General features: G+C 68.6%; 51 protein-coding genes (1 of these 51 running past the window's edge). 27 read left to right on the plus strand and 24 right to left on the minus strand.

Annotated features, from left to right (window positions below; all coding sequences use genetic code 11):
- Positions 1 to 89 precede the first annotated feature (89 nt).
- On the plus strand, positions 90 to 533 hold the full coding sequence (locus tag VHU88_11775; GenBank protein ID HEX3612354.1) for a hypothetical protein: 444 nt from the start codon (positions 90 to 92) through the stop codon (positions 531 to 533).
- 324 nt (positions 534 to 857) lie between these two features.
- Here the strand turns inward: VHU88_11775 and VHU88_11780 are convergent, their stop codons facing one another.
- The 8 genes from VHU88_11780 to VHU88_11815 all read right to left on the minus strand — a co-directional run bounded on the left by VHU88_11780 (position 858) and on the right by VHU88_11815 (position 8,564).
- Positions 858 to 2,039 carry an Mrp/NBP35 family ATP-binding protein gene (locus VHU88_11780; GenBank protein ID HEX3612355.1) on the minus strand — a complete coding sequence of 394 codons (1,182 nt, stop codon included), beginning with the start codon at positions 2,037 to 2,039 and terminating at the stop codon, positions 858 to 860.
- A complete protein-coding gene (gene fdxA / locus VHU88_11785) occupies positions 2,036 to 2,368 on the minus strand; it encodes a ferredoxin (GenBank protein HEX3612356.1) in 333 nt (110 codons plus the stop codon). Before fdxA ends, VHU88_11780 begins: the two co-directional genes overlap by 4 nt.
- A 55-nt stretch (positions 2,369 to 2,423) precedes the next feature.
- The gene (locus VHU88_11790) at positions 2,424 to 3,227 is read right to left on the minus strand and encodes an ABC transporter ATP-binding protein (GenBank protein HEX3612357.1); all 804 of its coding nucleotides are present in this window, start codon (positions 3,225 to 3,227) and stop codon (positions 2,424 to 2,426) included.
- The gene (locus tag VHU88_11795) at positions 3,224 to 3,958 is read right to left on the minus strand and encodes an ABC transporter permease (protein HEX3612358.1); all 735 of its coding nucleotides are present in this window, start codon (positions 3,956 to 3,958) and stop codon (positions 3,224 to 3,226) included. Before VHU88_11795 ends, VHU88_11790 begins: the two co-directional genes overlap by 4 nt.
- Positions 3,959 to 4,209: 251 nt before the next feature.
- Positions 4,210 to 5,652, minus strand: a complete 1,443-nt coding sequence (locus tag VHU88_11800; GenBank protein HEX3612359.1) for an ABC transporter substrate-binding protein — start codon at positions 5,650 to 5,652, stop codon at positions 4,210 to 4,212.
- Complete coding sequence (locus tag VHU88_11805; GenBank protein ID HEX3612360.1) at positions 5,649 to 5,879, minus strand: ferredoxin family protein; 231 nt, start codon at positions 5,877 to 5,879, stop codon at positions 5,649 to 5,651. The genes VHU88_11800 and VHU88_11805 overlap by 4 nt, the downstream gene beginning before the upstream one ends.
- 13 nt (positions 5,880 to 5,892) lie before the next feature.
- Positions 5,893 to 6,792: a HEAT repeat domain-containing protein gene (locus tag VHU88_11810; GenBank protein HEX3612361.1), complete on the minus strand. Its 900-nt coding sequence runs from the start codon at positions 6,790 to 6,792 to the stop codon at positions 5,893 to 5,895.
- Positions 6,793 to 6,794: 2 nt separating this feature from the next.
- Positions 6,795 to 8,564 (minus strand): fumarate reductase/succinate dehydrogenase flavoprotein subunit, encoded by a 1,770-nt coding sequence (locus VHU88_11815; GenBank protein ID HEX3612362.1) that lies wholly within the window; start codon positions 8,562 to 8,564, stop codon positions 6,795 to 6,797.
- A 454-nt stretch (positions 8,565 to 9,018) separates the two neighbouring features.
- Between VHU88_11815 and VHU88_11820 the strand changes: the two genes are divergently transcribed.
- Positions 9,019 to 9,816: a GntR family transcriptional regulator gene (locus VHU88_11820; protein ID HEX3612363.1), complete on the plus strand. Its 798-nt coding sequence runs from the start codon at positions 9,019 to 9,021 to the stop codon at positions 9,814 to 9,816.
- Positions 9,817 to 10,615: 799 nt separating this feature from the next.
- Here the strand turns inward: VHU88_11820 and VHU88_11825 are convergent.
- A complete protein-coding gene (locus VHU88_11825) occupies positions 10,616 to 12,223 on the minus strand; it encodes a class I adenylate-forming enzyme family protein (protein ID HEX3612364.1) in 1,608 nt (535 codons plus the stop codon).
- Between the two features lie 82 nt (positions 12,224 to 12,305).
- On the opposite strand from VHU88_11825, the gene VHU88_11830 reads away from it, so the two are divergent.
- From VHU88_11830 to VHU88_11855, 6 genes are read left to right on the plus strand one after another with little or no spacing between them, the layout of a single operon-like run.
- Positions 12,306 to 13,550 carry an acyl-CoA dehydrogenase family protein gene (locus VHU88_11830; protein HEX3612365.1) on the plus strand — a complete coding sequence of 415 codons (1,245 nt, stop codon included), beginning with the start codon at positions 12,306 to 12,308 and terminating at the stop codon, positions 13,548 to 13,550.
- Positions 13,547 to 14,683, plus strand: coding sequence for an acyl-CoA dehydrogenase family protein (locus VHU88_11835; protein ID HEX3612366.1), 1,137 nt, complete (start codon positions 13,547 to 13,549; stop codon positions 14,681 to 14,683). The genes VHU88_11830 and VHU88_11835 overlap by 4 nt, the downstream gene beginning before the upstream one ends.
- A gap of 17 nt (positions 14,684 to 14,700) precedes the next feature.
- Positions 14,701 to 15,858, plus strand: a complete 1,158-nt coding sequence (locus VHU88_11840) for an acetyl-CoA C-acyltransferase (protein HEX3612367.1) — start codon at positions 14,701 to 14,703, stop codon at positions 15,856 to 15,858.
- Between the two features lie 29 nt (positions 15,859 to 15,887).
- Complete coding sequence (locus tag VHU88_11845; protein HEX3612368.1) at positions 15,888 to 16,682, plus strand: enoyl-CoA hydratase-related protein; 795 nt, start codon at positions 15,888 to 15,890, stop codon at positions 16,680 to 16,682.
- Positions 16,683 to 16,698: 16 nt separating this feature from the next.
- Positions 16,699 to 17,457, plus strand: coding sequence for an SDR family NAD(P)-dependent oxidoreductase (locus tag VHU88_11850; GenBank protein HEX3612369.1), 759 nt, complete (start codon positions 16,699 to 16,701; stop codon positions 17,455 to 17,457).
- A 7-nt stretch (positions 17,458 to 17,464) separates the two neighbouring features.
- Positions 17,465 to 17,965, plus strand: coding sequence for a MarR family transcriptional regulator (locus VHU88_11855; GenBank protein ID HEX3612370.1), 501 nt, complete (start codon positions 17,465 to 17,467; stop codon positions 17,963 to 17,965).
- A gap of 9 nt (positions 17,966 to 17,974) precedes the next feature.
- Here the strand turns inward: VHU88_11855 and VHU88_11860 are convergent, their stop codons facing one another.
- Positions 17,975 to 18,763, minus strand: a complete 789-nt coding sequence (locus tag VHU88_11860) for an enoyl-CoA hydratase/isomerase family protein (protein HEX3612371.1) — start codon at positions 18,761 to 18,763, stop codon at positions 17,975 to 17,977.
- Between the two features lie 160 nt (positions 18,764 to 18,923).
- On the opposite strand from VHU88_11860, the gene VHU88_11865 reads away from it, so the two are divergent.
- From VHU88_11865 to VHU88_11880, 4 genes are all read left to right on the plus strand, one after another.
- Positions 18,924 to 19,763 carry an SDR family oxidoreductase gene (locus VHU88_11865; GenBank protein HEX3612372.1) on the plus strand — a complete coding sequence of 280 codons (840 nt, stop codon included), beginning with the start codon at positions 18,924 to 18,926 and terminating at the stop codon, positions 19,761 to 19,763.
- Positions 19,764 to 19,863: 100 nt separating this feature from the next.
- Positions 19,864 to 21,360: an HAD-IB family hydrolase gene (locus tag VHU88_11870; protein HEX3612373.1), complete on the plus strand. Its 1,497-nt coding sequence runs from the start codon at positions 19,864 to 19,866 to the stop codon at positions 21,358 to 21,360.
- Positions 21,353 to 23,662, plus strand: a complete 2,310-nt coding sequence (locus VHU88_11875; GenBank protein HEX3612374.1) for a PEP-utilizing enzyme — start codon at positions 21,353 to 21,355, stop codon at positions 23,660 to 23,662. Before VHU88_11870 ends, VHU88_11875 begins: the two co-directional genes overlap by 8 nt.
- A complete protein-coding gene (locus VHU88_11880) occupies positions 23,662 to 24,594 on the plus strand; it encodes a hypothetical protein (GenBank protein HEX3612375.1) in 933 nt (310 codons plus the stop codon). Before VHU88_11875 ends, VHU88_11880 begins: the two co-directional genes overlap by 1 nt.
- Here the strand turns inward: VHU88_11880 and VHU88_11885 are convergent.
- Complete coding sequence (locus VHU88_11885; GenBank protein ID HEX3612376.1) at positions 24,587 to 25,342, minus strand: hypothetical protein; 756 nt, start codon at positions 25,340 to 25,342, stop codon at positions 24,587 to 24,589. The two genes, VHU88_11880 and VHU88_11885, sit on opposite strands and share 8 nt — an antisense overlap.
- Before the next feature lie 68 nt (positions 25,343 to 25,410).
- Here VHU88_11885 and VHU88_11890 point away from each other — a divergent pair, with 68 nt between their 5' ends.
- The 3 genes from VHU88_11890 (at position 25,411) to VHU88_11900 (ending at position 28,128) form a co-directional block, all read left to right on the plus strand.
- The gene (locus tag VHU88_11890) at positions 25,411 to 25,971 is read left to right on the plus strand and encodes a cytochrome c oxidase subunit 3 (protein HEX3612377.1); all 561 of its coding nucleotides are present in this window, start codon (positions 25,411 to 25,413) and stop codon (positions 25,969 to 25,971) included.
- Positions 25,972 to 25,980: 9 nt separating this feature from the next.
- Positions 25,981 to 26,241, plus strand: a complete 261-nt coding sequence (locus VHU88_11895) for a cytochrome C oxidase subunit IV family protein (protein HEX3612378.1) — start codon at positions 25,981 to 25,983, stop codon at positions 26,239 to 26,241.
- A gap of 93 nt (positions 26,242 to 26,334) precedes the next feature.
- Positions 26,335 to 28,128, plus strand: a complete 1,794-nt coding sequence (locus VHU88_11900; GenBank protein ID HEX3612379.1) for an AMP-dependent synthetase/ligase — start codon at positions 26,335 to 26,337, stop codon at positions 28,126 to 28,128.
- A 28-nt stretch (positions 28,129 to 28,156) separates the two neighbouring features.
- Here VHU88_11900 and VHU88_11905 read toward each other — a convergent pair whose 3' ends face one another.
- On the minus strand, positions 28,157 to 29,407 hold the full coding sequence (locus tag VHU88_11905; GenBank protein ID HEX3612380.1) for a cytochrome P450: 1,251 nt from the start codon (positions 29,405 to 29,407) through the stop codon (positions 28,157 to 28,159).
- Positions 29,408 to 29,589: 182 nt separating this feature from the next.
- Here VHU88_11905 and VHU88_11910 point away from each other — a divergent pair, with 182 nt between their 5' ends.
- The 5 genes from VHU88_11910 (at position 29,590) to VHU88_11930 (ending at position 35,066) form a co-directional block, all read left to right on the plus strand.
- Positions 29,590 to 30,759 carry an acyl-CoA dehydrogenase family protein gene (locus VHU88_11910; protein ID HEX3612381.1) on the plus strand — a complete coding sequence of 390 codons (1,170 nt, stop codon included), beginning with the start codon at positions 29,590 to 29,592 and terminating at the stop codon, positions 30,757 to 30,759.
- Between the two features lie 33 nt (positions 30,760 to 30,792).
- Entirely contained in the window at positions 30,793 to 32,019 is a 1,227-nt protein-coding gene (locus tag VHU88_11915; protein HEX3612382.1) for a CaiB/BaiF CoA-transferase family protein, read from the plus strand.
- Positions 32,020 to 32,025: 6 nt separating this feature from the next.
- Positions 32,026 to 32,511 (plus strand): MarR family transcriptional regulator, encoded by a 486-nt coding sequence (locus tag VHU88_11920; GenBank protein ID HEX3612383.1) that lies wholly within the window; start codon positions 32,026 to 32,028, stop codon positions 32,509 to 32,511.
- A gap of 88 nt (positions 32,512 to 32,599) precedes the next feature.
- Complete coding sequence (locus VHU88_11925) at positions 32,600 to 33,091, plus strand: MarR family transcriptional regulator (GenBank protein ID HEX3612384.1); 492 nt, start codon at positions 32,600 to 32,602, stop codon at positions 33,089 to 33,091.
- A 373-nt stretch (positions 33,092 to 33,464) separates the two neighbouring features.
- On the plus strand, positions 33,465 to 35,066 hold the full coding sequence (locus VHU88_11930; protein ID HEX3612385.1) for an ABC transporter substrate-binding protein: 1,602 nt from the start codon (positions 33,465 to 33,467) through the stop codon (positions 35,064 to 35,066).
- A gap of 242 nt (positions 35,067 to 35,308) precedes the next feature.
- Here VHU88_11930 and VHU88_11935 read toward each other — a convergent pair whose 3' ends face one another.
- Positions 35,309 to 36,208 (minus strand): SDR family oxidoreductase, encoded by a 900-nt coding sequence (locus VHU88_11935; protein ID HEX3612386.1) that lies wholly within the window; start codon positions 36,206 to 36,208, stop codon positions 35,309 to 35,311.
- Between the two features lie 495 nt (positions 36,209 to 36,703).
- Here VHU88_11935 and VHU88_11940 point away from each other — a divergent pair, with 495 nt between their 5' ends.
- Positions 36,704 to 37,927: an alpha/beta hydrolase gene (locus tag VHU88_11940; GenBank protein HEX3612387.1), complete on the plus strand. Its 1,224-nt coding sequence runs from the start codon at positions 36,704 to 36,706 to the stop codon at positions 37,925 to 37,927.
- Positions 37,928 to 37,933: 6 nt separating this feature from the next.
- On the opposite strand, the gene VHU88_11945 is transcribed toward VHU88_11940, so the two are convergent.
- Together VHU88_11945 and VHU88_11950 are read right to left on the minus strand one after the other, a co-directional pair.
- The gene (locus VHU88_11945; GenBank protein ID HEX3612388.1) at positions 37,934 to 39,355 is read right to left on the minus strand and encodes an NAD(P)/FAD-dependent oxidoreductase; all 1,422 of its coding nucleotides are present in this window, start codon (positions 39,353 to 39,355) and stop codon (positions 37,934 to 37,936) included.
- Positions 39,352 to 41,166 carry a DUF3556 domain-containing protein gene (locus VHU88_11950; protein HEX3612389.1) on the minus strand — a complete coding sequence of 605 codons (1,815 nt, stop codon included), beginning with the start codon at positions 41,164 to 41,166 and terminating at the stop codon, positions 39,352 to 39,354. Before VHU88_11950 ends, VHU88_11945 begins: the two co-directional genes overlap by 4 nt.
- 269 nt (positions 41,167 to 41,435) lie before the next feature.
- Between VHU88_11950 and VHU88_11955 the strand changes: the two genes are divergently transcribed.
- Positions 41,436 to 44,333, plus strand: a complete 2,898-nt coding sequence (locus tag VHU88_11955) for an AAA family ATPase (GenBank protein ID HEX3612390.1) — start codon at positions 41,436 to 41,438, stop codon at positions 44,331 to 44,333.
- A 94-nt stretch (positions 44,334 to 44,427) separates the two neighbouring features.
- Positions 44,428 to 45,786: a helix-turn-helix domain-containing protein gene (locus VHU88_11960; protein HEX3612391.1), complete on the plus strand. Its 1,359-nt coding sequence runs from the start codon at positions 44,428 to 44,430 to the stop codon at positions 45,784 to 45,786.
- 42 nt (positions 45,787 to 45,828) lie between these two features.
- On the opposite strand, the gene VHU88_11965 is transcribed toward VHU88_11960, so the two are convergent.
- From VHU88_11965 to VHU88_11995, 7 genes are read right to left on the minus strand one after another with little or no spacing between them, the layout of a single operon-like run.
- Entirely contained in the window at positions 45,829 to 46,866 is a 1,038-nt protein-coding gene (locus VHU88_11965) for an LLM class flavin-dependent oxidoreductase (GenBank protein HEX3612392.1), read from the minus strand.
- A gap of 55 nt (positions 46,867 to 46,921) precedes the next feature.
- Positions 46,922 to 48,097: an alpha/beta hydrolase gene (locus VHU88_11970; protein HEX3612393.1), complete on the minus strand. Its 1,176-nt coding sequence runs from the start codon at positions 48,095 to 48,097 to the stop codon at positions 46,922 to 46,924.
- Between the two features lie 11 nt (positions 48,098 to 48,108).
- Entirely contained in the window at positions 48,109 to 48,780 is a 672-nt protein-coding gene (locus VHU88_11975; GenBank protein HEX3612394.1) for a TetR/AcrR family transcriptional regulator, read from the minus strand.
- Between the two features lie 49 nt (positions 48,781 to 48,829).
- Positions 48,830 to 49,555, minus strand: coding sequence for an enoyl-CoA hydratase-related protein (locus VHU88_11980; GenBank protein HEX3612395.1), 726 nt, complete (start codon positions 49,553 to 49,555; stop codon positions 48,830 to 48,832).
- The gene (locus tag VHU88_11985; GenBank protein ID HEX3612396.1) at positions 49,552 to 50,325 is read right to left on the minus strand and encodes an enoyl-CoA hydratase-related protein; all 774 of its coding nucleotides are present in this window, start codon (positions 50,323 to 50,325) and stop codon (positions 49,552 to 49,554) included. The genes VHU88_11980 and VHU88_11985 overlap by 4 nt, the downstream gene beginning before the upstream one ends.
- Entirely contained in the window at positions 50,322 to 51,869 is a 1,548-nt protein-coding gene (locus VHU88_11990; protein ID HEX3612397.1) for an AMP-binding protein, read from the minus strand. Before VHU88_11990 ends, VHU88_11985 begins: the two co-directional genes overlap by 4 nt.
- Positions 51,869 to 52,288 carry an SCP2 sterol-binding domain-containing protein gene (locus VHU88_11995; protein HEX3612398.1) on the minus strand — a complete coding sequence of 140 codons (420 nt, stop codon included), beginning with the start codon at positions 52,286 to 52,288 and terminating at the stop codon, positions 51,869 to 51,871. The genes VHU88_11990 and VHU88_11995 overlap by 1 nt, the downstream gene beginning before the upstream one ends.
- Positions 52,289 to 52,379: 91 nt before the next feature.
- Here VHU88_11995 and VHU88_12000 point away from each other — a divergent pair, with 91 nt between their 5' ends.
- A complete protein-coding gene (locus VHU88_12000; GenBank protein ID HEX3612399.1) occupies positions 52,380 to 52,574 on the plus strand; it encodes a ferredoxin in 195 nt (64 codons plus the stop codon).
- Positions 52,575 to 52,587: 13 nt separating this feature from the next.
- Positions 52,588 to 53,847, plus strand: coding sequence for a cytochrome P450 (locus VHU88_12005; protein ID HEX3612400.1), 1,260 nt, complete (start codon positions 52,588 to 52,590; stop codon positions 53,845 to 53,847).
- 7 nt (positions 53,848 to 53,854) lie between these two features.
- On the opposite strand, the gene VHU88_12010 is transcribed toward VHU88_12005, so the two are convergent.
- Together VHU88_12010 and VHU88_12015 are read right to left on the minus strand one after the other, a co-directional pair.
- Positions 53,855 to 54,985 carry a CaiB/BaiF CoA-transferase family protein gene (locus VHU88_12010; protein HEX3612401.1) on the minus strand — a complete coding sequence of 377 codons (1,131 nt, stop codon included), beginning with the start codon at positions 54,983 to 54,985 and terminating at the stop codon, positions 53,855 to 53,857.
- The gene (locus tag VHU88_12015; protein ID HEX3612402.1) at positions 54,982 to 56,178 is read right to left on the minus strand and encodes a cytochrome P450; all 1,197 of its coding nucleotides are present in this window, start codon (positions 56,176 to 56,178) and stop codon (positions 54,982 to 54,984) included. The genes VHU88_12010 and VHU88_12015 overlap by 4 nt, the downstream gene beginning before the upstream one ends.
- Positions 56,179 to 56,244: 66 nt before the next feature.
- On the opposite strand from VHU88_12015, the gene VHU88_12020 reads away from it, so the two are divergent.
- Together VHU88_12020 and VHU88_12025 are read left to right on the plus strand one after the other, a co-directional pair.
- Positions 56,245 to 57,339: a homogentisate 1,2-dioxygenase gene (locus tag VHU88_12020; protein HEX3612403.1), complete on the plus strand. Its 1,095-nt coding sequence runs from the start codon at positions 56,245 to 56,247 to the stop codon at positions 57,337 to 57,339.
- On the plus strand, positions 57,332 to 57,671 hold the start of the coding sequence (locus tag VHU88_12025; GenBank protein ID HEX3612404.1) for an NAD(P)/FAD-dependent oxidoreductase. The gene runs 1,253 nt beyond the window's last position; only the first 340 of its 1,593 coding nucleotides appear in the window; its start codon is at positions 57,332 to 57,334; its stop codon lies beyond the right edge, outside the window. Before VHU88_12020 ends, VHU88_12025 begins: the two co-directional genes overlap by 8 nt.

A 57,671-nucleotide genomic window follows, 5' to 3' on the forward strand; every position in this document is an offset into this window, starting at 1 on the left:
GCGGAGGAGCCTCCGTTTAGCAAGTGAGGTCCGGTTTCCTCGCCGAGGACCGTTACCGAGCAGGGCCCCCGAACCGGTGGAGGAAGACGATGGAAACCACAACTGCTGTCCCCGAGGATCCCCCGAGTCAGGCGGTGGACGCGCAACTCGACCCGGAGGGGCCGATGGGAAGGCTGATGGCTGCCGTGCCCCGGGCGTTGTCGAGCCACGCCCACATCATCTTCCTCGCGCTGCTGGGCATCTATCTCGTCGTGCTGCCGCTGTTCGGGGTCGACGTGAGCGCCAAGGCGGAGCTGATCGGCGGCAACTACACCAACGTGACCTCGGATCTCGGGGCGTGCATCGCCGCCGGTATGACCGTGCATCTGGTCAAGCGGGACCGAACCCGGTCGGCCGAGATCGCCGGACTTCTGCACGCCATGCATGAGCGTCACGAGGCACTGCACCAGCGGGTCGACACCGCCGTTCTGGCTGCTCAGCGCGCAGAAGCAGCCGCCACGAGCCGCGGGCCGAACGAGGCCGGGCCGGGCTGAGCAGCAATCGCTGCCGCACCGGAGTCGGGGTCAAGAGCCTTGCCACGCTGCGCCACCGACGGGACTCCGCCTCCAGGAACCAGAGTCCTGGTTGACCTGACGGTATGTCAGATATAAATGAGGCGGCGTGGCCGCCACCGGGCGCTCGACCAAGGCCACGTGAACATCACCTTTACCCGGCACGGCTGGGAGGACTACCAGTACCGGCGCACCCAGGACGCAAGACGTTCGACCGGATCAACAAACGCTCGGCGAGGGTCGGCCGTTCGTTGGTGTGCAAGTGCATGGCGACGTCAGTGCTCCGCGTCGCGCCGTGGTGGATGCTCACGGTGCTGTCCTTGAATGCGATTTCTCCACCGGGCTGACGGCCAGGCGCCGGCCGGCGAGGCCGTGCCGGCGCGAGCGCAGTCGCTGCGCCACGGAGATCAGCACCGCGGCGGCTGGGCTGGACGGGTCGGCCAGGACCAGCGGGTGGCCGGTGTCGCCTCCCGCGCGCAGTCCCCTTTCCATCGGGACCTGGCCCAGCAGCGGCACGTGCATCCCGAGTTCCCGGGTGAGTGCGTCGGCGACCAGTTGTCCTCCGCCGGCGCCGAAGATGGCGTCACGGGTGCCGTCCGCCAGCGTCAGCCAGGACATGTTCTCGATGACGCCCACGACTCGCTGGCCGGTTTGCTTGGCAATCGACCCGGCGCGCTCGGCCACCTCCGCCGCGGCTGGTTGCGGGGTGGTGACCACGATGATCTCGGCGCTCGGCAACAGCTGGGCCAGGGAGATCGCCACGTCGCCCGTGCCTGGTGGCAGATCGAGCAGCAGCACGTCCAGGTCGCCCCAGAACACATCGGCCAGGAACTGGTTCAGTGCCCGGTGCAGCATCGGTCCGCGCCAGATGACAGGGGCGTTGCCGTCGGTGAACATCCCCACGGAGATCACCTTGATGCCGTGGGCCACCGGAGGCATGATCATCTTCTCGACCTGGGTGGGGGTGGCTGTGACCCCGAGCATCCTGGGCACCGAGTGGCCGTGGATGTCAGCGTCGAGCACGCCGACCGACAGTCCACGCGCGGCGAGGGCGGCGGCGAGGTTGACTGTGACGCTGGACTTCCCGACGCCACCTTTGCCGGAGGCGATGCAGTACACCTTGGTGAGCGAACCGGGTTGGGCGAACGGGATCACCGGCTCGTCCTGATCCCCGCGCAGTCGGCGGCGCAGCGCGGTTCGTTGTTCATCGCTCATCACGTCCATCACGACAACTACCGCGCGCACGCCCTCGATGGAGCTGACGGCGGCGGTGGTGTCGCGGGTGAGTGTCTGTTTGAGCGGGCATCCGGCCACAGTCAGGTAGAGGGTGACGGTGACCAGTCCGGTCGAGTCGATGGTGACGTCCTTCACCATGCCCAGCTCGGTCAGCGGCTTTCTGATTTCCGGGTCGTTGACGGTGGCCAGCGCGGCCTGCACCTGCTCGGTCGTGGGTGGCGTCCGTGTCCGGATGTCTGCTGTGGTGGTCATGAGGCCAGATAAGCGGTGACGAATGCCGTGTCGGCACCGATCCGGCCGAGTTTGGTGGCACCGCCGGGTGTGCCGAGCGGCTTGGGGCGCCCGGGCAGTGCTTCGGTGAAGAAACGAGCGTTCTCCTCGATGAACGCGGCGTCGACGACGTCGTCGAGTGGTGTGATGGCCTCGACGGGGCACACCGGCTCGCAGGCGCTGCAGTCGATGCACTCCTCCGGGTTCACGTAGGCCATGCGGCCGCCGACATAGATGCAGTCCACGGGGCATTCGTCCATGCACGCGCGGTCGGTGACATCCACGCAGGCCGATCCGATGACGTAGGTCATGGTGCTTTCCTTCAGGTGGGTGAGGAGACGACCGCAGCGGCACATGATCGCCGGTTCAGACTTGTTGGGCGGCCATCGCGTCGGCTGGGGTCTGGGCCAGGTGCGCGAGGATCTCGTAACGCCGCCGCGCGAACTCCGGTTCGAACTGGGCGCCGGGACGCCGCGGATTCGGGAGGTCGATGGTCCCGGTGACCCGAGCGGGTCGGGGGCTCAGCAGGACGACCCGGTCGGCCAGCAAGAGGGCCTCACTGACGTCGTGGGTGACGAACAGAATGGTGGTGCGGTAGTGCTCCCAGACGGTGATCAGCAGCTGCTGCATCTCTGAGCGAGTCTGCGCGTCCAGCGCCGCGAACGGTTCGTCCATGAGCAGGACCCGCGGGCGGGTGGCGAGGGTCCGAGCCAGTTGGACCCGCTGCCGCATTCCGCCCGAAAGCTGGCCGGGCAGGTGCTCGGCGAACTCCTCGAGGCCGACCTGGGCGAGGAGGGCGCGGGCCTCGGCGCGGCGGTGTGCCCGGTCCACCCCGCGGAGTCTGAGGGCGTACTCGACATTGCCTCGAGCCGATCGCCAGGGGAGCAGAGCGTCCTCCTGGAAGACCATGGCGCAGCGGCTGGTGGACCCGCCGACCGGGGCCCCGTCGACCTCGGCGGTGCCCGAGGTCTGGCGCAGCAGTCCGGCCAGTGTTCGCAGGATGGTGGATTTGCCGCAGCCGGACGGACCGAGCAGCACGACGATCTCACCGGGTGCGACGTCGAGGTCGACGTGTGCGGCGAGCATGTTGCCGAACCCGATCCGTAAGTCGGCGAGTGCGACATGGGCGCCCACCGTCGTGGTATCGGAAGCTTCGTCGGGGGGGATCATCGGGCGCCCCTGGGCAGCCAACGATTCACCCGGGCGCCGACTCGTTCGATGACCCACGAGGTGAGGAACCCCAGCGCCCCGATGGACAACATCCCCACCACGACCCCGGCGTAGTCGAGCAGCCCGTAGGACTGCCAGGTGTAATAGCCGATCCCGAACTGGCCCGAAATCATTTCGGCGCTGATCACGCAGATCCAGGACACCCCCATCGCGACCGACAGGCCGGCGAAGATCCCCGGCAGGGCCCCCGGGATCACCACATTCAGCAGGATCGAGACTCGCCCGGCACCCATGGTGCGCGCGGCGTCCTCCCACACAGTCGGCAAGGCCTGCATCGCGTGGATGGTGCTGACGACCACGGGGAAGAACGCCGCGAAGTAGGTAATGAAGATGATGCCTTCCTCGCTGCTGGGGAACAGCAGGATCGCGAGGGGCACCAGGGCGATTGCGGGGATCGGGCGGGCGATCTCGATCAGTGGTCGCAGCGCGCAGGCGGCGAGGCGGGAGCGGCCTACGGCAATACCCACGAGCACGCCGGTCACCGCGGCCAGCTCGAAGCCGATCACGATCCGCTCCATGCTGGAGAGCAGGTTGCGGTAGTACGTCCCACTTTTCAGCTGCGCCTGAAGCTCGGAGAACACCTCGGTCGGTGTCGGCAACTTGGTGAAGTTCAACCACAGGTGGACGTGGTTGGCGGTGAGCAGTTGCCACAGCGCCAGCACGGCGATCACCGGAAGGAGTCTGAGCAGCAGCCCTGCGGCATACCCGCGAAGATGCCGGATCGGTCCCGCGACACCCGGAGCCCAGGTCCGCCCGAGGCCCGTCCGAGCACGCGGTGCTCCGAGGGAGTAGGCGCCCGTGGCAGGTGGTCGTGGTGACGCCTCCGCGGCTGAGTTGATCGGGCCGGCGTCGAGCGCGGGCGATGGTCGCGGGGTCATCCTGTCCTCCGGGTCGAATGCGCGATCTTGGGTGGCGCTTGGAATCACGCGGCGGCGAAGCGGGCAAGGGCGCTCGGATAGTCCATCTGGCGGGCTTGCGGGTGACTGATCACATAGCCGGCAGCGTCGGTGTCCAGCGCGAAGGGCAGCAACCGGGAAGCGGGCTCCGCGGTCGGGTCGAGGACCCAGACGGCCGCGTCGGCGAACAACCGGGTGCCGGTGACGGTGTCCGGAACGTAGGCCGCGCGGACGGCGCCGGTATGTGTGGCGATCTGCTGCAGGGCGCAGGTTGGGCTTGCGGCAAGGGAGGTGACGTCCTGTCCGGCGAACCAGACCTCCGAAGCGGTGCGCGGGTTGTCCACGGGCAGGTTGCAGGCGGTGTCGGTGCCGTGCAGGGTGTCCGGGTCGGTGAGGCTCGCGCGGGTGGTGTCGTAGCCGGCCCCGTAGGCCGCCCGCACGTACTGGTCGTTGACGAACTGGCCGAGGTCGAGATTCGTCACCGATCCCAGGTCCTTGAGGAACGGCAGGTCGGTGGCCATCGCATCGGTCAACGGTTGTTTTATCGTCGGGTCGAAGGTCACCAGCCCGTTCGGTCCGTTGTAGAGGTAGACGACCTCGGGCTCGATCCCGGTGATCGTCGCGACCCGTTGCGCCGCCGCCAGGGGCTGCGCGTTGATGTAGTCCGAGGTGTCCTTCACCGATTCCAGGAAGGCCTGCATCACCTCCGGGTGCGCCTTGGCATAGGACTGCCGGGCAAGCACCGCATGGAAGGTTGCGACGTTGTTGGTGCCTCCGTCGTAGAGCAACCGTCCCTGCTTGCGGAACACCATCAACTGCGGCCAGGGAACGAATTGCCCCAGCGCCGCAACCTGATGGTTCATCAGCGCCGAGGCCCCGACCGATGGCTCCTGGTTGAGCAGCCGGACATCGGAGAGGCTCATCCCGACATGCCCCACGGCGTTGGCGATCATGCCGTGGGCTGCGGAGCCGATGCTGGTGGAGATCACCTGGCCGCGCAGATCGGCGAGGGTGTGCGCCGGGGAGTCCGGCGGGACAACGATCTGGTTCAGTGATCCGCGCAGGTTGTAGCCGGTGATCCCGATCAGTTCGGATTTGGAGTCCGCGTACTGAGCGGTCTTGGAACCGTTCACCAGGGTCGGGTAATCGCCCATCGAACCGATGTCGACCTTGTCCGCGAGCATCTGCGCGGTCAACGGGGGACCGGATGGGAAGTCCAACCAGTGGACGCTGTAGGTGGTGCCGGTCGTCTTGCCCAACGCGGCAAGCTTGGCCTCGAAGGTGCCCCGGTCGCGTAGCAGTGTTCCGGCGTTGATCGTGTTTATCGTCTTGGACTGGTAGCCGACATCGACGGTGACCGTCGATGCGGCTGCCGAACTGGCCGTGCAGCCGGCCGCGAGCAGACTGGTGGCCAGCAGTCCGGCTGCGCCGGTCCGGACCCGTCCCCGGGTCAGGCTGGGCCGCGTCATCGGAGCAGGAAGGGGATGTTGACGGTGACGGCGCCGACCGGGCACCTGGCTGCGCAAGGGCCGCAGTACCAGCACTCGTCGACGTGCATGTAGGCCTTGCCGCTGTCCGGATGGATGGCGAGGGAGTCCAGCGGGCACATGTCCACACAGAGGGTGCAGCCGTCGATGCATCTCGTCTCATCGACGGTGACCGGTACGTCACTTCGTTGCTGTGTCACCAGTGTCATGGGTCAGATCCCTTCACGGATTCGGGTGCAGGCTCATTCGCGCGTAGGCACGTACGTCGGCGTCGAGATCGTTCTGCGCGGCCTCCAGCACCGCCCGCAGCTCGGGGCGTGCAGGCAACCAGGAGCCCAGGGCTTTGATCGCCGCCTTGCGCACGTCGAGGTTGTCGTCGTTGGCGGCCCCGATGAGGGCGTGCGCGCTCTCACCGGGATCGGCCGCCGAAAGCGCGTTGGCGGCGCCCTGGCGGACCTGCCAGGCGGATTCGCCCAGCGCGGCCTGGGCGATCAGCGCCGCCTCGGTGCTGCATCCGGTCTGGGACATGCCGCTCAGCGCGGCGGCTCGGACCAGCAGTTCGGGATCGCCCGCCAAGGCGATCAGGGTGGCCGTTCCGCGGGGATCGCCAACGGCGGCGATGCCGCGTGCGGCGGCGAGTCGGACAGCGGAACTGGTGTCGGTGGCCGCCTGGCCCAGCAGGTCGAGGGCATCCAGGGACACCAGGCCGAGCACGACCTCACCGCGCACCTGCGGCTCCGGATCACGCAGCCAGCGGCTCAGCTCGGGCACCAGGCAGAGCCGGTGGCGCCACAAGGCTCCGATGGCGGCCACCCGGATGACGGCCTCCGGGTGAGCGGCCGCATCGCGTAGGGCCTGGGCGAACTCCGGTCCGGCGACCAGGACCTCGCGCAACTCGCCCAGCAGATCGACGGCCTGTTCGCGGACGGATTCGTCGGTGTCGTCCAGGGCCCGCGCGAAGATCGGCGAGGAGATGGTCCAGTCCTCGGTGGCCTCGCTGAGGACGCTGAGTGCGGTCCGGCGCACATCCGGATCGGGATCGTTGAGGAACCCGGCCAGCTCGTCCTCGGAGGGACACTCGTCGGCCAGTTCCAGCAGCGCGAGGATTCGGCTCGAGGTCATGGTCACGCCCACGCCTTCGCTGCGCCGACCAGCTCAGGTGCAGCCTCGTCCGCGACGCCGTCCGGGCGGATGAACCCGGGGACCGGCACGATGTACGGCGCGACCGGTCGGGTGAGCATCTCCATCTGCCCGGCCTCGTCCTTGCGCAGGTTCAGATGGCAGAACCAGCGGGCATCGTCCCGGCGGGGCAGATCGGCGCGTTGGTGGTAGAGGCCCCATCGGCTCTCGGTCCGAGTGAGGGAGGACCGGGCCGCCATCTCGGCGCAGTCCCGGATGAAGCTGACCTCGGCGCAGCGCATCAACTCGTGCGGAGTCCGTGCGCCCATCGTGGCGATCTCGGTCCGCATCCGCTCGAAACTTTCCAGACCGCGCTCGAGGTAGTGCGCGGTCTTGGGCGGTTGCAGATAGTCGTTGACGAACCGGCGCAGCTTGTATTCGACCTGCGGCTGAGGTGGGCCGTCGGGGTAGGCCAAGGGGCCGTAGATCAGTTCATGTGCTGCCCGGATCTGGTCCTCGGGCAAGGTCGTGGCCAGGGCGGTGTCACCGGCGAAGCGGGCCGCATGCTCGCCGGCGATCGAGCCGTACACGAAGGCTCCAATCATGTAGTTGTGCGGCACCAACGCCATGTCCCCGGCCGCGTACAACCCAGGAACGGTGGTTGCGGCGTTCTCGTCGATCCACACGCCGGAGGCGGAATGGCCGCTGCAAAGGCCGATCTCGGAAATATGCATCTCGATGTCCCGAGTGCGATAGTCGTGCCCCCGGTTCGCGTGGAACGTCCCGCGACTCGGTCGCTCCGTGGTGTGCAGAATGTTTTCGATTGCAGTGATCGTGGCATCCGGCAGGTGCGACAACTTCAGATAGATGGGCCCCCGGGCGCTGTCGAGCTCCTGTTTGAATTCCGACATCATCTGACCCGACCAGTAGTCGCAATCGACAAAACGATTACCGTCGGCATTTACCTGATATCCGCCGAACGGATTTGCCACGTAGGCACAGGCCGGCCCGTTGTAATCCTTGATCAACGGGTTGATCTGGAAACACTCGATGCCACTGAGTTCCGCGCCCGCGTGATACGCCATCGCATATCCGTCCCCCGCGTTGGTGGGGTTCTCATAAGTACCGTAGAGATATCCGCTGGCCGGCAGGCCGAGGCGGCCGCAGGCACCGGCGGACAGGATCACCGCGCCCGCCGTGATCGTGATGAACTCGCCGCTGCGGGTGTCGAACCCGACAGCGCCGACGGCGCGACCGCCCTGGGTGAGAACCCGTACCGGCATGATCCGGTTCTCGATCGTGACGCGGGAACGTACGTCCCGCGCCCGCAGTGTCCGGTAGAGGACCTTCTTGACGTCGCGCCCCTCGGGCATCGGCAGCACGTAGCTGCCGGAGCGGTGCACCTGGCGAACCGCGTACTCGTCGTGCTCGTCCTTCTCGAACTTGACTCCATAACTTTCCAGTCGGCGTACCATGTCGAAGCCACGGGTCGCTGTTTGATAAATGGTGCGTTGATTGACGATCCCGTCGTTGGCGACAGTAATGTCGACGACGTAATCCTCGGGAGTGGCCTTACCTGGAATGACGGCGTTGTTCACGCCGTCCATACCCATCGCCAACGCTCCGGAATGACGTACGTGAGCTTTCTCCAACAGCAGGACTGCGCTGCCGTGCTGTGCTGCCGTGAGCGCCGCCATGGTGCCCGCGGTGCCTCCGCCGATGACCAGGACATCGCACTCGTACACGCGCCGCTGCGACGGTGGTGGGATCTGCACGTCGGTACCTTCCGATGGGAAATGGCGGCTTCTGATCACTCGCCTATGTGCCCTGGCGGGGTGGCATGGATGTTTAGCGGGTCGTGTTACATCCGACGACGTCGCCAATTTCCCACGGGTTACGCCACCGCTCGCCGGTCCGGGAAACGCCTCTGACCTGGGCAAATACAGTGGTCTCGGGTAGATCCGCCACCGAACTGCCTGGTATCGGGCGCAACGTGGGAACGTGCCTGTGGAATTGTCCGCAGCGGTAGTTGGTGCTGCTGAATCAAGGTCGCGGGGCGCACCCAGAACAGTGGGCCGGCGTATTCGCGGCGCGCGGCGCAGCGTTGCCTGCTCATAGGGACTTGGATCGGTGACGCGGCCGGCGTAACTCGTGCGCAATACGCGATGGTTACCCTGCGCTACTGCGCGAACCCGCGATCGGTGCAGAAGGGCGGAGGTCAGCCTTCCGATGGACGCCCTCGCCGGTTCCGCTCCTGACGGCGATGAGGCCGACGGCTGGGAGGCGTCGCGTTCGCGTGCTGAGCGCGCGCGCAATGTGGCCGATGTGCTGCGTCACCAGATCACGGCGGGGACGTTCGGCTCCGATCTGTTGCCCGACGAGCGGACCCTGAGCGAGCAGTTGGGGGCCAGCCGCAACGCGATCCGCGAAGCGCTCGGCCTGCTGCGTGCGGAGCGACTGATCGAGCGTCGCCAGGGCGTCGGAACGATGATCGTGATGCCGAAACTTGGGCATGGTCTGGATCGGCTCGCCGGCCTTGCCGAAGCTCTCGTCGACGCCGGGCCCGTGACCAACGAGGTCCGAGCCGCGCACCGGGTCCGGAATCCTCCCGAAGCCATCGTTCGCCGGCTCGAGCTCTCGCCGGGCCAGGGAGCGGTATACATCGAACGGTTACGTCACCTCGGCGGGATCCCGCTCTCGCTCGACAGTACCTATCTCACCGACGACATCGGTGAAAGTCTGCTCGAGCGTGATCTCGCCGGCCGCGACATCTTCGCCCTGATCGAGGAGATCACCGGGCAGCGGCTGGGCTCGGCCGAGATCTCGGTGCACGCCGTCATCGCCGACCCCGACACGGCCGGCCTGCTGCAAATCCCAGGGGGCTCGGCGGTGTTCGCCTTCGAGAGACTCACCCGGCTGATCGACGGGCGCCCGGTGGACGCGGAATCAATGCACATCCGCGCCGATCGACTCACGTTACGAGCCACATTGTTGCGCGGTGGGGACCCCGAGGTGATTCCCCCGTAGGGCGTCGGGGTCGGGTCTGCTCCACGGATGGGTGACAGGTTGACCGGTGGGCCGGGCAAGATGTCACCTGCTTGTGCAACAGACCCAAGCGATCGGGTCTACTTAGGGCCGTCGCACGGGTAAAGGGGCTGGCCTACAGGGTCGGTTGTCGTCGCCATGGGCAGGGGCGGCGCCCAGACGCAGCCCGCCTGGCCGGCGGGGCCGGTGCTCCGGGCGGCTGAGGCCGTGACGAGTGACGCCGTGGTCATCGGGGCCGCGACGCCCGCCCATGCCGTCAGGCCGGCAGCACTCATCGCCGCGGCGAGGCCAGCCGCAGCGACTGCGATCGTGTGAGGCATGCTCGGTCTCCCGTCCGGAGTGGCCGTATCGCCCAGCGTTTGAATCAGCCACGGTTTTCGCGAGCTGTCTACCCGGCTCGAAGCATCCCAATCCACAGGCGCCGAAGATGCCCCGCGACCCAGGTGTGACCCCTACGACCTGGGACGATGAGCGAGGCGGGCCCGACCAGGCGAAGTATCGCGGCGGTGCTGTTCGACGACGGTGTCGACGAAGCGGCGTGGGACCGGGCCCTGGCACAGTGGACCCGCCTTGAGGTGACTGCCCTCGCGGCACACTCCAACGCGCGGGAGGCATGGGCCCGGGCCGAACGGGCGCATCAAGGGGGCGCGGGTGAAGTACATGATTCGGGACGGCCGGTCCAAGCCGGCGTCGCGCCAGGAATGAACGCGCGATTGGGCTCAGACCGCCTGACCGTGCGTGAAGTCGCAGGTGGAGCGCTTAGTGCACGCGTTCGGGGTCCTCATGATCCCTCGGTCCCGGGTTCGAGTCCCGGCCGCCCCACGAGTTCTCTTGAGCAGGCTGCCCATGCGGCGGCCAGCGAACGTTTGTCGAGCTTCCCGGCAACGGTCATCGGAAGCGGTTCGGTGCGGATCCACCACTGGCTGGGAACCGCGAACTTGGCCACAAGTTCGCGGACGTGGGCCAGCAGTTCGGTCTCGGTGACGTCCTCGGGGTGGGCCACCTGGACCGCGGCGGCCACCACTTCGCCCAGGTCGTCATCCGGCCGGCCGATGACCGCGGCGTTCTGCACGGCGGGGTGAGTGAGCAGGGCGGCCTCGACGTGGGCCGGGGCGATGTTCTCGCCGCCGCGGATGATGAGGTCCTTCAGCCGACCGGTGACGAAAAGCAATCCGTCGACGATCCGGCCTTGGTCGCCGGTGTGGACGAACCCGTCGGCGTCGACGATATCCGCGTGGGCCTCGCCCCAGTAGCCGATCATCTGACCAGGGGTGCGCACCACGATCTCGCCGTCGCCATTGTCGTCCGGATCGGCGATGCGCAGTTCGACCACCGGCAGGGGGCGTCCGGCGGTGCTCGGGTGTTCGGCCATCAACGCCCCGGAGGCGGCGGTGACGGTGCCGCCAGTCTCGGTCATCCCGTAGATCGTGGACATCCCGCGCTTGGCCGACAGGAAGTGGCGGCGCAGCCGCTCGACCAGTTGGGGCTGGACCGGGGCGCCGCCCATGGAGATGGACCGGACCGAGGTCAGGTCGTACTTGCCGATCTCAGGGTGCTCGAGCACCCGGGCGGCCATCGTCGGCACGGCGCCCCACACCGTGACCCGCTCACGTTGCAGCAGTTCGAGAACCTCGGTGGGGTTGAAGCGGCCGGACAGGAACACTACGGTCGCACCACCGAGCAGGCCGAGCATCAGCGACTGCACGCCACCCATGTGGAACAGCGGCCCGCTCTGCAGGTTGACCACCGGTGCCCGGTCGGGATCGATCTGGTGCGGCAGCCGTCCGGACATCGCCAGGAGGTTGTGCAGATTCGCGATGATCGACCGGTGCGCCAACGTCACGCCCTTGGCCATGCCGGTGGTACCCGCGGTGAAGACGATCAATGCGGGGCCGTCCTCCGGCGCAGCCGGTCGCGGCGGAGCAGCGGAATCGGTCTGCAGACAGACGACGTCCAGGTCCAGCGCGCGGACCTCCGCCGGGATCAAGTCCCGGCGCGGTCGGTCCGCCAGCACCACAGCGGGCGCGATGAGTCCGGTGGCGTGCGCGACCTCGGGGGCGCTCCACCAGCCGTTGCCCAGGGCGACGACCGCGCCGATCCGCAGGCCCGCCCACATCGCGACCACCCACTCGACCGAATTGGGCGCCAGCAACAGAATGCGGTCGCCGGGACGTACGCCGTGCTGATGGAGCGCGCCGGCCGCGGACTCCACCCGGTCGAACATCTCGCCGAAGCTCAGCCGTTGCTCCCCGCGGACCAGTGCAGTGCGCCCGCGCCACCGGGCGGCGTCGGTGAGCAGGTCGCAGACGTGGGTCCGGCGCGGTGAGTACATCAGGAACGGGACCGCGCCGGACCGTGGCGCGATCTCGGTTCCCCAGCGGAAACTCATGCGTCCATCCTGGTACCTAGGATGCCCGATAGTCCAGTTCTAGATACTCGACAATTAGAGTATCTCTGTCTACCCTCGTTCCGTGACTATCGATCGTCCCGACCTCGCGGACTTCACCCGTGTCGCCGACCAGTGGCTGGCCGCCCGCTTCGACCGCGTCGCCCAAGACGGCCGGCGGCGATTCGAATGGGGCGTCGGCCCGGACGAGGTCCGGGTCTTCCAGGAGCCCGATCCCGCGGTCGAGGTCGATGCGCTGCCTGCGTTGCGCCGGTGGCGCCGCGAACTCTGCGCCGGCGGATACGGGTGGATCGACGGACCCCTGGAGTACGGCGGCGCCGGCCTGCCCGCGGCCTACCGTCGGGCTTTCGAGTCGCTGCTTCGCAACTACGTCGTTGTCGGCGATGGCGCGCTCACAATCAGCCTGGGCATGATCGCGCCGACGATCCTGCGCTTCGGCACGGAGGAACAGCGTCGAGAACTGCTGCCTGCCATGTATTCCGGTGACGCGATCGCCTGTCAACTGTTCAGCGAGCCGGGCGCCGGGTCGGACCTGGCCGCGATCGGCACCCGTGCGGTTCGGGACGGCGACGGCTGGCGGATCACCGGCCAGAAGGTCTGGACCTCCGGCGCCCACCTGGCCGACATCGGGGAGCTCATCGCACGGACCGCCGTCGAACCCCGGCACAAGAATCTGACGGCGTTCATCGTGGACATGCACGCCCCCGGAGTCGAGGTCCGGCCGTTGCGTCAGATGACCGGCGGGGCCGCCTTCAACGAGGTCTTCCTGGACAACGTGTTCGTGTCCGACGACCGCCGCCTCGGTGAGGTCGGCGCGGGTTGGCAGATCGCGCTGACAACGCTGGCCCACGAACGCAACGCCATGGGCAACAGCTCGTTCGGCGGCGCCGGAATCCTGTCCACCGAGCGGTTCATCGGACTGATCCGGTCGCAGGATCTGCAGGATGACCCCGCGGTGCGGCGCGACTTCGGCGAGCTGGTCTCGCACCTGCGCATGGCCCGGTGGACGAATGAGGTGATGGCCGCCCGAGCGCGCAGCGGTGCCGCGCCCGGCCCGGAGATCGCCCTGAACAAGATCGGGCTGTCCGACAACATGCGCCGCGTCGGTGACTTCGTGGGCGGAGTCCTCGGCCCGGCCGGGGTCGCCGACGCCGGCGAGTGGGGCACCTTCGCGTGGACCTCGGTCGCTCTGGGTGCTCCCGGCTACCGGCTGGGCGGCGGCACCGACGAGATCATCCGAAACACGGTGGCCCAACGCGTTCTCGGACTGCCGCGCGACGACGAGAGGGCCGGGAAGGTCGCACGATGAGCGGAAACCCATCGGGGCTGGTGGCGGGCGATCACGAACGCGACCTGGCCGACGCACTGCGCTCGCTGGCCGCTGATCTCCTTCCCCCGTCGGCATTGCGCGCTTGCCTGGACTCCGGGACCGGCCATCCCGCGCAGGCGTGGAAGGCAATGACCACGGAGCTGGGCCTGTGCGGTCTCATGGTCCCGGAGAGCTACGGCGGGCTGGGCCTGGGCTGGGCCGAGGTCAACACAGTTCACGTCGAACTCGGCCGGACGCTGTTCCCGGTGCCCTTCCTCGTGACCTCGTTGGCCACCACCGCGATCCTCGTCGCGGACGATGTCAGGGCCGCCGAACGTTGGCTCCCGGGGATCGCCAACGGGAGCAGCACCGCCACGATCGCCTGGCCCGTTGGGCGCCGCGACCGGGTAACGGCGACCCGCGACGAGCACGGGTGGTCACTGGCCGGGCAGTACGAACACGTGATGGCTGCGCAGATCGCCCAGGTCCTGCTGCTGTTCGCCGCGACGCAGGCCGGGTTGTCGTTGTTCGCGCTGGACCTTGCCGATCCCGGGGTGACCGTCGAGCAGTTGCCCGGCCTGGACCTGACTCGCCGGACCTGCCGTGTCAGGTTCGAGGACGCGCGCGCTGTCGCGGTGGGGGAGATCGGCACCGGTCAGGAGGCGTTGGACCAGGTCGGCCGACATCTGCGCCTCGCGTTGGCCGCCGAGGCCGTGGGTGGACTCTCCTGGTGCGTGGACACCTGTGTCGAGCACTCCCGCACCCGCGAACAATTCGGCCGACCGATCGGCTCCTTCCAGGCCGTGGCCCACGCCTGCGTCGAAATGTTCGCGGCCCTGCAGACCGCGCGCGCCGGCGCGCGGTGGGCCGCCTGTGCCCAGGATGCGGAGGACCCCGAGGCGGAGCTTGCCGGTCACGTGGTGGCACTACGCACCGGAATCGCTTACCGCGACCAGACCGAGGCCGCGATCCACCTGCTCGGCGGCATCGGTTTCACCTGGGAGCACGACGCGCATCTCTACTACCGTCGCGCCCGGGCCTCCCTCGCGTTGGGCGGCGGGCCGACGGCTCATCAGTTGGCCATCGCCGAGCTCGCTGGGCTTCCCGCCTCGATTGACAGCGGACTCGTCTAATCATCTATTATTCAGTTATGGAATATCCAGTCGTGGTGTCAGCGGTGCGGACGCCGCTCGGTCGCCGCAACGGTGGTTACGCCGGGGTGCACCCGGCCCGGTTGCTCGGCGCGGTCCAGCGGGCCGCGGTGGAGACTGCGGGGGTGGACCCGGCGCTGGTTGGTCAGATCGTGGGTGGCACGGTGGCGCAGGTGGGCGAGCAGGCCTTCAACCTGACCCGGACCGCTTGGCTGGCCGAGGGTCTGCCGGCCACGACGGCGGCCACGACCGTGGATGCGCAGTGCGGGTCCAGCCAGCAGGCGTTCACCCTCGCCGCCGCGCTGATCGCCGGTGGAGTCTGCGATGTCGCCTTGGCCTGCGGGGTGGAGTCGATGACTCGCCTGCCGATCGGGTCGAACTTCCGCAAGGACTTCGACCTCGGTCGTCCGGTGCCGCAGGCGTACCAGCGGCACTACGACTTCCTCAACCAGTTCCAGGCCGCGGAGCGCATCGCCGGGATGTACGGCATCGACCGTGCGGCGGCCGACGAGTTCGGGATGACCTCCCAGCGCAGGGCGATCGACGCCTGGGACCGCGGAGCGTTCGACACCCAACTGCTGCACGCCCCGGTCGAGGACGAGCAGGGGCAGGCGATCAAGCCGGCCCGCGACGAAGGACTGCGGGAACCGGTGCCGGAGCAGGTGAAAGCACTGCAGCCGGTCGTGCCGGGCGGCGTGCACACGGTTGCCGCGTCCTCGCAGATCTCCGACGGTGCCTCGGCGGTGCTGCTGATGTCCGAGCGCCGGGCCGCCCGGTTGGGCGTGACGCCGATGGCCAGAGTGGTCGACTCGATCATGGTCGGGGTCGACCCGGTGACCATGTTGCTGGGTCCGCATCGGGCGGTGCCGGCATTGCTCGAGCGGACCGGCCTGGCGATCGACGACTTGGACCTCATTGAGATCAACGAGGCCTTCGCCTCGATCGTGCTCTCTTTCGTCACCGAGACCAAGGCCGACCCGGCGGTCGTCAATCCCAACGGCGGTGCGATCGCCCTCGGACATCCACTCGGTGCCACCGGATGTGTACTGGCGACCAAGGCGGTGCACGAACTGGCCGCCGGTCGCGCGGCACGTGCCTTGGTCACCATGTGTTGCGGTGGCGGTCTGGGAACGGCGACCGTGCTCGAACGACTCTGATTTCGTCCTGAAGGAAGGCGCAGAAGCTGATGCAGTACGAGGACGTCTCCTACACCGTCGACGGCCCGGCCGCGGTAATCACGATCGACCGCGAGAAGCGCATGAATGCCTTCCGGGCCAAGACGATCGAGGAACTGATTCACGCGTTCAAGCGGGCCTGGGCCGAGAAGGCTGTCCACGGAATCATCCTCACCGGCGCCGGCGACCGGGCCTTCTGCGTCGGCGGTGACGTCAAGCAGCGGGCCGAGACCGGGAACTACGGGCCCACCGACAACGGCCTGTTCGAGATCGCCTACTTCCACCGCCTGATCCGCGACGTGCCCAAGCCGGTGATCGCCGCGGTCAACGGGATCGCGATCGGCGGCGGGCATGTGCTGCACGTGCTGTGCGACCTCTCGATCGCCGCCGAGCACGCCACCTTCGGGCAGGCCGGCCCGCGCGTCGGGTCCTTCGACGGCGGCTTCGGCTCGGCGTACCTGGCTCGGGTCGTCGGGGAGAAGCGCGCGCGGGAGATCTGGTTCCTGCTCAAGCAGTACGACGCAGTCACCGCCGAACGCTGGGGCCTGGTCAACAAGGTCGTGCCCAAGGAGGAATTGCTCCCGGCGGCAAAGGAATGGGTCGAGGAACTCGCGGCCTACAGCCCGACCGCGATCCGCTTCCTCAAGCACTCGTTCAACGCCGACACCGACCACCAGGGCGGGCTGTCCCAGTTGGCCATCGCCGGCCTGGAGGTCTTCGCCGAGACCGACGAGGCCAAGGAAGGCGCGATTGCCTTCGCGGAGAAGCGCAAGCCCGACTTCGCCAAGCACCAGATCGGCCACTGAACCCGAGGGGGAAAACATGAGCATCTCCATCGACCTGGGCGGTCAGGTCGCTGTGGTGACCGGCGGCGGTAGCGGGATCGGCGAAGCCATTGCCCGGACCCTCGGCGCCGCCGGGGCGCACATCGCCGTCGCCGACCTGTCGCTCGAGGCTGCACAGCGAGTGGCCAAGGAGGTCGAGGCCGCCGGCGGCACCGCGGTAGCCGTCCTGATGGACGTGTCCGATCGTGAGTCCGTGGAACTCGCCTTCGCCCAGATCCGCGAAAGCTTGGGCCCGGTCAACCACCTGGTGAACAACGCCGCGGCCTGGGCCATCAAGCTCTTCGCCGACCACACCGCCGCCGACGTCGCCAAGGTGGTCGGGGTAACGCTGACCGGGACCATCAACGTCACCCAGGTGGCCCTGCCGGACATCGTCGCCAACTCCGGCACGGTGGTCATCGTGAGCTCCGACGGTGCGCGTGTGGGCGAGGCCTGGATGAGCGTCTACGCAGGCGCGAAAGCCGGGCTCATCGGCTTCGCGAAGAGCGTCGCCAAGGAGGTCGGGCGCAACGGCGTGCGCGTCAATGTCGTCGCCCCCGGAACCACCCAGACCCCTGGGAGCACAGGGTTCATCGAGCAGGCCGGCGGGGCCGAGAAGATGGCCCGCGCCTACCCACTGGGCCGGCTCGGACAACCGCAGGACATCGCCGATGCCGCCCTGTTCCTGGTCTCGCCGCTCTCGTCGTGGGTCACCGGCCAGGTGCTCTCGGTGAGCGGCGGATTCACGATGGTCTAGGAGAAAGATGCCGGTCCAGCAGGACGTCGATTCGATTGAGTGGATGCGCGCCCAGTGGCAGGAGCGCGGGGAGCCGGCTCCGGCACGCCTTGCCGCGATGACCTCGGTGATGCGAGCGAACGTGATCATGACCGAGGTGGTCGAACGGGCGCTGAAGAAGTTGAAGCTCACCCGAAGCGGCTACCTGGTACTGATCACCCTCCAGTTGGCGCCGAACAGCGAGCGACCGATGGGGCAGCTGAGCAAGTCACTGCTGGTCAATCCGACAACCATGACCTTGATCGTCGACCAACTGGAGAAGGCGAAGCTGGTCACCCGGCAACCGAACCTCGCGGACCGCCGGACCGTTCTCGCGCGCCTGACGGCCAAAGGCCTGCGGACCACACGTGAGGCCAGCGCGGCACTGGCCGAGATCGGGTTCGGGGTGGGCGATCTGGACGAGAGGACCACACAGCGGCTCGTGGACGATTTGCGCACCCTACGCCGTGGCCTCGGCGATCAGGGATGAACCTGGGGATCAGTGTCCGTGGAACACGGCCTTGCGGCGCGCGGCCACTTCGACGATCGCGTTGCGGGCGTCCTCGGTCCGCAGCACCCGCGCCATCGCCCGGGCTTCCTGCTCCAGTTGCGTCTCGATCGGTTGGGTGTACACGTCGAGCAACAGGTTCTTGATCTCACCGAACGCGACCGTCGGGCCTTGCGCCAACTCCAACGCCAGGTCGTACGCGGTGGAGGACAGCTCGTCCTCCGCCACGACCTGCGTGATCAGGCCCCGCTCGCAGGCTTCGGCGGCCGACCAGATCTGATTGCGCATCAGGAACTCTGCCGCGGTCCGCACCCCGAGCCGACGAGGCAGGTAGACGGTCCCGCCGACGTCGCAGGACAGGCCGACGCCACAGTAGGCCGCGTAGAAACGGGCGGAGGTGGCGGCGATGCAGAAGTCGGCGGCCGCCGCCAGTGCGACCCCACCACCCACGCACATCGCATGCACGGCGACGACCACCGGGGCATTGGCCCGGGCCAGGCGCCCCAGCGCGAGGTTCATCTGCCCGTTGGCGTTGTTCGCCCACTCCGGCATGGCGTCGAGTTCGGTGCCGATCGACTTCAGATCCAGACCGACTGAGAAGTAAGGCCCGTCGGCCTCGACCAGGACACACCGCACTGCCGGATCGGTCGCGCAACGATCCGCGATCCGCGCGAACTCGGTGCAGAATCGGACGTCGAACGGATTGCCCCGGTCGGGCTGGGCCAAGGTCACCCGGGCAACCCCGTCCGCCACGGCAAATCTGATCGACTCGTACGTCATGGCTCAACCTCTTCCGGTCGCGATTGGTCGCCTTCCCGGGCGCTCTTCCGACCATATAGTCTAGGACTCGATATTCGATAGATCGAGCGTCGTCGAGAGGGACACCGTGGCCTATCAGTCGATCTTCCGGCCGGATCTCTTCGACGGAAGGGTTTTTCTGGTGACCGGCGGCGGTAGCGGCATCGGCCGCTGCACCGCGCACGAGCTGACCGCACTGGGCGCCACGGTGGTCGTCGCGGGCCGCGACACCGCGAAGCTCGACAAGGTGCGCCAGGAGATCGAGGCCGACGGCGGCCGGATCAGCGTGCACGCCTGCGACATCCGCGAGGAATCCCAGGTGATCGCTCTGATCGACGACACCCTGACCGAGCACGGCAGGATCGACGGCTTGGTGAACAACGCCGGCGGACAGTATCGGCAACCGCTCAGCGAGATCAGCAGCAAGGGCTTCGAGGCGGTGGTCCGGCTCAACCTCTTCGGCGGCTTCATGATGATGCGCGAGACGTACAACCGATGGATGGCCGAACACGGCGGCGCGATCGTCAACATCATCGCCGACATCTGGGGTGGCTGGCCGGCCTACGGTCACTCCGCCGCTGCCCGCGGCGGGATGTGGACGCTGAGTCAGAGCGCGGCCTCGGAGTGGGCGCACGCCAATGTGCGGGTCAACTGCGTGGCGCCCGGTGGCATTGCCAGCAGTGGTTTCGACACCTACGAACCGGCGGCGCAGGACGTGATCCTGCAGTTCCCGCCGCACATCCCGTTGCAGCGCTACGGGAACGTGGCCGAGATGTCCGGGGCGATCGTCTACCTGCTCTCGCCTGCCGCGGCCTACATCACCGGCAGCGTGATCCGGGTCGACGGCGGCGGACCCAACCACCGGCCCTGCTTCAACCAGTTGCCGCCGCACAGCAGTTCGGTACCGTTCGACGGGTTCCCGTTGGACGAGGTCCCGAGGCTGCTGGTCGACGGGCCGAAGCACAACAGCACTCGGGTCTGAGCGCCGAGAAACGGCGCGAGGAAAGTCGTGATGGCGATAGTCGGATATTAGACGGTATTGTCGGTCGGGCGCGGCCCTACCTCTCGTTGACGGGAGCCTGATGCCGACCGACGAAGCCACCGTTCGTCTGCTGGACCGGATCGCCCGCGGGCCCGTCGGGCCGAAGGTCGGAGCATTCTTCGACCTGGACGGGACGATCGTCGACGGCTACACGGCCGGGTCGATCTACTCCCATCGACTGCGGCACGGCGAGATCGGTCCGTTCGAGATCCTGCGCACGCTGCGTCGGATGCGGGGCCCGACGATGACTGAGGAACAGTTCGAGGAACTCGTGCTCGACGGCATCCGCGGTTGGGCCCGGCGCCCCGAGGAAGAGATCGCGGCACTGGGCCAACGCCTGTTCTCCGGCGGACCGTCCGGCACGGTGGGCGATCTCTTCCACGATGCCCACCGAATCCTGCGGGCCCATCGCAACGCCGGGCACACAGTTGTCATCGCGACCTCGGCAACCCAATTCCAGGCTGCACCGTTCGCGCGCGAGCTCGAGGTCGAGCACCTGTTGTGCACCCGGTTGGAAGTCCGCGACGGGGTGCTCACCGGCGGCCTGGCCGGACGTACCTTGTGGGGCAAGGGAAAACTGGTCGCCGTCCAGCGGTTCGCGGCCGAGGACGGCATCGATCCGGGCGAGTGCCACGCCTACGCCAACGGCGACGAGGACGTCGACCTCCTGCGTGCCGTCGGTCACCCCCACGCGGTCAACCCGCAGCCGGAACTCGCGATCGCCGCCGAGGCAAGCGGTTGGCCGGTGCTGCGCTTCGACTCCGGCAAGGCCGGCCGGCTCGACCCGCTGCCCGTGGTCCGCACCGCAACCATGTTCGGCACCCTGATGGCGGCAGCCGGCGTCGGTGTGGTGGCCGGCGTCCTGAACCGGAACCGCCGCACCGGCGTCGACACCGCGACCTCGCTGTTCGACAGCGTCGCCGGACCGCTGACCGGCATCAGCATCACCGTGCACGGGGAACACAACGCGTGGGCGGTGCGGCCGGCGGTCTTCTTCCTCAACCACCAGAGCACGATGATCGACTTCCTGGTGACCTCCCGGATCATCCGGTCCGGTTACACCGCGGTGGCCAAGGCCGAGGTCAAGCAGATGCCCGTGGTGGGGCCGTTGTTCGACCTGGCCGGCGTGACGTTCCTGGACCGCGCCGACCACCGACGCGCGGTCGACGGACTGCGTCCGGCCGTGGAAATCCTCAAGCACGGCACGTCCGTGGTGATCGCCCCGGAGGGAACCAGATCCTTGACGCCCCGCGTGGGCCAGTTCAAGAAGGGCGGTTTCCACCTTGCAGCGCAGGCCGGGGTACCCATCGTCCCGATCGTCATCCGCAACGCCGGCGAGGTCATGTGGAAGAACGCCCGCACCATCAGATCCGGTCACGTCGAGGCTGTGGTCCTGCCCCCGATCAGCACCACCGGCTGGACCAAGAATGACATCGACGAGCGGGTCGTGACCCTGCGACAGCGCTACATCGACACCCTCGACAACTGGCCGGGCCGGGACGACCCGCAACGCATCGGAGGCACGAGGCATGACTGAGTTCGCCGAGATCGGCGCCGGGATGACGGTCTTCGAGTACGACGCGGCGGTGCAGGGCCCGGTGATCTGGTTGGACTCACCGCAGGCGGTGCTCGATTTCGTCGCCTCCTCAGGTGTGCGCGACTCGATCGTGCTGGCGCGTGGCGGTACCACCACGTTCCTGACCCCCGCGCTGGCCGCCGGCGTGAAGGCAGTCATGACTCTGCAAGGGGCACCGGAGAGTCACCTGGGCATCCTCGCCCGGGAGTACGGCATCCCCTGCCTGATGTCGGTGAGCTTCACGGAGGGCGTCCGTTCGGCTCGCGGCGAGACGATCCCGCCGGACGGGGCGATCATTCGCCTCGACGTCACCACCGCACCGCAGGGCCGCGCGTTCATTGCCGAGACCGACCGCGACTACGGCGACGCGGCGGCCGGCGCGACCGAGCCGGATCCGGCCGCCGCAGCCATGGCCGAGCAGTTGGCCGCGCTCATGGCCGCCTACCGCGGCGAGATCTCCGACGGCCCGCGTGGCGACCGGCAGTTGCGCAACCGGTTGCGTTCCGGTGTCCTGGACAACGTCCCGGAGAACATCGCCCGCGACCTACGACCGGACGAGCTCGACGACTACCTGGCCTACACCGGCTGGAACCTGTGGGACCTGATCAAGACCAGGCAGACCGAAGGGGAGTCGGGTCTGATCCCCCGTCAGGAGTACGAGACCGTCGCCTTCGTCCAGCAGTGGGCGACCTACCGGCGGTGGATCGAGCTGATCACCGAGCGGATCGGCATCGACGGGGTCATCGAACTCGGCCGCATCCCGCGGCGCGAGATCGGCAGCAAGGCCAACCACGTCCGGATCTGGGCTCTGGGCTCGTGCCCGTTGATCGGCAAAGGAATCGCCGCCGCCCTGGGTAAGGACCCCGGCCCGGACGTGCGTGGCAACGAGAACGCCATCATCGGCTTCCAGCGCCGGCTGCAGTACGGCCTGTGGGGAGCGGGACCCGGTTACGTCTCCGGTCGCGACTACAGCGTCCGGGTCCTCGGCCCGGACTGGCTGACCCGGTTCGCCGATGAGGAGGTCCGCCTGGACGACCCGGAGCAGCTGGCCGCCTTCCGCGCCTTCAACGCCGCGACCGAGCTTTCCGGCTTCCTGCTGCACTACGACTGCCGGGCGGCTCTCAACGACACCGGCCCGTACCCGCTGCCCGACGGCGGGTTCATGCTCGTGCGCGACCACTTCCTGCACGAGACCGTGCACGAATGGACCGATGTCTACAAAGGCCTGCCCTACGCGGTCACCCAGGCGATGTTCTTCCGCCCGGAGACCCCGGTGACCATCACGATCAACGACATCGCCACGACATTCGCCCAGCCCAAGAACTACCTGAAGTACCTGTCGGGTGTTGCCGTGTACGCCCGCGACACCTGGGACACCCCGGTATCCCAGGTTCGGAGACTGGACTTCCCGGAGATGGCCGCGATCGTGCAGCGGTGCAACGCCGCGATGCTGGAGCTGTACACGACGATCGCCAACACCTCATGGGACGAGCGGGTGCGCAACGGCGTCAAGGTCTACGCACGCGAGATGTTCCTGCCGTTCGCCCGCGCCATCGGTGTCTGGGACGAGATGGTCGGGGCCGACTTCGACGCGCTGGCGCCGTTGACCGAAGCGGTCTACCCGGCGCTGACCAGCGGCAGCGGTGAGGCGCAACAAGCCCTTGGCGGCGTCTTCCTGATGGGTCTCGGCCTGGTCCCGGACACCGGCCTGGGGACACCACCGGAGCCGTCGCTCGACCGGGTGCCCGCCCTGCACAGACTGGCCCTGCGCGGGTGCCTGAGCGAACTGACCGGGCATCAGGAACTCGTGGACGCCGAACTGGTGGTCGCGACCCCCGCGGGATTCCTGCTGACGCCCCGTGGCCGCACACGTCACGACGAGGCACTCGTGGCCGAACGCGCAAACCTGGATCTCGACGCGCTCGCTGGGGTCTACGGTCGTTTCCTGTCGCTGAACAGCTCGATGAAGACGACCTGCGCCGCGGCGGCCGGCGCCTTCGGGGAGTCCCGGATGCTGTTGGCGGACGACATCGCCAAGCTGCTCGAGCGGGTGGCCCCGGTTCTGCGGCGGACCACCGAGGCGGTACCGCGGTTCGACTCCTACGAGCCGCGCCTCGCCGACGCGATGGGCCGTGCGGACGCGGGGGCCTGGGAGTATCTCGTGTCGCCGGCGTGCGAGTCGGTGCACACCGTCTGGATGGAGCTCCACGAGGACTACCTGCAGACACTTGGCCGGGACCGCGAGACGGAGGGCAGCTACTGATGACGGCGAAACTGCGGGAGTTCGCACCCGAGGACGACCTCCTGCACCCGGAGTCCGCCACCGGACCGCTGGCCCGGGAGAGCCTGGCGTTCACGGCACCGATCCCGCAGGAGGAGTTGCTGGTCTTCCTCTACGCCTGGCGCGAGGGCGGCACCCGATGGGGCCGGTTCGTCTGCATCGCCGGTCCGGACCCGACCCGGCCCCTGCACCTGTCCTTCGAAGGAGAAGCTGCTTACTCCGGCGACGATCTGCGCGATTTCACGGTCAGCGGGTTGCATTGCCGCCAGTCCGAACCGTTGAAGGTCGCGCAGCTGTCCTTCGCCGAGCCGGGGCTCGATCTCGAGGTCCGGTTCGCGGGGATGCACGCGCCCTTCAGCTGGCACGACAACGCAAGTGGATGCGCGGACTGGATGGCGCACGACCGGTACGAACAATCGTGCACGACTTCCGGCCGGTTGCGGCTGCCCGGGCGGGACGTCGAGTTCACCGGTTTCGGCCACCGCGACCACTCGTGGGGCAACCGGGACTGGCGCTACATGCTCCACTGGAAGTGGATCAACGCGGCCACGCCGGACGGCAGCCTCTCGGTGCACTGCACGAAGATGTACGCCCTCGGCAACACCTTGCTGTACGGATACGTGAACCGCGCCGGGGCACTGAGTCGGATCGTGCACGCGGACGTGCAGGTCGACTTGGACGAGAAGATGATGCACCGTCAGGTCACCGCCAGATTCCAGGGCGAATCCGGCGGCGAGGTCACGATGGAGGCCAAGTACGCCGCGGGCTGGGCGATGCCGGTGCAGCACCTGGTCCTGCACGAGGTCGGTATGAGCGGCGCCCTGGACGGCCGACCAGCCACCGCACACATCGAGATGGGTTGGCCGGCCGCCTACGTGTCCGGTATCACCGAAACCCCGGAACGCCTCAGCTGACCGGCGCCGGCACGGCCAACGGAGCTGTTTCGGACACAGCGGGCTTGGCTGCGTGCTCCCGTTCGAGTTCTTTCAACATGAACCAGGTGGTCAGCAACAGGTAGGCGCCCCAGATGACCACGGGGAGGTAGAACGCGAGCAGGCCGTGATAGGCGAAGGGCCCGCTCTTGGTGAACGCCGGCCCCGCGGCGGTGAACAGCGTCGCCGCGCCACCGAAGGTGAACCAGGTGACCCAGCGCGGAATCGTCGGCTCAGGTCGCTTGTCCATGAGCTCCACGACGCCGCTGGCCACCATCTCGATCGCGAGATAGATCCAGCCGAGCAGGAAGGCGAACCAGGCCCAGTCGTACCAGGACTGGATGACGTCCGCGCCGCTCTCGCTGCGGTAGGCAGCCACCATCCACGCGCAGCAGTTCAGGAAGATGATCAGCGAGATGAAGACGCCGCACACCGCCGTGGTCAGCGACATGATCGGCCAGCGGCCCTCGATCTTCGCCAGCATGATCCCGAACTGGATCGAACCAGGTGTCAGCAGGCCCGCCGCGATGTAGAAGATCGTGCATCCGACCAGCACGCCCCAGTGGTGGGTGTGGGTGAACCACACCTTGGTGCGCTCGGCGCCCAGGTCGCCGTGGGCCGGGAGGATGAAGTGCGAGATCCCCAGCCACCCGATCGTGGTCAGCGCGAAGAAGACGATGTTGCACCACAGGGCGAACTTCTGGGTGCCGAGTCTGCCGGAATCCTGCATCGACGCCGTCCTCGGAGCAGAGTTAAGCTACAGAACTCAACTATTGAACATTAGAAGGTATTCGGTCAATGACCAACCGGCGCTTGCCCGGCGTGGACGGCATCTGGGTCGTGATCGGTCTCGACGCGGTGGTCTTCCTGCTGCTGTTCGCGAGCTTCCAGAACGAGCGTCGCGCGGCTCCGGCACTGTTCGAGGTCTCCCGACGGACGCTGAACAAGGACCTCGGTGGCGCGGACACGCTGATCCTGCTGACCAGCTCCTGGCTCGTGGCACTGGCGATCCAGGCAGTTCGTCGGGATCGGACCGACCGGCTCCCGCAGTTCCTGTTTGCGGCCGCGTGCACGGGCACGCTGTTCGTCGCATCCAAAACAGTTGAGTACATCGAAAAGCTGGCCTCAGGCACGACGCCGGCCACCAACACCTTCTACTCGTGGTACTTCCTGCTCACCGGTGTGCACCTGGTTCACGTGCTGGCCGGGATCTGCGCGTTGGGCTACGTCTGGAAGCGGGCCAGGATCGGGTCGTACACGAGCGAGCGGTACCTCGTGCTCGAGTGCGTCGCCCTGTTCTGGCACCTCGTGGACCTGCTGTGGATCGTCCTGTTCCCGCTCCTGTACCTGCAGAGGTAGGCGAATCTGATGCTGCGCGAGCGGGTGACCAAGGTCTGGGCGATGCTGATCGCGGCGACCTGCGTGTCGACGTGGGTGCTGTCCGAGGACGTGGTCAGCCCGGACGTGGCGGTCGTCGGCATCTTCGTGATCGCGGCCCTGAAGGTACGCTACGTCCTGCTCGACTTCATGGAACTGCGCGGCGCTCCCCGGCCGGTGCGCCTGTTCTTCGAGCTCTGGGCGGCCGCGGCGGCCGTAGTGATCCTCGCGTTCTGGTCCGCTGCTCGCTGAGGACTCAATTAGTCTAGAGCACAATAGTTGGTGTACCGAGCTATTCGGGTCTACGATCTCACCACTAGGTGCTGGAGCGCTGTGGAGGTCCCGGTGCGCGCAGGAACGTGGAAGTCCCTGGACGAGCCGACCGTGTGCGCCGCATTCCAGCGCACCGCCGCCGAGAACGTCGATGCGACGGCGCTGCGGCGCTCCGGCGACGACGCCGGAATCACTTGGGGCGAGTACGCCCGACGAGCCGAACGGATCGCCGGTGGCATGGCCGCGGCGGGGATCCGTCGCGGTGACGTAGTGGCGCTCATGCTGACCAACCGGCCCGAGACCTGTCTCGTCGACGCCGCCGCGATGCACCTTGGCTGCGCGCCGTTCTCGATCTATGCCACCTGCCCGGTCGAGGACGTCTCCTGGTTGATCGAGAAGTCCGGCGCCCGAATGATCGCGACCGAGCCTGCCTTCGCCGAGCGGGTCCTGCAGGCCGTCGCCCCGCTGGACGACCCGCCCGCAGTTGTCATGGTCGAGGGCACGGCGGCCGGCGCCCGCAGCCTGCACGATCTCGAGTCGACCCCGGCACCGGCCGGATTCGACTTCGAGGCCGCCTGGCGGGCCGTACAACCGCACGACCCGGTCACCCTGATCTACACCTCCGGCACGACCGGGTCCCCGAAGGGCGTCACCCACTCGCACGCCTCGATCCTCGCCGGGTGCCGGAACCTGCACGCGGTGAGCCCGGTGAGCCCACAGGGTCGAGTCGTTTCGTTCCTGCCGATGGCCCACATCGCCGAACGGTTCATCTCGCACTACTCCGCGATGTGCTTCGGGTACTCGATAACCACGGTGGCCGACCCCAAGAAGATCGGCGCCGCACTCGCGGAGGCGCGACCGACCCGGTTGTTCGGCGTGCCACGGATCTACGAGAAGCTCACCGCCGCGATCAGCGGCCTGATCGCCGACGAACCGGATCCGGTGCGTCGCAAGGCGATGGAGTGGGCCGTGGATACCGGGCTGCGACGGGTGCGCGCGGAGCAGGCCGGGGAGTCGGTGAGCGAGGAGTTGCTCGCCGAATGGCGCGCGGCGGACACCACCGAGCTGGCGCCGCTGCGAGCGCGGTTCGGGCTCGACCGCCTGGAATGGCCCTCGGTCGGTGCGGCTCCGACGCCGTACGCGGTGCTCGAGTTCTTCCACGCGATCGGTGTCCCGATCCAGGAACTGTGGGGGATGTCGGAGATCCTGCTGGTCACCCTGAACCCGCCGGAGAAGGTCAAGCTCGGCACCGTGGGTCCGCCGATGCCCGGAGTGGGTCTGCGGCTCGACGGGGACGGCGAGATCCTGATCTCCGGCCCTACGGTGATGCTTGGTTACAAGGACCGTCCCGACCTGACCGCCGAGGCCGTCACCGACGGTTGGATCCGCACGGGCGACGTCGGCGAGCTCGACGCCGACGGCTATCTGCGCATCGTCGACCGCAAGAAGGAACTGATCATCAACTCGGCGGGCAAGAACATGTCGCCGGCCAAGATCGAGGGTGAGCTCAAGCAGGGGACACCGCTGATCGGTCAGGCAATCTGCATCGGCGATGCCCGGCTGTACAACGTCGCCCTGCTGACCCTGGACCCGGACGCGGCCGCTGCTTGGGGGGCCCGCAACGGCATGGCCGGCGCCGCGGTGAGCGAGATCGCGGCCGACCCGCGGGTCAACGCCGAGGTCGCGGCCGGTGTCGAACGGGCCAACGCGCGACTGGCTCGCGTCGAGCAGGTCAAGTCCTTCGCCCTGCTGCCGGTGGAATGGCAGCCGGGTGGGGAGGAGCTCACGCCGACGAACAAGCTGCGGCGCAAGCCGATCGAGAAGAAGTACGCCCTCCAGATCGACTCGCTCTACGCCGCCGGTTGACCGGAGAAAGCAAACGGCTGTCGAGCGCTCAGGCAGGCGTCCACGTCGCCGGCAGCCGCATCACGCCGTTCATGAAGTTCGACAGCAGGATGTGGCGCTCGCCGACCTGCAGATCGTGCATCCGCGTGTAGACCTGCTGGATCTGCGTGCGCAGCAGTCGACGGCCGAGCAGGTGGCCGATGCAGTAGTGCGGACCGCCGCCGCCGAAGGACATCTGCTCGCTGGCCGGATTACGGATGTCGAAGCTCTCCGGCTCCGGGAAGACCGCAGGGTCGCGGTTGCCCGCGACGTACCACAGGACGACCTTGTCGCCCTTCTGGACAGGCGTGCCGTTGATCTCGGTGTCGCGGGTCGCGGTCCGCCGGAAGTGCATGATCGGCGTCTCGTACCGGAGCAGTTCGTTGATGGCGCCGTCGATGCGCCCGTCGAAGTCCTCGAACAGCCAGGCCAACTGGTCGGGGTGCTGCTGGAACAGCGCGAGCACATGGCCCATGGCGTGCCTGGTGGTGTCGTTGGAGGCGCCGGCGAGCAGGGCGAAGAAGACCCCGACCTCCTCCACGGTCATCTTCTGACCCTCGTAGGAGGCCTGCGAGACCCAACTCATCAGGTCGTCGGTGGGGTTGTCGCGACGTTCCTTGGCCAGCGCGATCGCGATCTCGCCCAGTCGGTAGGAGGCGTCGGCGAAGACGATCAGGGGTGAGCCGATGTGCGCGTACTCCGGGTCGTTCCAGGCCCCCAACTGCTCGGCGAGATCCATGATCTGCTTGCGCAGCGCAGGGTCGGTGACACCGAAGTTCGCGGCGAACGCCCGCCCCGGCACCTCCTTGGTGAGCAGTTGAGAGAGATCTCCCTGGCCGAGCCCGACGATCTCGTCGACGACCTCGATGACCAGACGATCGATCTCGTCCTCCATCTTCTTCATGTTCCGCGGCGTGAAGGCGACCGAGACGATGTTGCGCATCTGCGGGTGGCGCGGCGCGTCGGTGACGATGAACGAGAGCATCGACTCCAGCTGCGGGAAGTCGTCGACGAAGACACCCTCGGCCGAGGAGAACAGCTCCGGATTGCGGGACACGTGACGGATGTCGGCGTGGCGCACCAGCGACCAGTAGCCCTGCGAGTTGTCCAACTCCGGGTCCAACGCCTCCGGCGGGCCGTGCCAGCTGACCGGGTCGTTCTCGCGCAACCACTTCCAGTGGTCCCAGTGCACCTGGCGGGGCTGAGACCACCACTTGAGCGTCGACATCGTCTCGTACTTCGAAATCATTTCCGTGCTCATGCATGCCTCCGGGGCGCCGCCGGCTCTGTTGCGACACCGTAGAGTGGGCCGACCGAGAAAGTCCAGTGTTCATCTGTCTAGTACACGACTTTCTCGGTAACATCGCTTCTATACACAGGGATACGGGCGCAGATCGCCGCGCAGAACGTCTAGTGTCAGAGTAATTTTCGAGGAGGCGCCCGGTGGACTTCACCGAGAACGAAGACCATCGCGCCATCCGTACGGCAGTGCGCGAGGTCTGCAGTCAGTTCGACGACGACTACTGGATGCGCTGCGAACTCGGGCACGAGTTCCCCTGGGACTTCTACGCGGCGATGGCCAAGGGTGGCTGGATCGGCATCGCGATCCCCGAGGCCTACGGCGGCGGCGGTCAGGGCATCGCGGAGGCCTCGATCGTGCTGGAGGAGGTGGCCGCCTCCGGCGCCTGCATGAACGGCGCCAGCGCGATCCACCTGTCGATCTTCGGGATGCACCCGGTGGTCCTGCACGGCAGCGAGGAACTCAAGCAACGACACCTGCCGGGCGTCGCGGTCGGCGACACCCACATCGCCTTCGGGGTGACCGAACCGGATGCGGGTCTGGACACCACCTCGATCACCACCCGAGCGACCCGAGCGGCCGACGGCTGCTACCTCGTCCACGGCCGGAAGGTGTGGACGTCCAAGGCGTTGGAGTCCGACCGCGTCCTGCTGCTGACCCGCACCACCCCCAAGGCCCAGTGCGCCAAGTCGATCGACGGCATGACCCTGTTCGTGGCCTCGCTGCGCGACCCGGCGGTGCACATCACCGCGATCCCGAAAATGGGGCGCAACGCGGTCGCGTCCTGCGAGGTCGTCTACGACGGATTGCGGGTCGAGGAGGCCGACCGGGTCGGCGAGGAGGGCCAGGGTTTCCGTTACCTGCTCGACGGTCTGAACGCTGAGCGGGTGCTGGTGGCCGCGGAGGCGTTGGGCACGGGTCGGGCGGCGCTGCGCCGTGCGGTCGTCTACGCCAACGAGCGAGTCGTGTTCGGCCGCCCCATCGGCCAGAACCAAGGCATCTCGTTCCCGCTCGCGGACGCCCACGCGCGCCTGCGCGCCGCGGAACTGGCGATCCGGGAGGCGGCCTGGCGGTTGGACCGTCGAATGCCTGCGGGCGAGCAGGCCAACATCGCCAAGTACCTCGCCGCGGACGCGGCTTTCCAGGCCGCCGACGCCGCCGTGCAGACCCACGGAGGATTCGGCTACGCCAGCGAGTACCACGTGGAACGTTACTTCCGGGAAGCGCGCCTGCAACGGCTGGCACCGGTGCCGCAGGAGATGGTGCTGAACTACTTGGCAGAGCACGTGCTGGGCCTGCCCCGCTCGTACTGAGGCCGTCCCCGTGCGCAAGACCGGAGGTTCGTCGTGACGACCAAGCAGTTCCCCCTCGACGGGTTGCGGGTCCTGGACCTGTCCAGGGCCATCTCGGGACCCTACGTGGGCCGGATGCTTGCCGACCTCGGGGCCGAGGTGGTCAAGGTCGAGGTCCCGGGCACCGACATCACGCAGGTCTTCGGTCCGGTCCGGTCCGGACACACCGGCCTGTACGTGCATCAGAACGCCGGCAAGCGAAACATCTCGATCGACCTGTCTGCCCCGACCGGTGCGGCGTTGGTCATCGAGTTGGCGGCGCACGCCGACATCGTGATCGAGAACTTCCGGCCCGGGACGGTGGATCGCCTCGGGGTCGGATGGGAGGCGTTGTCGGCGGCGAACCCGCGCCTGATCATGCTGTCGGTCTCCGGGTTCGGCCAGTGGGGACCGGAAGCCGGACGTCAGGCCTACGCGCCCGTGCTCCACGCGGAGACCGGTCTGCTCGGACGTCAGGCCGAGGTGAACAACAGCGAACCGACCGACGTGGTGATGGCGTTGGCCGACTCGGTGACCTCCTTGCACGGCATGATCGCGGTCCTGGCGGCCCTGCGACTTCGGGACACCACCGGGCAGGGCCAGTACCTGGACCTGTCGATGTTCGAGTCGATGCTGGCGACCGACGACTACACCCACTACAGCCTCGAGGGGACCTATCCGGTCTGGCCCGCGACCGGAATCGTCTTCGCCGCCGTCGGCGGTCCGCTGCTGGTCTCGGCCGACCCGAAATACCTGTGGCACCGGCTCTCGCGCCGTTGGGGGCTCACCGACCCGGAGCCGGACGCGCCCACCGCGGCGCGGATCGCCAGTCGCGCCCGGGTCGTGCGCGACTGGGTCAAGTCCTTCCCCGACCGGTCAGAACTCATCGGTGCCCTCGAGGAGGCCGGCGTGGCCTGGGCGGAGGTGCGCACCCCGGCCACCGTCATGCAGTCGCCCACCGCGATCGCCCGGGAGGTGTTCGCCGCCGTCGACGACCGGGCCGGCGGAACCCGTCCGATCATGCGCATGCCCTACCGGTTCTCCGGCGGAGCCTGCGAACCCCGGGGCGGTGCCGCGTTCGTCGGTGAGCACAACCACGAGGTCCTGCGGGACTGGCTCGACGCCGAGCCGGACGCGATCGCCGTGCTCGAGGAGAACGGCGCGTTGGTAGCCCCCGCCGGGACGAGTGCGGATCCGGCCGGGTCCGCCGGCGTTCCCGGTGGCCACGGGGAAGTCGCCTGACCGGCCGTGGACGTCGACAGTGTCACCTGGTCCAAGGACCGGTGGACCGAGGCCGGACAGCCGGAGGCGGAGCATTTCGCTGCCATGACAGCGATCCTGCGGCTGCACGTGGTCGTGGTCGGAGCCCTGGACCGTGCGTTGCGTGCACACGAACTCTCGCGCACCGGCTACCTGATCATGGCGACCCTGCGGATCAGCCAGCACCGCACGATGACGATCACGAGCCTCGGGCGCAGCCTGCTGCTGCATCCCACCACGATCAGTGTCGCGGTCGACCAGTTGGCCACTCGGGACCTGCTGGACCGCCGGACCTGCCCCGAGGATCGCCGTACGGTTCAGACCAGCCTGACCGGTCGGGGCACGGCGGTGATGGATTCGGTGACCAATGCGCTGGCCGACGGTCACTACGGGCTGTCCGGGGTCAGCGACCGCCTGGCCATCACGCTGACGGAGGTGATTCGACAGGTGCGGCAGTCCCTGGGGGACCAATGAGAAACTAGCTCCGTGCCCTGCGGCAGGCTGCCGTCGGTCAACATCTGAATTCGATCCTCAACGACAGGCTGAACTCGGGATGGTGCACATGGAATCCGACGTCGACCCGATCGAGTGGTCGAGGCGTCGGTGGCAACAGGGTCGGCAACCTGACGCCGAGCGGTTCGCCGCCATGGCGGCGATCCTGCGCACCCATCAGACCGTCTGCGCCGGACTGGATCGTGCCCTCAAGGACTACGACATCAGCCGCACCGCCTACCTGATCCTGTCCACGCTCTACGTGAGCCGCCAGAGCAGTCTGCGCCTCGGGCAGATCAGCAAGCACCTCATGGTCCACCCCACCACCATCACCCTGGCGATCGACCAGTTGGAGAAGCGCGGTCTGGTCACCCGTGGCCCGGACCCGAGCGACCGGCGGACCATCATGGCGACCCTGACCAAGAAGGGGACACAGGCCCTCGAGGACGCCAACCGTGGCCTGGCCGACGTCGGTTACGGACTGGACGGCGTGACCGAGTCCTTGGCCATCACCCTCACCGAGATCCTGCGTCAGGTCCGCGAGCGCCTCGGCGACTCCTGAGTCCAGATCGCTGCGCCCTTCTCGTTCCGAAGTCGTCTAATTCTAGACGTCTTGTCGGGGCCTGATCGAGCGCAGCTCGCCCCCCGCATCAGGTATTCGATCGACCACTGCGCGGGACCAGGAGGGTTCAGCCAATCGCGACCGCGCTCACACAAAAAAGAGATCCTCTAGTACTAGACTTCTTTGTGACTGGGGACATATCGTCCTGCACAAGCCGTCGGACGCTCCCAGGCCCCAGCAAAGTGGCAACCCGGGGGTACCCCGAGCCCTGGCGGTCATCGCACGGCCAGAGCGAGCGGACGTCCCGTGCCGCTCGGTCGCGCCGGTTACCCCAGGAGGGCGCTAGATGCGCGGAATCAAGGACAGAAAGCTCGTGACGGCAGTACCCGTTGCGGCGAGCCTGGCGCTGGTGCTCGCGGCATGCGGAAGTGGCGGATCCAGCAGCACAGCAGTGGCCCAGCAACCCGCGGTCCCGGCCCCGGCAGCGGCCGCAGCCCCGGCGGCGGCATCGGCCTCGGTGGCGACGAACACGGCCGACTCGGCGCCTGCGCCTGCGGCAGGGGCAGTCGCCGCAAAGCCCGCGGCTGTGGTCAAGACAGCAGCGGTCGCCGCGCCGGCGGCGCTGAAGGCACATGCGCAGGCCCAGAGCGCCGCAGCCCCGGCAGCGGAAAAGGCGGCTGCGAAGCCTGCTGAAGCTCACGGATCAGCGACCGGCGGGACCGTGGCCGGCGAGAACGGCAACACCCTGCACGCCCTGGACACCGGCGGGGCCGTGGCCGCCAACCAGAAGATTGCAGACTCCAAGGGTGGCGCCACGGACGTCGGCGTCACCAAGGACGGGATCCACATGGGCACGGTGTCCATGCACGGCATGGCATTGGGCAATGTCCTGATCGAACCGATCGTGCGCGGCATCCGTGCCGAGTTCGAGTCCGAGAACGACCGCGGCGGCATCCTCGGCCGGCGGTTGTCCCTGACCGACTGCGACGACGGGCCCGGTGAGGTCTCGCGGACGAAGGCCTGCATCAAGAAGCTCGCGACCGTCGACAAGGTCTTCGGATTGTTGAACATCACCTCATGGGGCGCGGCGTCCTCCCACGACGACCTGGCTCAGTACCACATGCCGTCGATCGGTCAGTGGGCCTACTCGCAGACCGAGTGGCAGGACCCGTTCATGTTCCCCACCCACATGTCGATGATCCACGAGGCGATGGCCGGTGCTCACTGGGCAGTGAACGTCATCAAGCCCAAGACCTACGGCCTGATCTGCCTCACCAGCCCGGAGATGCAGCTGGCCTGCAACGAGGTCCAGCGGGTCATGGACGCCTCGGGCGCCAAGATGGTCAAGCGAGCCGACGTCTCGATCTCGGAAACCTCGATGAGCGCGTACGTGCTGGCGTTCCGGGCCGCGAACCCGGAGCACATCATCCACTACGTGATCAACCCGGCCACGATGGCGAAGTTCATCGTCGAGGCCGCCCAGCAGGGCTACTACCCGCCGAAAGGCATCTCCGGCAACCACCTGGCCGCCGAGGTTCTCGGCCAGATCTTCGGCCAATGGCCGGTCGGTCGTTACTGGACCAACACCACGTACAAGCTGTGGGGCCCGGAGTTCACGGCGACGATGAACAAGTACGCCCGAGGCAACACCGGCGTGAATCACCACATCGTGCAGTCGACCTACGTCGGCGCGCAGATCATGGCTCAGGCCGCCCGGGCCGTGGGGCCGAACCTCACGCGCGACCGACTGATCGCCGAACTCGGGAACGGCGATGTCTACCGTTCCGAGGCCGCCATGGATCAGCGGTTCTCCTACACCCCGGCCGAACGCGGCGGCAACTGGTCCCACGACATGGGTCAGGGCCGGGAGTTCATGTACAAGTACACGAGCGAGAACACCACCTCGAACCCGGACGGTTCGCCGAACGGCTTCGCGCCGGACTCGTCGCAGTTCGTTATCTATACCTGGAAGTAAGCCGAGCGGAACGGATGCCGCTCCGGCAGGAGCGGCGTCCGCTCCCGAGGCGCCTGAACACGTTTGAGCGCGAAGCGCGATACACCTGGAAGTAGTCGGTCCGTCCGCGGAGTCGGGATCCACCGCAGGGGCCGAGGTCCGGTAGCTGCTCGCACGCCTTTGCGGGCAGTTGCCGGAACAACAAAACAGGACGGCCGCCCACCGGGGGCGGCCGTCCTGGCGTTCGGGACCGAGATCGAGGATCAGCCGCGTTGTGCCTTGCCGGCAGCCGAAGCGCGCTTGCTGGTCTCGCGGATCTCGGCCCAGTCGTCCGTGCTCAGCGTCGAGAGCCCGGCGAAAGTGTTCGGACCGGCGAGCATCTGCCCGCCGTCCATCGCGATGGTTTGCCCGGTCAGGTAAGGACAGGCGTCGGAGAGCAGGAACATCATCAGGTTCGCCAGTTCCTCGACCGTCCCCATTCGCTGCATCGGGATCTGGTCGCACTGGGTGGCGCCCACCGAACTGGAGTCCGTGGGGTTGAGCATCTCCCAGGCGTAGTCGGTCGGGATCGGCCCGGGAGCGACGGCGTTCACGCGAATCCCGTACCGGGCCCATTCCACGCCCAACGACATCGTCATCGCGTGCACTGCGGCCTTTCCCATGGCCGACGGCACGACGAAGGCAGATCCGGTCCACACCCAGGTCGTCAAGGTCGAGAGCACCGACCCGGGAAGGCCTTCGGCGATCCACCGACGCCCCGCGGCAAGTGTGGTGTGGAAGGAGCCCTTCATGACTGTCGAGGAGACCGCGTCGAATGCGTTGGGGGACAGGGTTTCGGTCGGTGCGATGAAGTTGGCCGCGGCATTGTTCACCACGCCGGTCAGCGGTCCGTGGTCCTGCCACAACTGCTCCATGGCCGCGTCGACGGGGGCACCGTCGCGGACGTCGACGGTCTGGAAGTGCACGGAGTCCCCGGGCCGGCCCTGACCGATCGCCTCGGCGGCCTGCGCCAGTACCTCCGGGCGGCGACCCCACAGGTGGACCTGGGCGCCGTGCTCCACCAGTCGCTCGGCGACTCCACGGCCCAGACCGGTGCCTCCACCGGTGACGAGAATTCGCTTGTCTGCAAGCAGATCCGGCGTGTACGGGCTGTGTGCGGACATGACTTCCCCTCGGGGCTGGGGCCTGGGTCTTCCGAATATTAGTCTAGTACCCAAAAGTCGAGTATCCGATTACCGGCCCATCCCCGGGAGGTTCCTGGGGAATCCGAATCGCGCGTAAATCGGGCGCACAGAACCGATTCCTATGTTCTTCACCTAACGCGGCCCACCCGAACAAGGTGGGCCGCATCGACCCCCCGAGAACACCAGGAGCCTGGCGATGTTCAATCACTTCCCGGTCCGCAGGCACGGCGAGAGTCGGAAGAAGTATGAGGAAGAGGTCGCCGCCTACCGCCGGTGGCTGCGCCGCCACAAGCGGCGTCACCACCGCTGAATCGGTGCCTCGTACGAGGCCGACCCGCAGGTTTGTCGCTCGGCTCGTGTCCTCCACCGCATCGGGTGCGAGGACACGAGCCGTTTCGTTGCGGCCGGCGGGGCTTGTCCGGCCGGGTTGGCAGGCTTAGGCTCCAGCAAAACCATACGTTGATAGGTTTCTGGATGGCTTCGCCGGTGAGGTTCCGCCGAGTACTGGGTCTGGTGGTCGCACTCGCCGTTGCCGCGGTGGCGCCGCCGGCGGTTGCCGCTCGCAGCGACTCCGGTGCGGTCGCCAACTGTCGCGCGGTTCGAGTCCCTGTCCAGCTGAGCGTCGGCACCCGGGCGGGGTTGTCCGGCGAACTGTGCTCGGCGACGCGCGCCGTCCCGGCGCTGCAGCGTGCCGTCCAGGTGCTTGTGGCCGGCACCGCCTACGGTCGGTCGTACTGGGATTTCCCCTACCAGCCCGAGAACTACTCCTATGTGCGTGCGGCCAACGCCGCGGGTTTCGCGACCTTGAACTTCGACCGCATCGGTATCGGCGAGAGCAGCCGGCCGCCTAGCCCCCAGGTGACGATCCCGTCCAACGCCGAGACCATCCATCAGGTCATTGCCCAGTTGCGGTCCGGCGCCGTCGACGGAATCACCTACGACCACGTCGTCCTGGTCGGGCATTCCATGGGTTCGTTGATGGTCTGGTACGAGGCCGCCGAGTACCGGGACGTCGATGCGGTGATCTCCTCGGGGATCCTGCACACGTTCGACGGTCCGGCGGTGGCCCGGTTCGGCGCGACCTTGTATCCAGCTGCCTTGGATCCTCGCTTCGCCGGAAGGATCACCGACCCCGGCTACCTGACCACGATGCCGGGGACCCGAGCCCAGTCGTTCTACCACCTCTCGACCGCGGATCCGCGCGTCATCGAGGCGGACGAGCGGCTGAAGGAAACCGCCACCTCGTTCGAGGCCGCGGACGTGTTCGGCCAGGAATTTCCCGGCACGATCGGCCCGGCGCGCGATCCGGTCTGCTCCGCGGCGGCAGCTCTGTGCGCAGGTGTCGCCGGAACCTTCTGGTACGGGGTAACGCCGAAGATCGATGTGCCGGTCCTCACCGTCGTCGGCCAGTACGACAACCTGTTGTGCGGTTCGGGGCAACCGAGCCGCTGCGCCGACCTCGGGGCGATCCGCGCGGACGAGGCCAAGTACTTCAGCGGTTCGACACGTGCTTGCCTTGTGCTGGCGCAGGTTCTCGACTCAGGCCACGACCTGAATCTCCACCGCACCGCGGGGTCGTGGTTCGCGCTCGCGAATCGGTGGTCGGCGTTCGCGCTCGGGCAATCGAGGCCCGGATCGCGACACGACTGCTGGGGGCCGGCTGCCGGCGTCGACCGGGGCATCCGGTTCGCGTGGTGACCGGCCTCAACCCGGTTGGCCCAGGTGCTCCAGCGCCCGGTGCGCGGCGTGCCAGCCGCACATCCCGTGGGCGCCGGGCCCGGGGGGCGTGGCGGCCGAGCAGAGGTACATGCCGGGGACGCCCACGTCGTAGGGGTGCAGGCCGGGGCGCGGCCCGAACAGCAGCTGGCCGGCGCTTTTCGCGCCGGTGAGGATGTCGCCGCCGACGAAGTTGCGGTTGTGGACGGCCATCTCGGTCGGGGTGCGCACCGCGGTGCCCACCACCCGATCCCGGAATCCCGGGGCGAAGCGTTCGAACTGCGCGATGACCGCCTCGGTGGCGTCGCCCGGGTAGCCGTGCGGGACGTGCGCGTAACTCCACACCGGGTGGACGTCGCCCACGGACCGGCTCGGGTCGGCGAGGTACTGCTGGCCGACCAGCACGAAGGGGCGCTCCGGCATTCGCCCGGCATGAATGTCGCGCTCGCCGCGGGCGATCTCGGCGAAGTCCCCGCCGAGGTGGACCGTCCCAGCGCGACGCGCGGCCTGCGCGGTCCACGGCACGCCACCCTCGACGGCGAAGTCGACCTTGAACGCGCCCGGACCGCGGCGGAACCGCCGGTACGCGCGGGCGACGCCGGCGGGCATTCGGTCGCCGAGGATCTGCGCCACCGCGGCAGGCGCGAGGTCGAACAGAACCAGGTCCGCCGCCGGCAGATCGCCGACCGAGGTGACCTCGCAACCCGTCTCGATCTTCGCCCCGTGTTGCTCGAGCACCGCCGCCAGCGCGTCCCGGATCGAACGCGACCCACCGGCTGCCACCGCCCAGCCATGCCGGTGACCGGCCGTCAGAATGCCGAGCCCGATGGCCGAGGTGAGCGGGCGGTTCAAGGGGCGGTAGGCATGCGCGGCCACCCCACCCCACAGGGCCCGCGCGGCCTCGGTGCTGAACCCGCGGGCCAGCATCGTGGCGGGTAACAGGGTGGGCGGTCCGAACCTGGCCAGCCGCAACGGATGGTGCGGCAGCCGGGTCATCGGCCCGAGGATGTCCTCGGCCAGGTCGTCGTAGCCGGCGGACGTCCGCCGGAACAGCGCCCGCCACCGACCGCCGTCGCGCCCCAGACCAGCGGCGGTGGTGGCCACCGAGCGATGCAGCGCGGCGGCCGTTCCATCGTCCAACGGGTGCACACAGTCGATCTCCGGCAGTCGCCAGGACAGGCCGTGCCGCTCGAGTTCCAGGGAGCGCAGCGCCGCCGAGCCCACGGCCATCGGGTGGACCGCGGAGCACTCGTCATGCCGCAGGCCGGGCACGATCGCCTCGACCGTACGCGTCCCGCCGCCGACCTCGTCGGCCGCCTCGAGGACGGTGACCGCGACCCCCGCACGGGCCAACACAGCGGCGGCGACGAGCCCGTTGGGCCCGCCGCCGACGACGATCGCTGTGCTCACGCAGGCGCCTCGACCGGTTTGCTGGTCGGTGCGTCAGGAACCGGCGTCGGGTCCTCGGCCCGGCTCCAGATGATGTCCATCGGGATCGGCCCATCGGGCAACCAGGGCTGCACCTCGACGGCGTCGGCGACGCGCCACCGGCCGCGTTCGATGACGCCGAGAGCCGCGTCGATCACCTTGTACTCCTGGTAGGGCCGATGAATCGCCTGGGACTCGACCCACGCGATGATGAACTCGCCGGGGGCCCAATTACACCGCTTCTGCAGGGCGTTGATCAGGTCCTCGTTGTGGAAGTGTCCATCACCGAAATTGAAGCCGATGATCGAGTTGCAGGCGAACTCGGCCTCGCGCACCGTCCAGCGGTCGATGTCCGGCACGTGGCGCAGCAGCAGCGAGAACAAGCCGCGGCCCTGGCTGTGCATGGTCCGCCAGCCGATGGTCTGCTGCATGGTGATCTCCGCAATCGCAGCGGGATAGCCCATGGCCTGCAGCTGATCGACCTGATTCACGGTGGGGCGGATGAGCCCGTCGTTGAGCTTGGCCTCCGCGCCGGGCGCGAACGCCCACGTCGCGGATGCCCAGTTGCCCGCGTACTGGCGCATCGAGGGCAGGAAGGAGACCAGGTCCGGGCGCAGGTTCCCGAGGATCGGGAAGAACAACAGGCCGGCCACGATCGCTACGGTCAGTCCCGCCGAGGACATGTCGCCGACCCCGTAGCCGTCCTGCGCCGGGAAGCCCGCGAACAAGAAGATCGCGGCGTAGGCGAACAGCACGTTCCACTCCAGCGGCACCGCCAGCGGGAACGTGGTGATGATGAAGACGTGGAAGATCACCATGACGGTGACGACGGTCAGGGTCAGGTCCCGGTTGGTCGAGAACAGCAGCAGCAACGGCATGCAGATCTCGATGAAGGTGCCGCCGCCGTGGGCCAGGGTGCCGGCGATCTTCGACGGACGGATGTCCTCGGGGAAATTCCGGTAGTGCAGCCGCTTGATCGTCTTGGACGGCATGCACGGACTGTTCGACACCATCGGCGCGACGACCTGGGTGAAGTGGTGACCGAACTTCGAGATCCCGGCGCCCATCCAGACCACCACGATGAGCAACTTGAGCGCGACGATCATGTTGGTGAAGTCGAGCACCGTGAAGAAGAACAGGGCGGGCAGGTACTGCTCACTGCGCGCCGCCAGGAAGATCGTCTTGTCGCGCAGGCCGACCAGCACCAGCAGCACCATCGGCGCGATGAGCAACGCCGGGCGGACCAGCCCCGAGCTGTTCTGCGGCAGCACCTTGAGCAGCGAGCCGCTGTCGTGGCCGGGGATGACGATCGCGGTGAGCAAGGTGGCCAGGAAACCGAGGTAGAGCGCGACGTCGACGATGGTCCGGGTGTCACCGTTGGTCAGCGGCACGCGCCGCCACGGGCGCAGCCGGATGGTGCCCGGCCGGGCCCAGAACAGGATGCCGCCGGTCATCGGCTTGAACTTGCCGGCCAGCGGCCCCCAGGACCCGGCCACCCCGACGGCCTCCAGCAGCATCGTCCACATGATCGCCTTCTGGTAGACGATCGGCTGGTCCCACCAGCCGCCCACGTCCCAGGCCGGGCCGAGATGCGAGGTCCACGTGGCGAGGCTGACGCCGACGCACACGTAGAGCACCAGCAGTTTGACGATGTAGGTCATGTGGATCATGCGTGGCGAGCCGAAGCCGTACTCGACCCAGTGCAGGGCCAACGTCTTCGTGCGCTCCATCAGCGGCTTGTCGAGAAAGGTCTCGACGTCCACGGGCGGGAAGTCGCCCTTCGTGAACCCCATGGCAGTCTCCCGCGATCGGTTGAGTACGCGCCGAACCTGCGGCACGTGGCGACGGCCGCCGCGCCAGGGTAAGAAGCGGGGCGCACGGGCGAAACGGTCGCCGGGACCGAAGCCGGGGTCGCGCGTTGTGTCTGCCGGGCACTACGGCTCCGGTGCCCGCGAGGAACAGTGCGGCGCGGAACCTTCGTGCGGCGCGCACGGTGACCGTCGCCCGAACCGTCCTTACCCTCCTTCGGGTGCAGAGATCCGGCTCGCTCACGAGGACAGACATGGCCGGAAGACACAAACACCGGTTCGTCGGCCGAGCGGCGGAGCTCGCCGGCATCGAGCAGGAGTGGCACAACTCCGCAGCCGGACAGTTCCGATGTGTCCTCCTGCTCGGCGAGCCCGGTATCGGCAAGACTCGGCTGGCCGACGAGAGCGTCGCCCGGTGTGCCTCGGGCGCGACCGTGCTGCGGGCGCACGCGCGGCCGCTGTCCGGCACGTCCGCGTTCGGTGTGTGGGCGGAGGCCCTCGAGCGTCACCTTCGTGATTGGCGCCCGCAGGAGATCGCGGATCTGTGTGGTCATCACCTGGACGACCTGGCCGGCCTCGTGCACAGCGTCGCCGTAGCGCGCGGTCTGGCGCCGCGGCGTGAGCCGCCGCGGCCGCGCCTGCTCGGCGCGATCAGTCGGCTGGTGGCCAACCTCGCCGAACGGGGACCGCTGATCCTCCTCCTCGACGACTTGCACCAAGCCGATCCCTCGTCCTGGGACGCGTTGGCCTATCTGAGCCAGGCGATTCCGGATCGGCGGGTGCTGGTGGTCGCGACGGCCCGCGCGGCGGAGTTGGCCGCGCTGCCGGCCCCGCTGCGGGTCCTCGTCGACCTGGAGGAACGAGACGCGTTGCGTCGCGTCGAGGTCGAGCCGTTGGACGCCCGTGCGCTGCGCGAACTCGCCGAGGATGTGCTGGCCCGGCCGGTCAGCAAGGACATGCTGGATTGGCTCTGCGACCGCTCACGCGGCGTTCCGCTCTACGCCGTCGGGCTGCTGCATGCGGTCAACGACGAGGGTGGACCCGTCGGTGCCGGGCTCCGGCTGCTTCCCGAGGGACTCACCGAGCGGGTTCAGGTGCGCCTGGGGCAGCTCGACGACGAGGCGCAGGGCGTGCTGGAGGTGGTCGCCGTCGCGGGCGGTCAGGTGGGGCTGGGGGAACTGGTCCGCTACGCCAACCGGCCGCTGGAGCAATTGGCGCCGACGATCGACAAGCTGGTCCGCTCGCGCCTGCTGGCCGAGGTCGAGACCGGTCGGATCCCGGTCTACGAGATCGCCCATCCGTTGATCGGCGAGACGGTCTACCGGCAGATCGGCGGCGCCCGCCGGTTCGCCCTGCACCGGAACGTGGGTCGCACCTTGTTGGTCAGTGGCCGCCTCGGCGAGGCCGCGCTGCACTTCGCCCGGTCGGCAACGCCGGGCGACGACGAAGCTATTCAGGTCCTGCTCGATGCGCTGGCCCAGGCCGAGCAGCGCGGCGCCCACCGCGAGGTGCTGCGGATCCTCGGCAGCCTGATCGACGTCGTGCCCTCCGGCGACCAGCGGTGGGCACAGGTCGCCGACGCGTTGCTCGGTGACGCCGAGTGGGTGGTCGATCACCGCGCCGATGACGACGCCCGGGCCGCCGTGAGCGCTCTGGAGAAGATCGACGCCGTACTTGCGTCCGGTCCCGACCAGCGGGCGCGGGCGGCGGTGAAGGCGCGGCTGGCGAGCCTGCTCTCCTGGGGATGCGGGGAACCACGCAGGGCGGCCCCGCTGGCGCTCGAGGCGGCGCGACTCTACGCCGACGCCGGGGAGGGAACGCGGGCTCGGTTGGCCGAGCTCGAAGCCGCCTACGCGCAAGGGCTGGCCGGCGACGTCTCCGCGCTGCGCTCGGGGGCCGCGGCTGTCCTGGAGCGGGCCGAGTCGGCCGGCGACGAGGAGGCGGCGCTGTGGGCGGTCGGGGTCCATGGCAGCGCCTGCTTCTACCAGGGCAACTTCGCCGCCGCCGAGACCGCGCTGCGTCGCGCCGTCGCGATGGCCAGGGCCCAGGACCGGCCCTACCGATTGACGTGGTCCGCGATGGCGTTGGGCTGGTCGCTGGGTTACGAGGGTCGGCTGGCCGAGGCGTATCAGGCGTTCGAGACAGCCAGGTCCACCCCGGCCTGGCGGGAGTCCAACGCGCTCGAGCTCGAGGCCAACGTGCGTTGGTTGGGCGGTGATCTCGCCGGCTCGCTGGCCTGCGCCCGCGACGCCCTGAAGCAAAACCCGGGCCGGATCGGGCGGCGGCGTGGACAGTGCCTGGCCTCACTCGCACTGGCCGCGATCGAGACCGGCGAGTTGGCCGAAGCCCGTCGGGCGATTGCCGCGGCCCGTCAGATCTACGGTGCCGAAACCTGGTTCATGGCCGGCGGCCAGACCCGGCACGCCGAGGGCGTGCTTGCCTGGCGGGAGGGCCGACTTGCCGAGGCCGCCGGGTTGCTGCAGCAAGCCGCCGCAGAACTGCACCGGGTGGGCGCCCCCGTGATGGCCGCGTTCGTCCTGCTCGACCTGTGCGAACTGTCCGCGGTCGGCGGGCCGGTGGATGCCGCCACGGGCGACTGGGCGGTCGCCACCATGGCCGCCGTCGCAGCAGACACCGACCGCGCGCTCTATCGTGGCGCGCACCGGCTGTCGGAGGCCTGGCACGCGCTGCGGATGGGACAACCGGGCAGTGCGGCCGAGGCCGCCGACGCGGCGGTCGCGGAGTTCCGCCCCCTCGGCTACGCGGTGTTGACCGCCCGCGCCCTGGTGGCCCGGGGCGCGGCCCTGGCGGACCGCGACCCGCGGGGGTCGATCGTGGCCCTCGGCGCGGGTGCCGAACTGTTGGCCGCAGCCGGCGCCGAGTGGCGTCGTGACCTTGCGTTGGCCCGGCTGCGCCGCGGTGGCCGTAGCGGGAAGCAGGTCGCGGCGGCGACGCTCGGCGCCCGGTCGATCACCGGCCGCGAACTGGAGGTGGCGCGCCTGGGGGCGAACCGGCTGAGCTCCGCCGAGATCGCCGCGCGGTTGTTCATCAGCCACCGCACGGTCGAGACGCACCTGGCCAGCGTCTACACCAAACTGCAGGTCAACTCCCGGAGCGGACTGGCCGACAAACTCGCCGAACTGTCCCTGTAACCGCGCCCGTCGCGTCGCTGTCACCGGCCCCGTTCGGAGCGGCTTGTGTAGGGTGGGAGCCCATCTACCAGGGCTTCAGTGAGCGTGGGCTGACGTGGAGAGAAATTCCGTCGGCGGTGGTCCGCAGGACGAAGCGCTGTCGGCGCCGGCCCCGCAGCTCGACCAGGAGCGGACCCGGGTAGTGGTGCACGCCGTGGCGGCGGCGCTCAACGCCAGGCTGGGGGAGATCACCGCAAGCATGCGCTCGGTGCTGGCCGCGGGCATCGGTGAGCTCGGTGACCAGCGGCTGCAGGATCTTCTCGGATCCAGCATCGAAGGAAACGTGGAGAACATCATCCACCTCCTACGCCACGACATCCCGCTGTCGCAGGTGACGCCGCCCTCCGCGGCGTTCCAGTACGCCCGACGACTCGCGCAGCACGACGTGCCGGTGCATGCTCTGGTCCGGGCCTACCGGCTGGGGCAGAGCCACCTGCTCGAGGTGGCGTACGCCGAACTCGCGGGACAGACCGAGAGCTCGGCCATCCGCCTGGCGGCCTCGGCGCACATCGTGTCAGCGACGTTCGCCTACATCGACTGGATCTCCGAACGGGTCATCACCGAGTACGAGTCCGAACGCGAACAATGGCTCGTCCACCGCAACACCCGGCGGGCCATCGCGATCCGCGAACTGATCGAAGGAGTGGACCTCGACCTCGACGGGGCGGAGTCGGCGACCGGCTACCCGCTCAAGCAGCACCACCTCGGGTTGATCCTGTGGACTCCGGACCGGGTGGTCGAGGCCGGTGCACCGGGCGAACTCGAGCGGCTGGCCGTGGCGATCGCGAACAAGCTGTGCCGGGGGAGCCAGGTCTTGTTCAGCACCTCCGACCGACGGACCGGATGGGCGTGGATCGCGCTCGGTTCCCAGCCGCATCGACTGGACAGCGCCGAGGTGGGCGCGATCGCGCGCGCCACCGACCCACAGGTGCAGGTGGCCCTGGGCGGCCCTGCCTACGGCCGCGCGGGGTTTCGCGCCACCCATCTGCAGGCCCAGCAGGCGCAACGCCTCGCGGTCGTCGCCGGTCCGGACGCGCGCGTCGCGACCGACTACCTCGACCCCGGGGTCCGTGCGGCCGCTGGGCTCTGCGCCGACCCGGAGCACACGCGGATGCTCGTGCAGACCGCGTTGGGGGACCTTGCGCGCGACGACGAGCAGGCCGCGAGGCTGCGCGACACGTTGCGGGTGTACCTGTCCACCGGTTCGAGTTACACCGCGACGGCGGAGTTGCTGTCGATGCACAAGCACTCGGTCAAGTACCGGATCGACAAGGCCACACAACTGCGCGGCGGGCCGATCGAACCCGAACGGTTCGACATCGAACTGGCTCTGATTGCGTGTCAGCTGCTCGGGCGCGACGTCCTTTCACCCGCCGGTTCGGGACCGGTCGCCAAGCACACCGCGGCTCAGTGATGCAGTGATGCAGTGATCCAGCGGCCCGCGTGGTGATCGGCCTCAGCTCAGTTGCGGGATGACCCGGCTGCCGATCAGTTCGACCATGGCCCGGAACTCCTCGGCGGGCTGGCCGCCCATGTCGAGATAGATCAGGTTCGTGTCCGCCTGCAGCATCTGCGCACTGTCCTGCAACCGCGCCACCACCTCGTCCGGACTGCCGACCAGCGCGGGCCCGCGGGTGGTCAGCAATTCGAAGTCGAACGGTTTGCGGATGAACGGCGGCGGATCCGGGTTGACCCGTCCGACGATGTCCTTCATCAGATCGAAGTACGCGCGGTAGCGCGGTTCCCAACGCGCCCGGGCAGCCTGCGAGGTCTCTGCGACATTCACGTGCCAGCACGCCCCGATCCGGGGTTGACGAGTGTGTCCGTGCGCGGCGAATCGCTCCCGGTAGGCCTCCACCACCGGCACGAACATGGCTGGGTTGCCGAATGCGCTGGGCAGCATGAGATCCAGGCCCAGCCGGGCGGCCAACTCCAGGCTCGACTCGGAGGCGCCGCCGCCGATCCAGGTGGGCACCGGTCCCACCGGCGCCGGTTGCAGGACGAAGTCGTGGATCGCGGCGCGATGGGCGGTGCGCGGCCGGCTCACCCGTTTCCCGTTCCACAGGGCGACGAGCACCTCCACGTTGTCGGTGAACAAGTCGTGGGAGTCCGCCACGTCCTGGCCGAACAAGGTGTAGGTGGACACGAAGAAGTTGCCGCGCCCGACGACGACCTCGCACCGTCCGCCGGACAGCGCGTCGACGGTGGCGTAGTCCTCCGCGACCCGGATCGGGTCGAGGTTGGCGGCCAGGGTCACCGCGGTGGACAGGATCAGTCGCCGGGTGCGTTCACCGATTGCCGCCAGCACCACAGGCGGCGCCGAGGTCGTGTACTCGAGCCCGTGGTGCTCCCCGACGTGGACTCCGTGGAAGCCGACCTCCTCGGCCACGACCGCTGCCTCGACGATCGCGCGATGGCGCTCGGCGGCGGTCTGCCGGGTACCGGTGACCGGGTCGGTGACCTGATCACCGAGCGACATCAGGCTGAGCCTCACGGTTGCCTCCCACGCGTTCGAGGCACAATATCAAACAACGTTTGGTTTGTGTGGATCAGCCGAGGTTGTGCCGGGTGAGCCAGCCGCGCACCTGCTCGGCCGCGTCCGCCAGATGGGAGCTCTGGTCCGCGCCGGTGAAGTAGTGATTCGCCTCGGGCAGCTCGACGAATTCCTTGTCGGCGTGGGAAATCGCGTCGAACACCTCGCGGGGGTGGGGCACGGGGACGGCGTCGTCGCGGCCGTTGGCCAGCACCAGTACGGGGACCTGGACCCGTGGCGCGGCATCCCCGGCGTCTGTCTGCGCGGTCGTCAACGACCACTGGGAGAGCCAACTGCGGATGGTCGTGAACCGCATCAGCGCACCCGCACTGGTGTTGGCGACGGCCGGATCGCCGAGGTAGCTCCAGCGCGGGCGCCGGCCGTTGGGGTCGAGGGTGGGGTCCAGCCAGCGTGGATCGGCCATCGTGCCGTGCACGACGAAGGCGTGCTCGTCGTCGGGGCGCCCGGCCGCCCGCAGGCGGGCCAGCCGATCCTGGGCGAAGTCGGTGATCCGTAGGTTGCGGGCGCGCTGGCGTTCCCGGTACGCCGCAACGAAGTCCGGCGAGTACGGCGGCTGGTTCGGGTTCTTCGGGTCGTAGAGGTCGAACTCGCGGTCCCGGTTGCGGTCCGGCTCCACCTCGTCGGTGATCGAGGCGTCGAGGAAGTCGGTGAGCAGCCGGTGCCGGCTGCGCGGCGCGGCCAGGAACAGGACCGCGTCGGCCTCGGGGAGTCTGCGTTCGGCCAGCCCGGTGGGCTCACCGGCCGCGGTGGCGGTGATGACGGGCTTGGTGGCCTCGGCCTGATAGCCCATCATCAGGGAGCCCCCACCGCTCCATCCGGCGAGCACGACGCGCGAGTACCCCAGCCGCTCCCGGGCATCCCGGACGCACGCCGCCAGATCCAGCAGGACGTTCTCCATCTGCAGCGCCGCGTCCCCGACGGTGTAACGGGTGCCGCAGCCGATCACGTGCAGTCCGGTACGGGCCAGTTCCGGGAACAGTGGCAGGTACGCGGGCGAGCCGATCGGGTGCATGCAGATCACGACCGTGTCGGAGTCGGTCGAACCGCGCAGCAACTGCGCCTGGCGCACCACGTAGTCCTCGACCGAGCCGTACACGTCCTTGCGGACGGCGGACTCCTGGGTCACCACCAGGTACGGCGTTCGGGTGTAACGGACACGTTCGGCCGGCATACGGACCTCCGTCAGGCGCTGGCGCGAGACTTCCCGCGCCGGGGGGTTGAGCGTTTCGCCGCGACGGGCTGGGGACTCTGGGCGGCCCGGGCGGCGGCGGTCCGCACGGTCACCTCGACGATCTGTCGGCAGACCAACTCGAAGATCTCCGCGGGGTCCAGCGACCGCTGCCCAGCGGCGCGGGCCAGGTACGGATGGCGCTCCGGGTCGGGCGCGAGGTGTCCGCCGGACTCGTGCAGCACACTGGCGATGGCGTAGGACTCCAACGCCTCCATCATCGGCGCGATCGCGCCGACCGGCACGCCTTCCTCCACCAGGTGCGCGAAGGTGGCCTCCAGTTGCGCGGTGCCGATCCCGAGCGGTTCGCGGCGCAACATCACCGGAATCAGGTCGGGATGGGCCTGCAACGCCGCCCGCAGGCGGCGGGCATTGCGCAGCAACCAGACCTCCCAGGGTTCCTCGTGGCCCTGGGGTGCCCGGACCTCCTCGAGGGCGACCTTGGCGGCGCCGACGATGATCTCGTCCTTGCTGCGGAAGTGGTGGTACAACGAGGCGCCGTTCACCCCCAGCCGGTCGGCCAGCCGCCGGATGCTGAGCGCGTCGATGCCCTCGGCGTCGATGATCTCGAGCGCGGCCTGCAACGCCGCTCGCTTCGAGATCAACGGAACCTTGGGCCGTGCCACAGCTTTCCCTCCGACTTCCGTGTGCCAGGACTGCCGCAATTGTACGGCATTACCCAGCAACGTTAGTTTTCTCGCGGATCAGCTCCCGTAGCGCCCGGCTGTCCATCCGCAGCCGTTCTGGCACCGTCCGAGCACCGGACTCGCGCAGCAACGCCTTCGTCGCCAGCAGCGCGGCTCGGGGTTTGGCGAGCAGTTCGGCAGTCCGCTGCGCGAGCCGCGTGCTCAGCTCCTCCGCGTCGGCCACGACCTCGGTGACCAGGCCCAGTTCGGCCGCTCGCGCGGCACCGAAACGTTCGGCGAGCAGCATCAACTCGGCAGCTCGCTGATGGCCGGTCAGTTGCGGCAGCAGCAGGGTGGAGGCGGCCTCCGGAACCAGACCCAGGTCGACGAAGGGGAAACCGAAGACGCTGTCGGCGGTGGCGTAGACCAGGTCGCAGTGCAGCAGCACGGTGGTCCCGACGCCGAGCGCCGGTCCGTCGACCGCGGCGAGCAGGACTGCGCGCAACTCGGTCAGCGCGGCCAGGAACCGCAGCGGTGGCGCGTCGTCGCCGAGCACCGGATTCTCGACCATGTCCCGCAGATCGTTGCCGGCCGTGAACGCACCGCCGGCTCCGGTCAGCAGGACCACGGTCGCGTCGCCGGCCTCGGTCAGCGCATCAGCAAGCCTGGTGTACATGGCGCCGGTTATCGCGTTGCGCTTGGCCGGACGGTTCAGGCGGATCGTGACCACAGTGTCGCAGCGGACGACCTCGACCTCGTCCGCCGGTCCGGTCATGCCGGGCCCTCCGACGCCAGGTAGCCCGCGCGTCGACCGGCGACGAAGTCCGCCCGCAGTTGGTCGGCCTCGCCTGCCAGGTTGAGCTCCAGGGTGTGGCTCAGTTCCGCGCGGTAGGTCAGCCGCAGTCGGCGGTCGAGGCTGGCGTCGGTGGCGGCCTTCAGGGCTCGGATGACCTTCGGTCGTTTCCCGGCGATCGTGCGCGCGATCGTGCGCGCAGCGTCCGGCAGGTCGGCCGCGGGCACTAGTCGAAGCACGCTGCCGAAAGCGTGGAGTTCTTCCGCCGCAACGGGTTCGGCGGTGAACAGGGCCGCGCGCAGACGCTTCTCGGGCATCAACCCGATCGCCTGCACCGTGCCGGCAGCTGCGCCGTTGTCCGCCTCGGCGAGCACGAAGGGGGTTCCCGGCGCGGCAAGCAGGATGTCGCACATCCCCGCGACGAGTACGCCCAGTCCGATGCAGTAGCCGTGCACCGCACCGATCACCGGGACGGCGCACTCGGCGACGGCCGAGGTGAGCTCGAGCGAGCCGCGCGCCTGCCCGAGGATCCCGGCGAACTCAGGAAGCGCCTGCACTTCCTTGACGTCGCCGCCGGCGCAGAAGCCACGCCCTTCGCCGCGCACCACGACCGCACGGATTGCCTCGTTCGTGGCACAACCACGCAGGGCCTGCGCCAACGCGGCAATGTCGGCCAGGTCCAGCGCATTTGCGGGGGGCGCATCGAGAACCAGTTCGAGGACCCCGTGTTCGTCGAACTGCTCGCGGATCAAGACGGCCTCCCGGCGTAGGCCGCGCGCAGTTCCTCTCGGTTCACCTTGCCGGTGACGTTGCGCGGCAGTTCGCCGACCAGGACCAATCGCTTGGGCAGCTTGTACCGGGCCAACGTGGCGCCCGCCCAGCTGGTCAGTTCGCCAAGGGTCGGGGTTGCCCCGGACGTCGCCACGACCACGGCGAGTCCGACCTCGCCCCAGTCCTGGTCCGGCACGCCGACCACGGCGACGTCCGCCACGGTCGGGTGCAGCGACAACACGTTCTCCACCTCGGCCGGATAGACGTTCTCGCCGCCGGTCTTGTACATCTCCTTGGTCCGCCCGGCCAGGTAGTAGAACCCCTCGGCGTCGCGGCGGGCGGCGTCGCCGGTGCGGAACCAACCGTCGGTGAAGAACTCGTCCCGGGGCCTGTCCCAGTACCCGACCGTGACGCTTGGGCCCCGCAGCCAGATCTCGCCGGTCCCACCCGCCGGCACGTCGGTCCCGTCGGGATCCACCAGGCGAATTTCGGTGTGCCTCGCGGCTCTGCCCGCCGAGCCGAGCTCGGCCTTCGCCTGCAGGACCGCCTCCTGGTCGAGGGCGAAGGCCATCGGGCCCATCTCGGTCCCGCCGTACTGCGGCTGCAGCGGCAGCCCGCGGTCGGACCATTGGCGCAACAGCTGCGGGGTCGCGATCGCGCCGGCGACGATGAGATGGCGCAGGTGCCTCAGGTCGGCGGACGCGAAGCCGGGTTGGGCGGCGATCGCCGCGTACATCAGGGGGATCGCGGCGAAGTGGGTGACCGACGGAGCGCTGTCGGTCAACGCGGCCAGGACTGCGGCCGGGTCGAACCGCGCCATCGTGGTGACTGTCCCGCCGAAGTAGAGGATCGGATTGGCCATCACGTTCAGGCCGCCTGCGTGGAACAGCGGCATCTGGTTCAGGTGGTGGCAGCCGGCCGCCGCGTAACCGGTGGTGTCGGCGCAGTTCAACGCCTGCCAGATCAAAGTGCCGTGGGTGGACAGGGCACCTTTGGGTCGACCGGTGGTTCCCGAGGTGTAGAGGATGTGGGTGGGGTCGGAGTGTGTTCCGCCGGTCCGCGGATCAACCCGCTGCGCTGCGGCCAACGCGGCCTCGTAGTCCACGACGCCCGGCTCGTCGAGGCCCCCGGCGATGCGGCAGGGGATCGCCGCCTTCTCCGCGACCTGGCCTGCGACACCCGCCCAGGTCGTGTCGTGCACCAGTACGGCGGGGCGGGCGTCCAGGCAGATCTCGGCCAACTCGTGCGGGGTCAGCCGCCAGTTCAACGGCACGAACAGCGCGCCCAACCGCATCGCGGCGAACTGGACCTCGAACACTCGCGGGCAGTTCTCGGCGACCAGTGCGATCCGGTCGCCGACCCCCACCCCGAGGGCGCGCAGCACATGGGCGCACCGGGCCACCCGGTCCTCGAGTTGTGCCCACGTGAGCGTGTGGTTGTCCTCGGCCCGGCGCAGTGCTGGGGCGGCCGGCCGCCGCGCTGCGTGGAACGCGACCCAGTCGTGGGTGGCGGGACTCACCTGCATCAGGCGGGGAGCTTGTCGGCCATGCCCTGCTGCACCAGGAAGTCGCGATACATGCCGAACGCGGGCTGCAGCGCGGGAAGCATCTTCAGCAGGGTGCCGATCGAGCCCTCGATCTTGACCTTGCGCCGAGCGATCGCCATCGGGATGTTCAGATCACCGAGCCAGAACTTGTGTCCGTCGTCGGCGGACATGAACAGTGCGACGTCGACCTGCGCCGCACGGGCGGCGTCCCCGGCCCGGACCGCGGGTGGGTCGACCGAGGCGTCGATGCTCAACGCCGAGTCCGGCGCGCTGTAGTTGACCCGGAACGACGCCTGGGACTCGACGAACTTCGGTCGCAGGTCGGGATGCAGGGTGATGTGTTCGAAGAAGGCGACGAAGATCTTCTCGACCTCCTCGGCGGAGCTGAAGACCGGCACGATCGCCCTCCGGGTCGGTTGGCGGTAGACACCAAACAGCGTTAGGTTAGTGGCCGTCGGGAGCTGGGTGCAACGGCATCGGGAGGTCTCGGTGACACGGGTGCGGATCGACGCGAGCCGGTGCCAGGGGCACGGTCGGTGCGTGCTGATCGCCCCGGACTATTTCGACGTCGACGAGGCCGGCCTCGGCCGCGTCCTGATCGCCGAGGTGGCGGCGGCCGATTGCGCCGATCTGGCCGATGCGGAACGGTCCTGCCCCGAGGGCGCGATCGTGCTCACCGACTGAGGGGCCGCAGGACATGCCAGGATTCGACCACCACAGCGAGCACTTCGCACAGCACTGGCGCGAGACCTATCGCGAGCTGCGCGCGATTTGCCCGGTCGCGCACTCGTCCGCCCACGGTGGCTTTCACGTGATCACCCGTTACGCCGACGTCAAGCGGGTGCTGGGCGACCCGGAGACCTTCGCCTGCGGCCGCGACCTGGAGTTCGACGCCAGTGACGGACAGCGCTATGTGACCGGCGGGGTGACCATCCCGGTCAACCCCGTGCAGATGGGCATGATGGAGACCGACCCGCCGCGCTCGCAGTCCTACCGACGCCCGCTGGCCCCGCTGTTCTCCCCGAAGGCGATCGCCGCCTACGAGCCGCGGTTGGGCGAGATCATCAGTTGGGCGGTGGACCGGGTCATCGGCTCGGGTCGGCTCGACTTCGTCGACGACCTGGCCAACCCCATCCCGGCGATGATCTCGTTGGACTACTTCGGGCTGCCGCTGGAGCGTTGGCACGACTACGCCGTCGCGCTGCACCAGGCCGCGTACCTCCAGAAGGGCTCGGCGCGCGCGGTCCGGGCGCTCGTCGAGGACCTCCGGGGGATCATCGCGGCCCGCCGGGGGACCGTCGGAGAGCGCGATGACGTGGTTGACCGCCTGCTCACCGTGGAGGTGAGCGGTGCGCGGTTGTCCGAGGACGAGGTGGTCAACCAGGTCTTCATGCTGCTCAACGGTGGGATCGACACGTCCACCGCATTGATCGCCGGCATGTTCGGACACCTCGGAGCCCACCCCGACCAGCGGGCTGCCCTGGCGGCCGACCCGGGGCTGATCCCGAACGCGGTCGAGGAGATGCTGCGCTGGTTCACTCCCGGACCGGGGGTCGCGCGCACCGTGCTCGCGCCGGTGGAACTCGGCGGCGTTCTGCTGCGACCCGGCGACCGGGTCCTGCTCGCGCTCGGCTCGGCCAATTACGACGAGGACGTCTTCGGTGAACCCGACGCAGTTGCGCTGGATCGCGAGAATTCCGCCAAGCACCTCGCGTTCGGTTTCGGCGTGCATCGTTGCCTCGGCGCCTTCCTCGCTCCGGCCGAGATGCGGCTGCTGCTCGAGGAGGTGCTGCGCCGGATGCCCGACTACGAGATCGACTTCGAAAGCGTCGTGCACTATCCGACGATCCCGCTGATCAACGGCTACATCGCGATGCCCGCAACGTTCACCCCGGGCCCACGCGTGCTCGACGGCTTCGACGGCCGCCTGCCGATCCGCGCCTCGGTTCCTGCCTGACGATGCGTCAGTCGCCCAGACCGACGGTGCGGTCGGCGGCCAGCGCGGTGATTTCCTCGGCGGAGTAACCGGCTTCGGCCAGCACGACGGCGGTGTCGGCGCCACGTCGGGCCGACGGGCGCACGGCGCCGGGTGTGCGGGACAGCCGGGGCGCGGGTGCCGCGGTGATCCGGCCCTCGTGCATGGTCACGGTGCCCCGCGCGCGCAGGTGCGGATCGTCGAGGAGTTCGTCGAGGTCGAGCACGGGCGTGCCGCAGGCGTCGATGTCGCCGAACACCTTGGTCCAGTGGGCCTGCGGCCGGCTCGCGAAAATCTCGGCCACCCGGTCCCGCAGCGCGGGCCAGGTAGTCGGGTCGAGTTGGGTGTCGAGTGCCACGTCGTCGATCCCGAGCGCGGCCAGGAACGCCGCGTAGAACTTTCCCTCGATCGCACCGACGGCGAAATATGCGTCGTCGGCACAGCGGTAGGAGCCGTAGCACGGGCTGCCGCCGGACAGCAGATGGCGCCCACGGCCGGGCCAGCGGCCGGCGTCCAGCTCGGCCAGCCAAGGGCTGTTGAGCAGCGCGACGCCGTCGGTGATCGCGGCGTCGACGACCTGCCCACGTCCGCTGACAGCCCGCTCGAACAGGGCGGCGACTATCCCGAACGCGGTCATCAGCGAGCCGCCGGCCAGGTCGCCGAGCATGGCGAGCGGCGGGATCGGCTCCGTCGAACCGATCACGCCGAGCGCGCCCGCGACCGCGATGTAGTTGATGTCGTGCCCCGCCCGGTCGGCGTACGGGCCCTCCTGGCCCCACCCGGTCAGGCGGGCGTAGATCAGCCGCGGGTTACGGGCACACAGCTCCTCCGGCCCGAGCCCGCGCCGTTCCAGCGTGCCCGGCCGGTTGCTCTCCAGCAGCACGTCGGCGCGGTCGGCCAACCGCGCGATCACCTCGGCGCCGCGCGGGGCGCGTAGGTCCACGATCACCGACCGTTTGCCCCGGCTCAGGTGCTTCGCCGGGTCGAACTCCACGGTGGTCGGCCGCTCCACCGTGATCACGTCGGCGCCGAAATCGGCCAGCAGCATGGAGCAGAACGGCCCGGGTCCCAACGCGGACAGATCGATCACCCGCACCCCGGAAAGCGGTCCGGCGGTCACCCGTGGTCCACGACGTCGAAGCGCAGGTCGAGGCGCTCCGGACCGTTGGCGATCCCCGGGGACCAGTGCACGTCCTCGGGACCGCCGTCGGCGAAGCGCAGGTTCGTCACGCGCTTGAGCAGTTCGTCGAAAGCGATCGCGAGCTGGATCCGGCCCAGATGCACGCCGAGACAACGATGGACGCCGAGCCCGAACGCGGCGTTCCCGGACCGCGGGGGGTCGAACACCAGCCGGTCGGGGTCGGGGAACTTCTCCTCGTCGCGGTTGGCCGAGTCGAATCGGACCAGCACCTGTTCGCCGGCCTTGAGCGCCACCCCGGCCAATTCGGTGTCGCGCATGACCCGCCTGCCCAGGCAGCCGACGGGGGACTCCATGCGCAGGAACTCGTCCATGTCGTTGCGGATCCACCGCGGATCACGCACGCGAGACTCGAGTTCGGGCTGCCGCGCGAGGTGATAGGCGATCGCGCCGACGGCGCCCCGGGTGGTGTCCAACCCGCCGAGGAACAGCACGGTCACGACCCCGACGCGCTCGTCGTCGGTCAGCGGTCGCCCGCCGAGCACCGTGCCGGTGGTGATTGCGGTGAGCACGTCCTCCCGGTCCACCGGGTTGTCCTCGCGGTCCGCGATGTACTCCCCGGCCAACAGGGCGAGGTTGAAGTACGACTCGTCGTTGCCCTCGATCGCCACCGTGGTCACGGTGTCGATCGCCCGCCGCATCCGCTCCGGGTCGCGCTCGTCGAAGACGATCGTGGCCAGCGAGGCACCGGCGAACGGGGCGGCGAACTCGTTGATCAACTCGACCCTGCCGCGTTCGGCCCAGGCGTCGATCAACGCCGCCGCGCTGCGGCGCATCTGCGGCTCGAACTTCAGCAGGAACGTGCGGGAGAACAGCGGATTCAGCAGCTTGCGTAGGTCCGAGTGGTACGGCGGGTCGACGTCGAGGGGATTGAGCGCCACCGGCGCCGGCTTGGGTGCTACTCCGGTGGAGGAGAAGGTGTCGGTGTCCTGCAGCACCGCGCGCACGTCGGAGTAGCGGGTGACCAGGTACTGCCCACCGCCGTCGGCATCGGTGTGCGCCACCGGGCATTTCCCGCGGGCGTAGCGGAACAGTTCCCACTTGGCGCGCTCATGCGTGGGGTCCCACATGTTGTAGCCGGCCAGTGCTTCAGCCGGATCGGATGCGGTCGTCACAGCCCTACTGTAGCCATAACCAAACGCTGATAGGCGAGTGTCCGATTCGGTGCTAGCGTCCCCGCCATGCGGACGCTCATCCAGTTCAGCAAGGGCCGCACCAGTCGGCAGGCGCACCGCGACCTGCCCGGTCCGGCGCCGGACGGTTCACCGCTCAAGGACGACGAACTGACCCGACAGGGCTTCGACGGCCGGGAGGCGGTGCTGTACCGGTCCAACGACCCGACGGTGTTCCGCGCCGAAGGTCGCTTCCGGTCCACCGCGGCGTTGCTGGCGGACCTCGAGCCGAGTGACCTGACCGACGTACGCGGCACCGCACAGCGGCTGTACTACAACTCCGACGTCACCATCTGGCTCTCCCGGCGGGCCGCACCGATGCCGTTCCACCGTCGCAACGTCGACGGCGACGAGTGTTGGTTCGTGCACCGTGGCGCCGGCACGGTGCACACCGAGTTCGGCCCGATCGTCTACGAGCAGGGCGATTACGTGGTCATCCCCAAGGCGATCACGCATCGGTGGGTACCCGACGGATCCGAGAGTTTCCTGTTCGGCATCGAGACCGTCGGTGAGTTGCGCGCCCCGAACTACGTGGGCCTGGGTCGGCATGCCCCGTTCGACCCGGACGTGATCCGAGTGCCGGATCCGACGCCGATGGCCTCCGATGCGCCCGAGTACGAGGTCCGGGTCAAGTACGACAACGAGTCCTCGGCGATCTTCCAGGACCACCACCCCTGCGACGTCGAGGGTTGGAAGGGCGACTACTTCCCGTTCGCGTTCAACATCCGCGACTGGAACGTGATCATGTCCGACAGCCTGCACCTGCCGCCGTCGATGCACGTGTTCCTGGTCGCCGAGGGCGTGAACATCATCAACCTGCTGCCGCGCCCGTTCGAGACACGGGCCGGCGTCGAACGGATCCCGTGGTTCCACCGCAACGCCGACTACGACGAGGTCGCCCTGATCCACGGCGGCAACTCGCTCGGGCGCCCGCTCAAACCGGGGTTGGTCAGCCACGACCCGCAGGGCATCCATCACGGCTTCCCGGACCGAGCGCGGGTGAAGGCCCGGCGCGAGTGGGACGACCACGCCCGCATCGAGTGGGAGATCATCATGGTGGAGGCGGCGCGCCCGTTGCGGCTCGACCCGGTCCTTCATGGCTGAGCGCGCCGACGTCATCGTCATCGGCGCGGGCCACAACGGCCTGGTCGCCGCGGGCTACCTGGCCCGCTCCGGACTCGACGTACTCGTGCTGGAGGCGAACGACTGGATCGGTGGCTGCACGACCAGCACGGCCCTGCTGCCGGCCGCGCCCGAGCATCGGATGAGCCCGTGCGCGGACGACGTGATCGCGCTGCGCGACACCACTGTCGGTGTCGACCTGGAGTTGGCTCGGTTCGGTTACCGCGAGGTGGAGATCGACCCGCCCTACCTTGCGTTGGCGCCTGACGGAGCGTCACTTGCATTGCACCGGCACGCGGAGCGGACTGCGGCGG

It is taken from the genome of Sporichthyaceae bacterium, assembly GCA_036269075.1.
Lineage (GTDB): Bacteria > Actinomycetota > Actinomycetes > Sporichthyales > Sporichthyaceae > DASQPJ01.

What these genes read in the sequence shown, in the direction of transcription:
- VHU88_11775 (HEX3612354.1), top strand. Translation starts at nt 90, where the DNA reads ATGGAAACCACAACTGCTGTCCCCGAGGATCCCCCGAGTCAGGCGGTG.
- VHU88_11780 (HEX3612355.1), bottom strand. Translation starts at nt 2,039, where the DNA reads ATGACCACCACAGCAGACATCCGGACACGGACGCCACCCACGACCGAG.
- fdxA (HEX3612356.1), bottom strand. Translation starts at nt 2,368, where the DNA reads ATGACCTACGTCATCGGATCGGCCTGCGTGGATGTCACCGACCGCGCG.
- VHU88_11790 (HEX3612357.1), bottom strand. Translation starts at nt 3,227, where the DNA reads ATGATCCCCCCCGACGAAGCTTCCGATACCACGACGGTGGGCGCCCAT.
- VHU88_11800 (HEX3612359.1), bottom strand. Translation starts at nt 5,652, where the DNA reads ATGACGCGGCCCAGCCTGACCCGGGGACGGGTCCGGACCGGCGCAGCC.
- VHU88_11805 (HEX3612360.1), bottom strand. Translation starts at nt 5,879, where the DNA reads ATGACACTGGTGACACAGCAACGAAGTGACGTACCGGTCACCGTCGAT.
- VHU88_11810 (HEX3612361.1), bottom strand. Translation starts at nt 6,792, where the DNA reads ATGACCTCGAGCCGAATCCTCGCGCTGCTGGAACTGGCCGACGAGTGT.
- VHU88_11820 (HEX3612363.1), top strand. Translation starts at nt 9,019, where the DNA reads ATGGACGCCCTCGCCGGTTCCGCTCCTGACGGCGATGAGGCCGACGGC.
- VHU88_11825 (HEX3612364.1), bottom strand. Translation starts at nt 12,223, where the DNA reads ATGAGTTTCCGCTGGGGAACCGAGATCGCGCCACGGTCCGGCGCGGTC.
- VHU88_11835 (HEX3612366.1), top strand. Translation starts at nt 13,547, where the DNA reads ATGAGCGGAAACCCATCGGGGCTGGTGGCGGGCGATCACGAACGCGAC.
- VHU88_11840 (HEX3612367.1), top strand. Translation starts at nt 14,701, where the DNA reads ATGGAATATCCAGTCGTGGTGTCAGCGGTGCGGACGCCGCTCGGTCGC.
- VHU88_11845 (HEX3612368.1), top strand. Translation starts at nt 15,888, where the DNA reads ATGCAGTACGAGGACGTCTCCTACACCGTCGACGGCCCGGCCGCGGTA.
- VHU88_11850 (HEX3612369.1), top strand. Translation starts at nt 16,699, where the DNA reads ATGAGCATCTCCATCGACCTGGGCGGTCAGGTCGCTGTGGTGACCGGC.
- VHU88_11855 (HEX3612370.1), top strand. Translation starts at nt 17,465, where the DNA reads ATGCCGGTCCAGCAGGACGTCGATTCGATTGAGTGGATGCGCGCCCAG.
- VHU88_11860 (HEX3612371.1), bottom strand. Translation starts at nt 18,763, where the DNA reads ATGACGTACGAGTCGATCAGATTTGCCGTGGCGGACGGGGTTGCCCGG.
- VHU88_11870 (HEX3612373.1), top strand. Translation starts at nt 19,864, where the DNA reads ATGCCGACCGACGAAGCCACCGTTCGTCTGCTGGACCGGATCGCCCGC.
- VHU88_11875 (HEX3612374.1), top strand. Translation starts at nt 21,353, where the DNA reads ATGACTGAGTTCGCCGAGATCGGCGCCGGGATGACGGTCTTCGAGTAC.
- VHU88_11880 (HEX3612375.1), top strand. Translation starts at nt 23,662, where the DNA reads ATGACGGCGAAACTGCGGGAGTTCGCACCCGAGGACGACCTCCTGCAC.
- VHU88_11885 (HEX3612376.1), bottom strand. Translation starts at nt 25,342, where the DNA reads ATGCAGGATTCCGGCAGACTCGGCACCCAGAAGTTCGCCCTGTGGTGC.
- VHU88_11890 (HEX3612377.1), top strand. Translation starts at nt 25,411, where the DNA reads ATGACCAACCGGCGCTTGCCCGGCGTGGACGGCATCTGGGTCGTGATC.
- VHU88_11895 (HEX3612378.1), top strand. Translation starts at nt 25,981, where the DNA reads ATGCTGCGCGAGCGGGTGACCAAGGTCTGGGCGATGCTGATCGCGGCG.
- VHU88_11905 (HEX3612380.1), bottom strand. Translation starts at nt 29,407, where the DNA reads ATGAGCACGGAAATGATTTCGAAGTACGAGACGATGTCGACGCTCAAG.
- VHU88_11925 (HEX3612384.1), top strand. Translation starts at nt 32,600, where the DNA reads ATGGAATCCGACGTCGACCCGATCGAGTGGTCGAGGCGTCGGTGGCAA.
- VHU88_11935 (HEX3612386.1), bottom strand. Translation starts at nt 36,208, where the DNA reads ATGTCCGCACACAGCCCGTACACGCCGGATCTGCTTGCAGACAAGCGA.
- VHU88_11940 (HEX3612387.1), top strand. Translation starts at nt 36,704, where the DNA reads ATGGCTTCGCCGGTGAGGTTCCGCCGAGTACTGGGTCTGGTGGTCGCA.
- VHU88_11950 (HEX3612389.1), bottom strand. Translation starts at nt 41,166, where the DNA reads ATGGGGTTCACGAAGGGCGACTTCCCGCCCGTGGACGTCGAGACCTTT.
- VHU88_11955 (HEX3612390.1), top strand. Translation starts at nt 41,436, where the DNA reads ATGGCCGGAAGACACAAACACCGGTTCGTCGGCCGAGCGGCGGAGCTC.
- VHU88_11970 (HEX3612393.1), bottom strand. Translation starts at nt 48,097, where the DNA reads ATGCCGGCCGAACGTGTCCGTTACACCCGAACGCCGTACCTGGTGGTG.
- VHU88_11980 (HEX3612395.1), bottom strand. Translation starts at nt 49,555, where the DNA reads ATGACCGGACCGGCGGACGAGGTCGAGGTCGTCCGCTGCGACACTGTG.
- VHU88_11990 (HEX3612397.1), bottom strand. Translation starts at nt 51,869, where the DNA reads ATGCAGGTGAGTCCCGCCACCCACGACTGGGTCGCGTTCCACGCAGCG.
- VHU88_12005 (HEX3612400.1), top strand. Translation starts at nt 52,588, where the DNA reads ATGCCAGGATTCGACCACCACAGCGAGCACTTCGCACAGCACTGGCGC.
- VHU88_12020 (HEX3612403.1), top strand. Translation starts at nt 56,245, where the DNA reads ATGCGGACGCTCATCCAGTTCAGCAAGGGCCGCACCAGTCGGCAGGCG.